At 61.0% G+C, this 55,390-nt stretch carries 54 protein-coding genes and 1 tRNA gene; 25 read left to right on the top strand and 30 right to left on the bottom strand.

Annotated elements, in window-relative coordinates; translation table 11 throughout:
• Window positions 1-286 precede the first annotated feature (286 nt).
• The 4 genes from olsE to blaOXA all read left to right on the top strand — a co-directional run bounded on the left by olsE (window position 287) and on the right by blaOXA (window position 3,242).
• Window positions 287-1,183, top strand: coding sequence for an ornithine lipid hydroxylase OlsE (gene olsE / locus GA0061102_RS25210; protein ID WP_425348564.1), 897 nt, complete (start codon window positions 287-289; stop codon window positions 1,181-1,183).
• Window positions 1,184-1,281: 98 nt separating this feature from the next.
• Window positions 1,282-1,653, top strand: a complete 372-nt coding sequence (locus GA0061102_RS25205; RefSeq protein ID WP_425348565.1) for a hypothetical protein — start codon at window positions 1,282-1,284, stop codon at window positions 1,651-1,653.
• A gap of 39 nt (window positions 1,654-1,692) precedes the next feature.
• A complete protein-coding gene (locus GA0061102_RS25200; protein WP_092854282.1) occupies window positions 1,693-2,430 on the top strand; it encodes an SIMPL domain-containing protein in 738 nt (245 codons plus the stop codon).
• A gap of 26 nt (window positions 2,431-2,456) precedes the next feature.
• Window positions 2,457-3,242 carry a class D beta-lactamase gene (gene blaOXA / locus GA0061102_RS25195; protein WP_208858704.1) on the top strand — a complete coding sequence of 262 codons (786 nt, stop codon included), beginning with the start codon at window positions 2,457-2,459 and terminating at the stop codon, window positions 3,240-3,242.
• Window positions 3,243-3,274: 32 nt separating this feature from the next.
• Here blaOXA and GA0061102_RS25190 read toward each other — a convergent pair whose 3' ends face one another.
• The 9 genes from GA0061102_RS25190 to GA0061102_RS25150 form a co-directional block, all read right to left on the bottom strand.
• On the bottom strand, window positions 3,275-3,547 hold the full coding sequence (locus GA0061102_RS25190) for a hypothetical protein (RefSeq protein ID WP_092854278.1): 273 nt from the start codon (window positions 3,545-3,547) through the stop codon (window positions 3,275-3,277).
• The gene (locus GA0061102_RS25185; protein WP_092854276.1) at window positions 3,544-6,672 is read right to left on the bottom strand and encodes an efflux RND transporter permease subunit; all 3,129 of its coding nucleotides are present in this window, start codon (window positions 6,670-6,672) and stop codon (window positions 3,544-3,546) included. Before GA0061102_RS25185 ends, GA0061102_RS25190 begins: the two co-directional genes overlap by 4 nt.
• 11 nt (window positions 6,673-6,683) lie before the next feature.
• Complete coding sequence (locus tag GA0061102_RS25180) at window positions 6,684-7,802, bottom strand: efflux RND transporter periplasmic adaptor subunit (protein WP_159432204.1); 1,119 nt, start codon at window positions 7,800-7,802, stop codon at window positions 6,684-6,686.
• Between the two features lie 140 nt (window positions 7,803-7,942).
• Window positions 7,943-8,572, bottom strand: a complete 630-nt coding sequence (locus GA0061102_RS25175) for an outer membrane protein (protein WP_092854272.1) — start codon at window positions 8,570-8,572, stop codon at window positions 7,943-7,945.
• A gap of 275 nt (window positions 8,573-8,847) precedes the next feature.
• Window positions 8,848-10,185 carry a sensor histidine kinase gene (locus tag GA0061102_RS25170; RefSeq protein ID WP_092854270.1) on the bottom strand — a complete coding sequence of 446 codons (1,338 nt, stop codon included), beginning with the start codon at window positions 10,183-10,185 and terminating at the stop codon, window positions 8,848-8,850.
• Complete coding sequence (locus GA0061102_RS25165; protein ID WP_092854268.1) at window positions 10,182-10,856, bottom strand: response regulator transcription factor; 675 nt, start codon at window positions 10,854-10,856, stop codon at window positions 10,182-10,184. Before GA0061102_RS25165 ends, GA0061102_RS25170 begins: the two co-directional genes overlap by 4 nt.
• Before the next feature lie 115 nt (window positions 10,857-10,971).
• Window positions 10,972-12,174: an MFS transporter gene (locus GA0061102_RS25160; protein ID WP_092854266.1), complete on the bottom strand. Its 1,203-nt coding sequence runs from the start codon at window positions 12,172-12,174 to the stop codon at window positions 10,972-10,974.
• Between the two features lie 122 nt (window positions 12,175-12,296).
• Window positions 12,297-13,676, bottom strand: a complete 1,380-nt coding sequence (locus tag GA0061102_RS25155; protein WP_092854265.1) for a sensor histidine kinase — start codon at window positions 13,674-13,676, stop codon at window positions 12,297-12,299.
• On the bottom strand, window positions 13,673-14,347 hold the full coding sequence (locus GA0061102_RS25150; RefSeq protein ID WP_092854263.1) for a response regulator transcription factor: 675 nt from the start codon (window positions 14,345-14,347) through the stop codon (window positions 13,673-13,675). The genes GA0061102_RS25155 and GA0061102_RS25150 overlap by 4 nt, the downstream gene beginning before the upstream one ends.
• Before the next feature lie 147 nt (window positions 14,348-14,494).
• On the opposite strand from GA0061102_RS25150, the gene GA0061102_RS25145 reads away from it, so the two are divergent.
• Window positions 14,495-15,133: a class I SAM-dependent methyltransferase gene (locus GA0061102_RS25145; protein WP_092854261.1), complete on the top strand. Its 639-nt coding sequence runs from the start codon at window positions 14,495-14,497 to the stop codon at window positions 15,131-15,133.
• 30 nt (window positions 15,134-15,163) lie between these two features.
• Here the strand turns inward: GA0061102_RS25145 and GA0061102_RS25140 are convergent, their stop codons facing one another.
• The 6 genes from GA0061102_RS25140 to GA0061102_RS25115 all read right to left on the bottom strand — a co-directional run bounded on the left by GA0061102_RS25140 (window position 15,164) and on the right by GA0061102_RS25115 (window position 21,325).
• Window positions 15,164-16,228: an ABC transporter ATP-binding protein gene (locus tag GA0061102_RS25140; protein ID WP_092854259.1), complete on the bottom strand. Its 1,065-nt coding sequence runs from the start codon at window positions 16,226-16,228 to the stop codon at window positions 15,164-15,166.
• Window positions 16,225-17,154 (bottom strand): PfkB family carbohydrate kinase, encoded by a 930-nt coding sequence (locus GA0061102_RS25135; protein ID WP_092854257.1) that lies wholly within the window; start codon window positions 17,152-17,154, stop codon window positions 16,225-16,227. The genes GA0061102_RS25140 and GA0061102_RS25135 overlap by 4 nt, the downstream gene beginning before the upstream one ends.
• Complete coding sequence (locus GA0061102_RS25130; RefSeq protein ID WP_092854255.1) at window positions 17,155-18,177, bottom strand: SIS domain-containing protein; 1,023 nt, start codon at window positions 18,175-18,177, stop codon at window positions 17,155-17,157. It abuts the gene before it with no gap.
• The gene (locus GA0061102_RS25125; RefSeq protein WP_092854253.1) at window positions 18,174-19,019 is read right to left on the bottom strand and encodes a carbohydrate ABC transporter permease; all 846 of its coding nucleotides are present in this window, start codon (window positions 19,017-19,019) and stop codon (window positions 18,174-18,176) included. The genes GA0061102_RS25130 and GA0061102_RS25125 overlap by 4 nt, the downstream gene beginning before the upstream one ends.
• Window positions 19,019-19,903, bottom strand: coding sequence for a carbohydrate ABC transporter permease (locus GA0061102_RS25120; RefSeq protein WP_092854251.1), 885 nt, complete (start codon window positions 19,901-19,903; stop codon window positions 19,019-19,021). The genes GA0061102_RS25125 and GA0061102_RS25120 overlap by 1 nt, the downstream gene beginning before the upstream one ends.
• Window positions 19,904-20,086: 183 nt before the next feature.
• Window positions 20,087-21,325: an extracellular solute-binding protein gene (locus tag GA0061102_RS25115; RefSeq protein ID WP_092854249.1), complete on the bottom strand. Its 1,239-nt coding sequence runs from the start codon at window positions 21,323-21,325 to the stop codon at window positions 20,087-20,089.
• 224 nt (window positions 21,326-21,549) lie between these two features.
• Between GA0061102_RS25115 and GA0061102_RS25110 the strand changes: the two genes are divergently transcribed.
• A complete protein-coding gene (locus GA0061102_RS25110) occupies window positions 21,550-22,752 on the top strand; it encodes an ROK family transcriptional regulator (RefSeq protein ID WP_092854247.1) in 1,203 nt (400 codons plus the stop codon).
• A 3-nt stretch (window positions 22,753-22,755) separates the two neighbouring features.
• Here the strand turns inward: GA0061102_RS25110 and GA0061102_RS25105 are convergent, their stop codons facing one another.
• A complete protein-coding gene (locus GA0061102_RS25105) occupies window positions 22,756-23,091 on the bottom strand; it encodes a DUF6665 family protein (protein WP_092854245.1) in 336 nt (111 codons plus the stop codon).
• A gap of 254 nt (window positions 23,092-23,345) precedes the next feature.
• On the opposite strand from GA0061102_RS25105, the gene GA0061102_RS25100 reads away from it, so the two are divergent.
• Window positions 23,346-23,879 carry a methylated-DNA--[protein]-cysteine S-methyltransferase gene (locus GA0061102_RS25100; RefSeq protein WP_092854312.1) on the top strand — a complete coding sequence of 178 codons (534 nt, stop codon included), beginning with the start codon at window positions 23,346-23,348 and terminating at the stop codon, window positions 23,877-23,879.
• A 107-nt stretch (window positions 23,880-23,986) separates the two neighbouring features.
• Here GA0061102_RS25100 and GA0061102_RS25095 read toward each other — a convergent pair whose 3' ends face one another.
• The 5 genes from GA0061102_RS25095 to GA0061102_RS25075 form a co-directional block, all read right to left on the bottom strand.
• On the bottom strand, window positions 23,987-25,990 hold the full coding sequence (locus GA0061102_RS25095; RefSeq protein WP_092854243.1) for an aldo/keto reductase: 2,004 nt from the start codon (window positions 25,988-25,990) through the stop codon (window positions 23,987-23,989).
• Between the two features lie 54 nt (window positions 25,991-26,044).
• The gene (locus GA0061102_RS25090) at window positions 26,045-27,133 is read right to left on the bottom strand and encodes an ABC transporter ATP-binding protein (protein WP_092854241.1); all 1,089 of its coding nucleotides are present in this window, start codon (window positions 27,131-27,133) and stop codon (window positions 26,045-26,047) included.
• A gap of 15 nt (window positions 27,134-27,148) precedes the next feature.
• Window positions 27,149-27,985, bottom strand: coding sequence for a carbohydrate ABC transporter permease (locus tag GA0061102_RS25085; protein ID WP_092854239.1), 837 nt, complete (start codon window positions 27,983-27,985; stop codon window positions 27,149-27,151).
• Window positions 27,982-28,842, bottom strand: coding sequence for a carbohydrate ABC transporter permease (locus GA0061102_RS25080; RefSeq protein WP_092854237.1), 861 nt, complete (start codon window positions 28,840-28,842; stop codon window positions 27,982-27,984). The genes GA0061102_RS25085 and GA0061102_RS25080 overlap by 4 nt, the downstream gene beginning before the upstream one ends.
• A 113-nt stretch (window positions 28,843-28,955) precedes the next feature.
• The gene (locus GA0061102_RS25075) at window positions 28,956-30,230 is read right to left on the bottom strand and encodes an ABC transporter substrate-binding protein (RefSeq protein WP_092854235.1); all 1,275 of its coding nucleotides are present in this window, start codon (window positions 30,228-30,230) and stop codon (window positions 28,956-28,958) included.
• 86 nt (window positions 30,231-30,316) lie between these two features.
• On the opposite strand from GA0061102_RS25075, the gene GA0061102_RS25070 reads away from it, so the two are divergent.
• Window positions 30,317-31,264, top strand: a complete 948-nt coding sequence (locus GA0061102_RS25070) for a helix-turn-helix domain-containing protein (protein ID WP_092854233.1) — start codon at window positions 30,317-30,319, stop codon at window positions 31,262-31,264.
• A 61-nt stretch (window positions 31,265-31,325) separates the two neighbouring features.
• A complete protein-coding gene (locus GA0061102_RS25065) occupies window positions 31,326-32,096 on the top strand; it encodes a TIM barrel protein (RefSeq protein ID WP_092854231.1) in 771 nt (256 codons plus the stop codon).
• Between the two features lie 20 nt (window positions 32,097-32,116).
• Here the strand turns inward: GA0061102_RS25065 and copD are convergent, their stop codons facing one another.
• Window positions 32,117-33,001: a copper homeostasis membrane protein CopD gene (gene copD, locus GA0061102_RS25060; protein ID WP_092854229.1), complete on the bottom strand. Its 885-nt coding sequence runs from the start codon at window positions 32,999-33,001 to the stop codon at window positions 32,117-32,119.
• Between the two features lie 414 nt (window positions 33,002-33,415).
• On the opposite strand from copD, the gene GA0061102_RS25055 reads away from it, so the two are divergent.
• The gene (locus tag GA0061102_RS25055; RefSeq protein ID WP_245298132.1) at window positions 33,416-34,162 is read left to right on the top strand and encodes a metallophosphoesterase; all 747 of its coding nucleotides are present in this window, start codon (window positions 33,416-33,418) and stop codon (window positions 34,160-34,162) included.
• A gap of 8 nt (window positions 34,163-34,170) precedes the next feature.
• On the opposite strand, the gene GA0061102_RS25050 is transcribed toward GA0061102_RS25055, so the two are convergent.
• Both GA0061102_RS25050 and GA0061102_RS25045 read right to left on the bottom strand, forming a co-directional pair.
• Window positions 34,171-35,652 (bottom strand): NAD-dependent succinate-semialdehyde dehydrogenase, encoded by a 1,482-nt coding sequence (locus tag GA0061102_RS25050; protein WP_092854227.1) that lies wholly within the window; start codon window positions 35,650-35,652, stop codon window positions 34,171-34,173.
• A gap of 74 nt (window positions 35,653-35,726) precedes the next feature.
• Window positions 35,727-36,998: a 4-aminobutyrate--2-oxoglutarate transaminase gene (locus GA0061102_RS25045; protein WP_092854225.1), complete on the bottom strand. Its 1,272-nt coding sequence runs from the start codon at window positions 36,996-36,998 to the stop codon at window positions 35,727-35,729.
• Window positions 36,999-37,387: 389 nt separating this feature from the next.
• Between GA0061102_RS25045 and GA0061102_RS25040 the strand changes: the two genes are divergently transcribed.
• The 3 genes from GA0061102_RS25040 to GA0061102_RS25030 all read left to right on the top strand — a co-directional run bounded on the left by GA0061102_RS25040 (window position 37,388) and on the right by GA0061102_RS25030 (window position 40,919).
• On the top strand, window positions 37,388-38,218 hold the full coding sequence (locus GA0061102_RS25040) for a MerR family transcriptional regulator (protein ID WP_092854308.1): 831 nt from the start codon (window positions 37,388-37,390) through the stop codon (window positions 38,216-38,218).
• Window positions 38,219-38,402: 184 nt separating this feature from the next.
• A complete protein-coding gene (locus GA0061102_RS25035; RefSeq protein ID WP_037155229.1) occupies window positions 38,403-39,029 on the top strand; it encodes a ribonuclease D in 627 nt (208 codons plus the stop codon).
• A 237-nt stretch (window positions 39,030-39,266) separates the two neighbouring features.
• Window positions 39,267-40,919: a hypothetical protein gene (locus tag GA0061102_RS25030; protein WP_092854223.1), complete on the top strand. Its 1,653-nt coding sequence runs from the start codon at window positions 39,267-39,269 to the stop codon at window positions 40,917-40,919.
• Between the two features lie 104 nt (window positions 40,920-41,023).
• Here GA0061102_RS25030 and rpsA read toward each other — a convergent pair whose 3' ends face one another.
• From rpsA to GA0061102_RS25015, 3 genes are all read right to left on the bottom strand, one after another.
• A complete protein-coding gene (rpsA, locus tag GA0061102_RS25025; RefSeq protein WP_092854221.1) occupies window positions 41,024-42,727 on the bottom strand; it encodes a 30S ribosomal protein S1 in 1,704 nt (567 codons plus the stop codon).
• Window positions 42,728-42,924: 197 nt separating this feature from the next.
• A complete protein-coding gene (cmk, locus tag GA0061102_RS25020) occupies window positions 42,925-43,557 on the bottom strand; it encodes a (d)CMP kinase (RefSeq protein WP_092854219.1) in 633 nt (210 codons plus the stop codon).
• Between the two features lie 28 nt (window positions 43,558-43,585).
• Window positions 43,586-44,221: an FMN-binding negative transcriptional regulator gene (locus GA0061102_RS25015; protein ID WP_092854217.1), complete on the bottom strand. Its 636-nt coding sequence runs from the start codon at window positions 44,219-44,221 to the stop codon at window positions 43,586-43,588.
• A gap of 402 nt (window positions 44,222-44,623) precedes the next feature.
• Here GA0061102_RS25015 and GA0061102_RS25010 point away from each other — a divergent pair, with 402 nt between their 5' ends.
• From GA0061102_RS25010 to GA0061102_RS24990, 5 genes are all read left to right on the top strand, one after another.
• Window positions 44,624-45,004 (top strand): TIGR02300 family protein, encoded by a 381-nt coding sequence (locus GA0061102_RS25010; protein WP_004127699.1) that lies wholly within the window; start codon window positions 44,624-44,626, stop codon window positions 45,002-45,004.
• A gap of 151 nt (window positions 45,005-45,155) precedes the next feature.
• A tRNA-Ala gene (locus GA0061102_RS25005) sits at window positions 45,156-45,231 on the top strand.
• A gap of 209 nt (window positions 45,232-45,440) precedes the next feature.
• The gene (locus GA0061102_RS25000) at window positions 45,441-45,680 is read left to right on the top strand and encodes a GIY-YIG nuclease family protein (RefSeq protein WP_092854306.1); all 240 of its coding nucleotides are present in this window, start codon (window positions 45,441-45,443) and stop codon (window positions 45,678-45,680) included.
• Window positions 45,681-45,788: 108 nt separating this feature from the next.
• Window positions 45,789-46,511 (top strand): YoaK family protein, encoded by a 723-nt coding sequence (locus tag GA0061102_RS24995; protein ID WP_092854215.1) that lies wholly within the window; start codon window positions 45,789-45,791, stop codon window positions 46,509-46,511.
• A 72-nt stretch (window positions 46,512-46,583) separates the two neighbouring features.
• Window positions 46,584-47,375, top strand: coding sequence for a YdcF family protein (locus GA0061102_RS24990; RefSeq protein ID WP_092854214.1), 792 nt, complete (start codon window positions 46,584-46,586; stop codon window positions 47,373-47,375).
• Between the two features lie 44 nt (window positions 47,376-47,419).
• On the opposite strand, the gene GA0061102_RS24985 is transcribed toward GA0061102_RS24990, so the two are convergent.
• Window positions 47,420-47,899, bottom strand: coding sequence for a hypothetical protein (locus GA0061102_RS24985; protein WP_092854212.1), 480 nt, complete (start codon window positions 47,897-47,899; stop codon window positions 47,420-47,422).
• A gap of 143 nt (window positions 47,900-48,042) precedes the next feature.
• On the opposite strand from GA0061102_RS24985, the gene GA0061102_RS24980 reads away from it, so the two are divergent.
• A complete protein-coding gene (locus GA0061102_RS24980) occupies window positions 48,043-48,678 on the top strand; it encodes a trimeric intracellular cation channel family protein (protein ID WP_092854210.1) in 636 nt (211 codons plus the stop codon).
• A gap of 43 nt (window positions 48,679-48,721) precedes the next feature.
• Here the strand turns inward: GA0061102_RS24980 and irrA are convergent, their stop codons facing one another.
• Window positions 48,722-49,141: an iron response transcriptional regulator IrrA gene (gene irrA / locus GA0061102_RS24975; RefSeq protein ID WP_092854208.1), complete on the bottom strand. Its 420-nt coding sequence runs from the start codon at window positions 49,139-49,141 to the stop codon at window positions 48,722-48,724.
• Between the two features lie 296 nt (window positions 49,142-49,437).
• On the opposite strand from irrA, the gene fabA reads away from it, so the two are divergent.
• The 4 genes from fabA (at window position 49,438) to GA0061102_RS24955 (ending at window position 52,688) form a co-directional block, all read left to right on the top strand.
• Window positions 49,438-49,953 (top strand): 3-hydroxyacyl-[acyl-carrier-protein] dehydratase FabA, encoded by a 516-nt coding sequence (fabA, locus tag GA0061102_RS24970; RefSeq protein ID WP_092854206.1) that lies wholly within the window; start codon window positions 49,438-49,440, stop codon window positions 49,951-49,953.
• 53 nt (window positions 49,954-50,006) lie between these two features.
• Window positions 50,007-51,230: a beta-ketoacyl-ACP synthase I gene (gene fabB, locus GA0061102_RS24965; protein ID WP_092854204.1), complete on the top strand. Its 1,224-nt coding sequence runs from the start codon at window positions 50,007-50,009 to the stop codon at window positions 51,228-51,230.
• Window positions 51,231-51,234: 4 nt separating this feature from the next.
• Window positions 51,235-52,041, top strand: a complete 807-nt coding sequence (fabI, locus tag GA0061102_RS24960) for an enoyl-ACP reductase FabI (RefSeq protein WP_092854202.1) — start codon at window positions 51,235-51,237, stop codon at window positions 52,039-52,041.
• Between the two features lie 77 nt (window positions 52,042-52,118).
• The gene (locus GA0061102_RS24955) at window positions 52,119-52,688 is read left to right on the top strand and encodes a GNAT family N-acetyltransferase (protein ID WP_092854200.1); all 570 of its coding nucleotides are present in this window, start codon (window positions 52,119-52,121) and stop codon (window positions 52,686-52,688) included.
• 75 nt (window positions 52,689-52,763) lie between these two features.
• Here GA0061102_RS24955 and GA0061102_RS24950 read toward each other — a convergent pair whose 3' ends face one another.
• Window positions 52,764-53,393 (bottom strand): DUF1287 domain-containing protein, encoded by a 630-nt coding sequence (locus tag GA0061102_RS24950; RefSeq protein ID WP_245298131.1) that lies wholly within the window; start codon window positions 53,391-53,393, stop codon window positions 52,764-52,766.
• A 343-nt stretch (window positions 53,394-53,736) separates the two neighbouring features.
• On the opposite strand from GA0061102_RS24950, the gene GA0061102_RS24945 reads away from it, so the two are divergent.
• A complete protein-coding gene (locus tag GA0061102_RS24945) occupies window positions 53,737-54,957 on the top strand; it encodes an acyltransferase family protein (protein WP_092854196.1) in 1,221 nt (406 codons plus the stop codon).
• A 197-nt stretch (window positions 54,958-55,154) separates the two neighbouring features.
• On the top strand, window positions 55,155-55,390 hold a 236-nt coding region (locus GA0061102_RS24940; protein ID WP_139115051.1), incomplete at its 3' end, for a transposase.

Here is a 55,390-nt window from a genome sequence, read left to right as displayed (position 1 = left end):
GCGGACAATGTTTTTCAGGGGCGCAGTCAAGTCCCTTGCGGCAGGAACCACCTGCTCTTCCTATTCAATACCGATACGATCCCTGCACGGACGGTCGCGTGAGCGATGGCCACCCGCGAAGCTGCGCAGAGATTAGGCGCGCGCTGCGGCACGATCGATGGGCTTCCTCGGCGGGCCATGAATATGATGGGCGAAGGAACCCTTCCGTAAGCCCGTGCACCGATGGGCGCTTCAGCGATGGAAAGGCCCGAACCTGCCGCGAGTTGCTGCAATGGCTGGACGAGCAATGAGGCCGATTCTGTCTCTCTCGTCCTGGCCCTTGGTGTTCTTCTCTGGCCTGCTATCCACCTATTTCGCCTTCGCAAGCGAGCGGCCGATGTTTGCCTTCGCGCTTGTCTATGCCGGCGAGGTCCTGCTGCTTTTCCTGCTGGAGCGATATATTCCCTATGAGCGGCGCTGGCTGCTGTCCGACGGCGAAATGGCAAATGATATCGCCCATACGCTTCTGACCAAGGGGCTGGTGCAGCTCATGGCGCTATTGGGTGCCGTCTTTCCGATGTTTACGGCCATCGTCCTGTTACCGCTCACCGGCGCTCAGCTGGACATCTGGCCGATGACCCTGCCCATGCTGCTGCAGGTGGCGATGGGCGTTCTCATCGCGGAATTCGGTCTGTACTGTTCGCATAGGATTGCCCATGAGAGACTTTTCTTCTGGCGATTTCACGCCCTGCATCATAGCGTGACCCGCCTTTGGGTCATCAATACCGGCCGCTTTCATATCGCAGATTCGCTGTTCAAGGTCGCGCTCAGCCAGCTCCCGCTCTTTCTTCTCGGCGCTCCGCTGCCTGTATTCCTGTGGCTTGGCGCCGTCACGGCGTTCATGGGCATCCTCACCCATTGCAACGTCGATATGAGGACCGGCTTTTTCGACTACATCTTCAGTACCCCGCGCTTGCATCGGTGGCATCACTCCAAGGATATTCGCGAGGGTAATACGAACTACGGCGAGAATGTCGTGTTCCTCGATCTGCTGTTTGGCACCTATTTCAATCCTAACCGCCCATCTTCGACCGACATCGGCATTCGCGGCCAGATCGCGAAGAGCTTCCTGGGCCAGCTTGCGCAACCCTTCAGAAAGGACGGCATCCGCCAGATTCTCGGCCGCTCGACAAAAAGCGGCTGATGCCGCAATGCGCAATGCTGCCGTAATCCTGGCAACGTACCCCCTGCCTGTGATCTTCCTCCAGTTGCAAAAGGACGTTCTTGATGTCTGCCACTAGCATGAATCGGCTCCCTGTCGGTGTTGCCGCTCTGACGATACTGCTGATTCTCTCGGCCTGTGCCTCGCAAGTTATGAAAAGCTATATTGGTGCGCCGATCAGCAGTGTCATGGTCGACTACGGCCCGCCTGACAACGTCTATGATCTGCGTCCGGGCGAGCGCGCCTACCAGTGGCGCAAGCAGAAAACGCAGGTGGTGCCCGGCCAATCCAGCGGCGAAATCAAGGAGACGCGCCGCGGCAGCCGTTACCAGGTGACGGAGACGCCGGGCTACGTCGAGCGCACGGAATGCTTCTACACCTTCTATACCCGAGGCTCCGGGTCGGATTGGTACGTGACCAGCTTCCGGCAGCCTTCGCTCGAATGCGAATAGGCTGAACCTTCAATCCCTCCAGCGACAGGATTCTCGGACATGAAGCGAATTTCCATGATCACGGCTGCTATCGCGACCCTTTCCGTCGCGCTGGCCGCTCCGGCGCGAGCCGAGCAGAAAGTAGCAGAGGGTGCCGGCCTCATCCGGGTCGTCGGCGAAGGACAGGTGCTTCGCAGCCCTGACCTAGCTGTCGTGCGCTTGACGGTATTGCGCCAGGCGGCAGAGGCGAGCGAGGCGGTTGCGACGTCTACGGAGGCGACCCGCAACCTCATCGCCTCGCTCGTGTCCTCGGGTATCGCTAGGGACGACATGCAAAGCGCGGATTTTCAGATCTCGCCGCGCTTCGACTTCACGGCGAAGCCTGACGGGACTCCCCCATCCTCGGCCATTACCGGCTATGATGCCCGGAACACGCTGATGGTGCGCGTCCGCAAGGTGTCGGAGGTCGGCAATGTCCTCGATGTCGCCTTGAAAAGCGGCGTCAACGAGGGCGGCTCAGTGGAATTCATGGTCGATGACGTGGCTGGCGCGGTCGACGAGGCGCGCAAGATAGCCGTCACCGCGGCGGGGAAAAGCGCGCGCTCCGTCGCGCAGGCTTCGGGCTTGAGGCTCGGGCCGATCATAGCGATCGAAGACCAGCCCGCGGCGACCGTCTTTCCCTATGCTTCCACCGAAGCCAGGTTGCGTTCCGCGACTACAAGTGGCGGCGTGCCGATCGAGACCGGCAAGAATGTCATCACCGCGCGTGTCGCGGTGTCCTATCTGGTCGCAAGATGAGCGGATCGGTCGTGAGAAAAATAGGCTTGCTTGCAGCCGCAGTCTTCGTTGCGGTTCCGGCCGTTTCGAGTGCCGAAACGATCTGCACGATCGCGGAGGATGTCGAAAGCGGCAAGACGCTTGTAACGCAGGGCGATTGCGACCGCACTCTTTCTCCCGCCTCGACATTCAAGCTCGCGCTCAGCCTCATGGGCTACGACGCCCATATTCTCACGGATGAATCGACGCCCGTCTGGCCCTATGTCAAAGGCTATTCCGATTGGTCGGCGACATGGGAGGACAAGGCGACGCCGCGCCTCTGGATGGAGAAGTCCATCGTCTGGTATTCCCAGCGTCTCACGGAGGCACTGGGCGCCGCGAAATTCCAAGCCTATGTCCGGCAATTCAATTACGGCAATCGCGACGTCTCGGGCAATCCCGGCAAGCATGATGGCCTGACGCATGCCTGGCTCGGCTCGTCGCTGAAGATCTCGCCCGTCGAGCAGCTTGTCTTCCTGCGAAAGCTGGTCCGCCAGGAGCTTGATGTCAGCGAGCAAGCCTATGACATGACGGCGAAGATAGCCGACTATGGAGTGCAGCAGTCAGGCTGGCATATCTTCGGCAAGACCAGCGCGATGCCGGCATCGAAAGCCGGGGCACGCCGGGATCGCAACAAGATGTATGGCTGGTTCGTCGGCTGGGCAGTCAAGGGAGATCGCAGGATCGTTTTTGCGCGCCTCACCGGCGAAGAACAGAATATACCGGGCTCGGCCGGTCGAAGGACACGCGATGCCCTCTTCAAGGACTTGCTTTCCAAGCTCGATACGCTCTGATCCGTAAGAATGTCCCCGCCCATGCCGGAGCTTCAATCCTGCTCGTCGTCATCGATTTCGCCCCATCGCCACCGCCATGGGGCATCGCTTTTCCACCAGACTACGAAAATCAAAAGCGCTGTCGGGACAGCGATCGCCGTTGCATAGGCGAAGGGGTGACTGTCCGCATAGGGTGCGACGACGCTGACGGCCGCCGCCAGCGCGTGTGCGTAGATCGCAACGGCGACCCAGCCCTGCCAGTGGCAAGGCAGACCGGCTCCGTAGCCATTGGCTTTGACGCGGAACCAGGGTAGTTGTTTCCTCATTCGGCTGCGTCCTTTATCTGGTCAGGCGTCGGTCGGTCCTGTTGCTTTCTCAGCATTGTCCGGCAGCTTTCGATCAATGACAAGGCGACCGGCACGACGACGAGCGTCAGCGCCGTTGAGGAGAGCAGGCCGCCGATCACGGCGTGGGCCATCGATGCGCGTTCCTCACCGCCTTCGCCAAGCCCGAGCGCCAGCGGTATCATGCCGATAATCATGGCCGAGGTGGTCATGACGATCGGGCGGAACCGGACTGTGCCGGCATCGATCAGGCTCTGCCGCATGCTGGCGCCTTCCCGGCGGCGCTTGTTGGCGTGATCCACGAGCAGGATGGCGTTCTTCGTCACCAGGCCCATCAGCATGATGAAGCCGATCACCGAGAAGATGTTGATTGTCGAGCCGGTCAAAAGAAGACCGGCCAGTACGCCGCTGATCGACAGGGGCAGGCTGGTCATGATGGCGACCGGCTGAACGAAGGAGCCGAATTGCGAGGCAAGGATGAGGTAGATGAAGACGACAGCCAGCACCAGAGCCTGCACCGCATAGCCGAAGCTCTCCATCATGTCGTCTGCCTCGCCGCCAATGGCGATACGATAGCCTGCCGGCAAATTCATGGAGCCGATCACCGTCTGGACATCGCGGACGACGACGCCAAGGGGCTGGCCGTTCAGATTGGCGGAAAGGCGAACCTCGCGGTCGCCGTCGCGGCGGATGATCGTCTGTGGCGCCATGGTCTCGGTGACGTCCGCCACCTGCGCCAGCGGCACCGTCGCTGCGGGGCCGGTTCCGCCGGCTCGCTCTACAGGAATGGGGATTTGCTTGAGATCGTCGATCGTCTGACGGCCCGCTTCCGGCAACCGGATGGCGACGTAGCGGGATTCGGCGCCGCCATAAGCCCAGCTCGTCAGCTTTTCCCCTGCGATCAGCGGGCGGAGATTGTTCTCGATCGTCGTGGTTGAAATTCCAAGATCGGCCGCCTCTACGGCGCGAAGCCGGATCATCAGCATGGGACGCTTCTTGTCCGCGGAGGATTCGAGGTCTATGAGCCCGCCGATCGTGCCGAGCCTGGCCTTCATGTCTTGCGACAGGCGCTCAAGGACGTTCAGATCGCCGCCCTGGATCGATATCTGGATCGTTTTCGATCCTGAGCCTGCGCCGTCCCCAGGCTGTCCAACCTCCACCTTGACCCCCGCGACAGGGCTCAACGCTTCGCGCAGCTTCGGCGCGATCGTGACCGAGCTCATCGTTCTCTTGTCCGACGGCACCATGGAGGCGGTAATTCTTGCCTCGTTGGTATTGGCGACGTCGCCGCCGTTGATGGTCGAGTACAGGTCCTGGATATCCGGAAACAGCCGCAGGATAGCTTCGGCCTGCCTGATCTTGGTGGCGGTATATTCGACCGCCGCCCCCTCCGGCAGAGTGAGACCGACGGAGACCATGCCCTGATCCGATTTCGGCACGAATTCCGTGCCGATCCGTGGGATGAGGCAGAGGCTTCCGGCAAACAGTGCCAGAACGCAGAACGAAGTGGCGGCACGATGGGCAAGGCACCAGCCGATCAGGCGGCCATAGCGCCGTGCGATCTTTTCGAAGCCATGGTCGAACCGGTCGAGCATTGCCTGAAGGCGCCCTCTTTTTCCCGATGCCGGTCGATCCGCCCAGACGCTTGAAAGCATCGGGTCGAGCGTGAAGGAAACGAAAAGCGAAATCAGCACGGCGACGGAAACGGTGAGGCCGAACTGAAGGAAGAACCGGCCGATAATACCGCCCATGAACGCAACGGGAAGGAAGACGGCAACGATGGAAAGCGTCGTGGCCAGCACGGCGAGACCGATCTCCGATGTGCCATCCAAGGCTGCAAGCCTGCGATCCTTGCCCATGGCCGCATGACGGCTGATGTTTTCGCGCACGACGATCGCGTCATCGATCAGGATGCCGATGCAGATCGATAGCGCCAGCATGGTCATGAGATTGAGGCTGAAGCCCATGACGGCCATGGCGGCAAAGGTGCCGATGACCGCGACCGGCAATGTGAGGGCGGTGATGACGGTCGAGCGCCACGAATTCAGAAACAACAGGACGATGACAATCGTCAGAGCGCCGCCCTCGATGATCGTTCTTTGCACGTCGCCGATCTGCCCGACGATTGTTCGCGAACTATCCTGCGATACGACGATGCCGATGTTCTTTAGAGCATCGTCTTTTCTGAGGCGTGCCAGTTCCCGCTCGATGCCCTTTGCGACCTCGACGGTGTTTGCACCTTCCAGCTTGTTGATGTCGAGGCCGAGCGCAGGCTTGCCGTTGAACCAGGCGCGGCTTTTCGGATCGGCGCCCGCCTCCGTCACGTCGGCGACTTCCGAGAGCCGGATGGTGCGGCCGGCACTATCGCGGGCGACGACGATGTCGGCAAAGTCCCTGACCTTGCCCGGCTGTACGCTGACGGTGACGCTGCGCTCGCGCGTCGACGAAATGATGGAGCCGATGGCGCTGTCGCGTGTCGCCCGCTGTATGGCTTCGATCACGGTCGGGATCGAGATGCCGAAGGATTGGAGTTTGGCAGGATCGGGCTGAATTCGCACCTGATCCTCACTGGCGCCGACTAGCGTCACCTGGCCCACGCCCTGCACACGGCGCAGCCGCGGCACGATGGTCGTGTCGGCGATCTTCGTCATCCGGCTGAGCGATGTATCAGCGGAGAAGGCGGCGAGCGACATGATTGGTGCGTCCTGCGGATTGAAGCGCGTGACGATCGGCCGATCCGCGCCGTCTGGAAGCGCGTCCTGCAATCGCGATATGCGGTCGCGCACCTCGTCAGCCGCTGCTCTCGATGGCGTCTCAAGTGTGAATTCCGCGATGACAAGCGAATTGCCCGTCGACGATCGCGACGTGACTTTCTTGACGCCGGCGATCGCGCCGATGCTTTCCTCAATGGGGCGGCTCACCTGTTGCTCGACGGCAAGCGCCGACGCGCCGTCGAAGTTGGTGGAAACGACCACGGTCGGCAAATCCATCGAGGGAAGCAGGTCCACGGGCAGTCGCGACCAGGCGGTAATGCCCAGCACGACAACGGCGACCATGACCATCGTGGCGAAGACGGGCTGCTGAATGGAAATACGAGCTAGAAGCATGTGTGACCCCCTCAGCGCTCCGCGATTTTCACCGAGGTGCCGTTGGAAACGTTCCTCAGCGGCACGGTTATGACGACATCGCCTTCGCTTAGCCCGTCGCGGATCTCGACGAGATCCTCTCCGACCTTGGAGGTGCCGAGAACGACCGGCTGCCACCGCACGGCGCCATTGACGATCGTTCGGACGAAGCTTTCTCCCGCATCCTTGGCGATCGCGCCGGCGGGAATGGCGAGAATATTCTCGCGCTTCTCGATCTGTAGGGAGCCGTGGCCGAACATGCCGCCGCGAAGATCGGGCACAGGGTGATCGAGCCTGAGATAGACCTGCAGCGAACGCGAATTGTCGAGCGTTGCCGGGCTGATTCTATCGAGCCGGGCCGATAGAGGCTTGTTCGACAATCCCTCGATCTCGACGGAGGCCGTCTGTCCGATGGAGAGCCCGGCGCTCTCCTGCGGCGGAATGAGGGCGACCAGATCCAGCTGCGCGATATCGACGATCTCGAATAGCTCGGTATTGATCGATACGGCTTGGCCCGGATTGACCTTTCGGGAATTGACGACGCCGTCGAAGGGTGCTGTCACGACCGCATCGTCCAGCGCGCGCCGCGCCTCTGCCTCCTCGGCCTGCAGCGCGCGCAATTCGGCTTTCTGCACGGCTACATCGGTTTCGGCCTCGGTCAGCTTCGCCTGCGCAACTCCGCCGGTGGCGGCGAGACTGCGCGTGCGCTCCAGATCCTTCTGCGCCCGCAAAAGCGTTGCCGCCTTGGCTTCGGTGGTTGCCACCAGCTTGTTCAGTGAAAGCGTCAGGGTTTCCGTGTTGAAGCGCGCGATGACATCGCCGGCGCGAACGCTTGTTCCCACATCGGCCTCGACGGCGGCCAGCGTACCGGACAATCTCGCCGTCAGCGTCACGCGTCGGGCAGGCTGAATGAAACCGTTGATGCGAATATCCTGCCTGTAGGTTTGCCGGCGAACTTTCGTCACCTCCATGGCGGCGACCTCAATCGTCTTGGCTGTGGGCGCCTGCTCTGTCTGAACGGTGTCACGGCCGGCGGACGTGATCAAAACGCCCGCAACTCCCAGCGCAATCAGCGCCGGGACGATCGTTATTTTCGTGACACGGCTCGTCATGGCATCCATCACTATGCTGTTGTCTTGAGAGTGAGAGCGGCGAGAGGGCTGACTCGGGGTTTGATCAGCCATCTGTCGCCGCTCCCCGCCAGGCGCGCTCTTGCTTGAAAGGTGCGCCGACGTTTGCGAAATTCGTCCGGTCAGAAGCGATAGTTCAGGCCGGCCTTGATCACATGGTCATGAACATCGGTCTTTGACTTGCCGCCTGCGGAATACGTCGTCACGTCGTTGGTCGTGACGTAGTTGTATTCGATCTTGGCAGACAGCCCGCCGCCGAAGCCCTGTTCGACACCGGCGCCGAGCAGATAGCCCTGCTTCCAGCCGCTCGGGCCGGAGACGCCCTTTCCGCCTTCGAATTTGGTCATCGTCAGACCCGCCGTGCCGTAAACGAAAGTGCGGTCAAAGGTCAGGCCGGCCTTGGCCTTGGCCGCACCGCGGAAGCGTTCTTCCAGACGGCCGTTCGGCACGCGTACCTCGTTGTTGCCGAGGTAGGAACCTTCGAGCTCCGCACCGACGATGCCCGGGCCGACCTGAAAATTGTAACCGGCCTGGACACCCGCGGCGAAGCCCCTGCCGCTGGCAAACGGGTTCAGCTTCGGCGAGGCGATGCCCCCATGCGCGCCGAAATATGCGCCGCTCCATTGAAAGGCCGCCGGCCGTTCGTAGCTGTTGTCCGGAGCCTGATAGTTCGTGTAGTCGGCGGCGGATGCGGTGGTCGCGGCCGCAAAGGTCAGGGCCGCGAAGAGGATCGATTTTGCGCTGAGCGACATTGGTAAACTCCATACGAAACCCATGCACCATCCCTCGGCGCCCATAAGGTCTCTGTTTGCGTTGGAGAACCGGAAACCGGTTCCTGCTGCTCTCCGGTGCCGTCCGTCTTGGGAGCGGATCGGTCTCAGGAGATGGAGATCATTTTGCCTGCGAGAATTGCGGGTACATTGCAGAATTTGAAAACATTGAAAAATTATCGAGTATTTTTATACAGTTGGTCGTAATTTTTTAACTATTTTTTAAGGATGGGCATCGTTGCGCGACCGAGAGGGGTTCAGTTCGGGAAGCATAGCCGGAAACGGGCACCGCCCTGCGGATTGTCCGAGACAACCACATGGCCGCCATGCCGCTGCATGATCTCCTTTACCAGATTGAGCCCGAGGCCAGCCCCGTGCTCGTGCGGATGAAGGCGGTGGAAGGGCTCGAAAATCCGGTCCCGCTCCGTCGCGGGTATGCCTGGCCCTTCGTCCGTGATCTCGACGATGGCCCGTCGGTCGATCCTGATCGTGATATTTCCCTTGCCGCCGGCATGCTCGATCGCGTTCTGCACGATGTTGAAGATGACACGCTGCAGTGCACCGGCGTCTCCCTGTATGATCACGCGATCGAGGCTGGTCTCCAACGACAGGTCGTAGCCTTGAGCGATCGCCAGGGGAGCCATGTCGGCCGCAACATTGCGGCAAATGTCCACCATATCGACCGAGGAGAAGTTCGCGCCGCTGACATCCAGGCGCTGAAGGTCGAGCAGCTGTTCGGCGAGTGCTGCGATGCGACCGGCGTCGGCCAGGAGCCGGTTGCGGATCGGCCCATCTGCGATCCCCTCGACGCGTGTTTGCAGGATGGCTACTGGCGTGCGCAGCTCGTGCGCCGCATCGAGGATGAACCGCTGGTGGCGCTCATGTCCTTCATCAAGGCGCTGAAGGGCGCCGTTGATCGCATTGACGAGCGGCACGACTTCGTTGGGAATTCCCATCTGCGGCAGCCTGTATCCCCGGCGGTCGATATCGATGGCTTCCGCCTCTTTCGCGATCGTGGAAAGGCCGGCAAAGGCCCTGCTTACGATCCAGGGGATGGCAATGATGGTGATGAGAACCAGCAGGACAAGGATTGGCACCATCAGCAGGTTCGAGAGAAGCAGGATGGCGTAGGTCATGCTGAATACGTCGCCCTTGCCGAGCACGATGAAATCGCCGGCGGGACCGGAAACGCGACGGATGACGGCAAGGTAGGAGAAGGGCGCCTGGGTGTCCCTGATATCGGCAAAGGTCAATCGATCCAGATGCTGCGCCATAACCGCATAGACGACTGGGACATTGCCGGTCTGAACGATTTCGCCCCTTTCGCTGCGAGCGACGAACCAGAAGTCCGTGGAACGTTGCCTGAGCTTAGCAAGCTCTTCCGTCTCGTTGAGGACGAGATCGCCATCGGCTTTGCGCTCGATCGCGTGTGCTGCGACATTCGCGAATTCGGGATCGGAGAGAACGATACCCTCACCGGCCTGCAGCAGGTAGGCGACGAAGGCAACGCCGAACAGCAGAAGGATGCCGACCTGGAAGAGCAGAAGCTGTGCGATCAATCGGCGCTTCAGCGATTTCGATGTGGGATGCTTCATGCAACGGGCCTCAATAGATAGCCGACCCCGCGAATACCATGGATCTCGACACCGGCCTGTGCGTCGGCCAGCTTCTTGCGAAGTCTCGATACATGCGAATCGAGCGCATTCGACTGGATCTCGTCGTCGAAGGCATAGACGGCCTCTTCCAGTGCCGCCCTCAGAACGGTTCTGCCCTGACGACGGATCAGCGTTTCGAGAACGAGAAGCTCGCGCCTCGGCAGGTCGAGTATCTTGCCGGCGACCCGGGCCTCCCTGTTGTCGAGGCTGAATTCCAGCCGGCCGAGCTTGGCGACGATCGGTGCGACGGCTGCAGGCCGGCGCATCAGGGCACGGATACGTGCGAGAAGCTCCTCGAGTGCGAAGGGTTTTGAAAGATAGTCGTCAGCGCCGAGATCCAGTCCGCTGACGCGGTCGGCAAGGGAGCCGCGCGCGGTGAGCACGATGACCGGCACCGTCGCCCCGATCGACCGCAAATGCCGGATGAGCGCCAGCCCGTCGCCGTCGGGCAGCTGCCTATCGAGCACGATCATGTCATGGACATGTTCCGCGACGGCGCTTCTGGCAAAATCCAGGGTTGGCGCATGATCGGCGATGATGTCGTATTGATGCAAGGCGGTTGCAAGCGCATCGGCCATTTGCGGCTCATCTTCCACAAGCAAGAGGCGCATTCTTTCCCTCCTTGAAACGAAATGGTGTTGTTCAAGACATAGCGATCAACATTACGGCATCATTGCGCGCAATGGGTGTCTCTCGCATTGTCGGCTGTATGCGGGTCTGTCCCGGCTAATCGTTCTCGATGGCTTCCAGCCATGCCGAGCTGACCGCGGCCGCTAGCGATAGCAGGAACACCAGAAGGGTACAGGTCGTGCGAAATGAGGTGAGGCCGATCGAGGCGCCGGTCAGCATGTATTCGAGCGGCAGAAACAACAGAATGACGGAATAGGAAAGTCCCATGACATAGGGCCGGCTGCCGCGAGACGTTTTGACTTGAAGGACCGCGACGAAGGCGGGCGAAAGCCAGCCATTCGCCAATCCTGCAACAAGACCGGCGAGCATCATGGTCAATGGCGAGACCTCGACCCACATCAGCCCCGTTGCGAGCGCCAGTCCGAGAAAAGCTCTGGCAACAATGGAAGATGGCAGGAGCGCGCTCGGACGGGAGGCCAGATACAGGTTCATCATGATCGTGCCCGTCGCCGATGCTGCGAGAAAAATGCCGAGCCAGGCCACGGATACGCCCTGCAGCCGCAAGGCGGCCGGTACGAGGAAAATCTGCAGCGTCATGAAAAAGCCGAGCGCTGCGCTGGCGCAGAGGGCAAGCGGCAACGAGACGGCCGAACCGCGAAACTGCCTGACCGCAACGATGATATCCTGGAATCGCGGTGCCGGCCGCAGCCGGAATTTCGGCAGGCTGAGGGACAGCAGCGTCATGGCGGCAAAGTTGCAGATCGCGATCCACCAGGCAGCGTCCTTCGAGCCTATGGTGGCAACGATGAAGGCGCTGGCGGCCGAAGCCGTAAGAAGGACAAAACCGTCGATCGTATCGTCGATGGAATTGGCATCCGTGAGCGACAGCCCCGAAAGCCGGGCGATTTCCGGAACTTTCGCCTCGGTGGCAACCGTCGCCGGGCCATCGAGCATTGTGCTCAGAAGGCCAAAAAGGATGAGTATACCCGGGCTGAGGGAATCGGCGGTATAGAGTGCGGCAATGAGCAATGACGTCAGCGCTCCAACTTTGGCGGAGATGAGCGCCGTATAGCGGACACCGAGCAGCTCGGCCACATAGCCGCCGAAGACCATGCCGACCAGAAGCACGATGCCGTTGATGAACACCATCAGCGCCATGAATACCACGCTGCCGGTCAGGTCGTACATGATCCAGGGATAGAGCACCGTCGAGAAGGCATGGCTGAAATTTAGAGCCACGTTGCTGAGCTGCAGCCCGACGAAAGGCCATCGTGCATTGCGTTGAAGTCGTTGAAGCACGGTTCTTTCCCGATGATCGTTTCGTTCATCAGGTTCGGTGCGCTGCCTTGCGGTAACATTACGGACATCGAAATTATCCGGGATAGCCGGAGATTGCAGAAGAGGGCTGGGGATAAGCGGGGCTAGCTGGCCGTCGCCGGCGAAATCGTAAGGCCGGCCGAAGCCAGATTTATGGTCAATCGCGCGCCGCCCGTCCGGCTGGCGCCGGCTTTGACGTTGCCGCCATGCAGCTCAGCGATCTGCCTGACGAGATGAAGTCCCAGGCCCGTTCCGCGCGAGCGTGGCTTCAACCGGTAGAAGGGTTCAAAGATGCGGTCGCGTTCCACCGCCGGAATGCCGGGGCCATCGTCGCACACTTCCATGATGCCGGGGGCGATGTGAACATTGATCGTCCCGCGGCCGCCGCCGTGATCGATGGCGTTCTGGATAAGGCTTGCCAGCGCCCGCCCAAGTGCCGCCTCGTCGCCTTGAACAAGGCTGTCGGGTCCATGATGGATCAGGTCAAGCGCGTAGCCGGCCGGAAAGGCGAGCGGCGCCATGTCGCTCACCACGCGCTTGCCGAGGTCCAGCAGCGAGACAGGTTTGAAATCGGCAATGTCCCGACCAAGCCGCTCGATATCCAGCAATTGCTCGGTCAAGGTCGTCAGCCGCGCCACATCGGTAATCAGTTGCAAGCGCTCAGGTATGGGCGGCAGCGCGGCGATGCGAATGCCGAGAATGGCGATCGGAGTCCTGAGCTCGTGCGCGGCATCCGCGAGGAACTGCTGATGCCGTTCGTAGCCGTCGTCCAGCCGGCTAAGGGCTTCATTGACGGCGCGAATGAGCGATGCGATCTCGGGTGGCGTGCCTGCGGTTTCCAGCCGGACGCCGCGTTGGCCGATATCGATGAGAGCGGCCTGTTCCTCCGCTTTCGCGATGCCGGCCACCGCGCCGCGCACGACGAGGGGTGTCGCGACCAGGATGCCAAGGACAATGACGATCATGATCGGCAGACCGATCTTGAGGAACACGAGCAGAAGCCCGAGCGCCACGATCGTCGGCGGTGCCCTGCCTTCCGTTCCCGTCAGGATCTGCATCTCGCCCGCCGGGGTGTAGACCGTTCGCATGCGCGCCTCCGGCCGGTCCATGGCGGCGCGGTCGACCGTCGATCCGAAGCGGGCCTGGCCGATGCCCGGCAGCACGTCGCTGATGCGGTTGAAGATCGCGGGCACAGGCCCTTCGGAGATCTGCATCCCCTGGGTATCGCGTATGACGAACCAGAGAGCGGGCTCGGCTGATCTCAGCGCCATTAGCTCCGGCGTATCGCGAAGCTGCAACGCACCGGAGGCATCGCGCTGAACGGCATAGCGGAGGGCTTCTATGGTTCGATCCATCGAGCGGAAAGCGAAGAGATCGCCTCTGAAAAACATGATTCCGAGAACGAGAAAGAGGATCAGGCTCTGGAGGATGAGCAATCGCCGGACCAGTTGCCATTTGAGCGAGCGGCCGGTCGCCTCCTTCATATCTGCTCCATCAGCATGTAGCCGACGCCGCGCACGCCGTTGATGGTGACGCCCGCATCCGCATCGGCAAGCTTGCGCCGCAGCCGCGAGATATGGCTGTCGAGCGTATTGGATTGAACCTCGTCGCTCATGCCAAAGACCGATTCCATCAGGATTTCGCGTGGCACCATCCGGCCGGCGCGCCGCATCAGCGCTTCGAGCACGAGAAGCTCGCGCCTCGGCAGATCGAAGCGCATGTCTTCCACCCTTGCCTCGCGATGATCCAGATCGAGAGAGAGGCGGCCGAGCTTGACGGACATCGGGCTGATATGATCGGGCCGGCGCATTACGGCGCGCAGCCGCGCAAGGAGCTCCTCGAAAGCGAAAGGCTTGGCCAGATAATCGTCGGCTCCGCTGTCAAGGCCGGTGATGCGCTCGGCAAGCCGCCCGCGTGCCGTTAGCACGATCACCGGAATGCTCGCCCTGTGCTGTCTTATTTTCGGGATCAACGACAGCCCGTCGCCGTCCGGAAGGCCGCGGTCGAGGATGATCGCATCATAGGAGCCCGCCAGGATCATCTCCTTGGCGGTTGCGAGACTGTCGGCATGATCGGCGATCATGTCGTGCCGCCGCAGCGCCGACTGCAGGGCCCCCGCCATTTCCGGCTCGTCTTCCACCACAAGGAGCCGCATCGATCATGTCCCTTCGCCGTATGTTCCGGAGCGCTTCCTGCCCGCGCCACATTGCGACAACATGACGTTTCGAAGCAATGCAGGCGTCAGACGATCCGCCCATAGCCTTGTGGGAAACAATCAACCGACAAGGGATGAACCGATATTATGAAAGATAGCCTGTTTTTCCTGCGCCAATGGGCCATGGCGCCTCTTCGCACGGCAGCCGTTGCGCCCTCGGGCCGTGCTCTTGCAAGACTGATGACCAGCGAGATTACACCTGCGACCGGACCGGTGATCGAGCTCGGTCCCGGCACCGGCGTGTTCACCAATGCGTTGCGCAATCGCGGCGTGGCGGAACACAATCTGACCCTGGTCGAGCTCAATCCGGACTTTGCCGTGCTGCTGAAGCACCGCTTTCCCTCGGCCCGTGTGCTGCAGATGAACGCCGCCGATCTTTCCGCATCCGCCGACATGCGGGAGGATAGCGCCGGCGCCGTCCTGAGCGGTCTCGGCGTGTTGTCCATGCCGACGGGCGTGGTCGTGAAGATCATGCAAGGCGCATTTCGCTGCCTCGGGCCGACGGGTGCTTTTTATCAGTTCACCTATGGCCCTCGCTGTCCGGTGTCGAAAAGTGTCCTGAATTTCCTCGGCCTGCAGTCGGAGAGAATAGGAGGAACCCTCTTCAACCTGCCGCCGGCTTCGGTCTACCGGATAACGCGTGCGCCGAGTTGGCCGAACGAGATGCGCGAACGCCGAATTGCAAACGGCACATCGCGCCGCCAGTCCGATGCTTTGAGCCGTTGAATGGACGATCATCCTTGACGCACTGTAGGCTCATTCGCAACGCCGGCCGGCGGCGCGATCGAAGAGATGCAGCGCATTGGCGTCGAAGCCGAGCTTCAGCGTCTGTCCTGTGGCTATCGCCGTGCGCGGGGGCAGGCAAGCCATCAGCCGCTGCGAACCCGCTTGCGCTGTCACGATCAGTTCCGGACCGGTCAGTTCCGCCACTTCGCAAATGGCCTCGAGCTTGCCCTGGTCGTCCAGACGCATCGTTTCCGGCCGGATGCCGACAATCAGTTCCTGCCCCTGTTTGATCTCGGCCTTCGTCGCGGGGATGGGCAGCGCAATCGATGTTCCATCGATACGCAGGGCACCCTGATCGGCGGTGGCGTTCAGCAGATTCATCGGCGGCGCGCCGACGAAGGTCGCGACATAGAGTGTTGCCGGATGATTGTAGATCTCGTCTGGCGTGCCGAGCTGCTCGATCCGGCCGTCCCGCATCACGGCAATGCGGGTTGCGAGTGTCATTGCCTCGATCTGGTCGTGGGTTACGTAGACGACGGTGGTCTTCAGCATCTGGTGAAGGCGCTTCAGCTCGGTGCGCATCTCCATGCGTAGCTTGGCGTCTAGGTTGGACAGCGGCTCGTCGAACAGGAAGACCTCCGGCTTGCGCACGAGCGCCCGGCCGATCGCCACGCGCTGGCGCTGACCGCCGGAGAGCTGGCTCGGCTTGCGCTCCAGCAGCGCTTCGATCTGCAGCAGCTTTGCCGCTTCGTGCACCGCCTTGTCCCGCTCGGCCTTGGGCACTTTGCGCATCTCGAGGCCGAAGCCGATGTTGCGATGGACCGAGAGGTTTGGATAGAGCGCATAGGACTGGAACACCATGGCGATGTCGCGGTCCTTGGGATGCACGCCGAGCACGGAGCGATCGCCGATGCGGATATCGCCGCTGGTTGCCTCGGCAAGCCCGGCGATGATGTTCAAGAGCGTGGACTTGCCGCAGCCCGACGAACCCAGCAGCACCAGGAACTCGCCGCTTTCGAGCGAGATGTCGATGCCCTTCAGCGTCTCTACTGCGCTGTAGCTCTTGCGGATGTTCTGGATTTCGAGCGCGCTCATCGAACGGCCTCCTCGGATGCTTTGGCCGGGCCGTAGCTGCGCGGCAGAGTGGAAATGGCGCGGGAGGCGACCGCAGTCCCGGCCGAAAGGCAGGTGGCAAGCGGCTCGCCGCGGGCAAGGGCAGCCAGGAAGCCGGCATTGAAGACATCGCCGGCACCGATCGTATCGACGACCGTGACGCGTGGCGCTGCGACCGAAACGAGCTTGCCGTCGGCGTCGATGGCGATTGCTCCATCCGGACCGCGCTTGACGACAAAGATGGCACCAGCTGGCATCAGCGCGTGGAGCGCGCGAGCCGCTTCGGCAGGATCGCCCTTGCCGGCAAGCGTCGTCGTTTCGACCTCGTTGATGAGCGCGATACCACAGCGGGAAAGCCAGTGCCTGACGGCATCGCAATTCGCCTCAGTCCAGCCATCGAGCGGCCAGCCGGTATCGAGAGCAACCGTAATCCGATGCTTGTCGGTCCAGTCGAATAGGGCATCGTAATCCCGCGTGAGATCGTCGGTCAGGAAGGCGCCGCAGAGCAGTGCATAGCCGCCTGCGAGGTTATTGCCGTCAAGCACAGCAAGAACGTCGGCGAAGTTGAACCGCGGCAGGTGGCCGCGCGTGGTGAAGAAGGTGCGCTCGCCATCGGGATGGGTGATACCGACCGAGAGCGTCGTGCCCTCTGGACGCACCGGCCACTTGCTGCTGCGGGCGCCGAATGCCTCGGTGAGCCAGCGTCCGAACTGGTCGCTGCCGACATTGGCGGCGATTTCGTAATCGACGCCGAGACCTTCCCAGGTGAGCGCGCTATTGCCCGCCTGGCCGCCGACGCGCAGCTCGTCATGGTCGACGATGATCTCGGTGCCGGCCTTAGGCCATGGTGCGGCCGGCCCGAGGATCAGGTCGACATTGACGTTGCCGATGACTGCAAGCGGCCTCATTCATTCGCTCCTGGTGATCTTGGTGGAGCGCACCGGCGTGCCGGCATTTTCCACCCGCTCATCGGCGAAGGCGATCATCAGCGATTGTGCCACGGGCAGCATCTGGAAGATGGCAGCAAGACCGGTTTCCGGCTTGAAACGCAGTGTGACGCAGCCGGGAACCGCTTCCTCTTCGGAACCATCGAAGATGATCACAGGCGCACCCGTCTCGACGGCGGAAACGGCCATGGCCGTCACGAGGTCGGCCGTCGCGTCATTGCCGCGGAACAGCACCACACCGACCGAGGGTCCCAGCATTTCCATCGGACCATGGCGCAACTGACCACCTTCGAGCGAGAAGCAGGGGCGGCGGGAAAGTTCGGTAAGGCCGAGTGCCAGTGCCTCGGCGGCGCCCTGCAGCCGGCGGCCTGACGTGACGACTGTCGCGACATCGGCGAGAGCCGAGAGAGCCGGCTCGATATCGGGTGTCTCAGGCGCACGAAGCACCGCCAGGGCGCGGGCCGGCTCCTGCCCGAGAGCCGCGAAGATCGCAAGATGCAGCGCGAAGCTGACGGTGAGGCTGCGGGTTGCGGCAAAGGCAAGCTCGGTGCCGCCGGCGCCGACGAGCGAGGGAGCGGTCCTGGCAAGAAAAGAAGTGCCCTCCAGCGTCAGGCCGAAGGTATCGGCCGTGCCGCCCGTCTCGTTGAACCAGCGCAGCACTTCAGCGCTTTCGCCTGACTGCGAGGTCATGAAAATCGTGCGTCCCTCCAGGGACAGCGGCTGGCCGAGCTGTTCGGAAAGCGGCAGCGCGATCGCATCGATGCCGGCAGCGCGATAGAGCGGCTCGACGGCGCGGTTGACGGCGTGGGAGCCGCCCATGCCGAGCAGCAGCAGCCTGCCGGTGCGCTTCAGCGAGGCGGCGGCCTTGGCGGCCATATCGGCTGCAGCCTCGAAGGACGCAATTGCATCTGTGTGCTGGCGGGCCATTTCGCGGTCGATGGCGGCAAGGCCGGCGGGGCGTGTTTTCTCTTTGGTCATGTTCATCCCTTGACGCCGCCATTGGTCAGGCCCGAGATCAGGGCGCGTTGCATGACAAGGCCGATCAGCACCGGGGGCAGGGCGGCTAGCACCCCGGCAGTCGCGATCAGTCCGTAGTCCGAGACACGGCCGCCGGCCAGATCGGCGATGGCGACAGTGAGGGTCTTTGCGCGCTGGTCGGAAGTGAAGAGCAGCGCATAGAAGAATTCATCCCATGCAAGCAGGAAGGCGAAGAGCGCCGAGGTCGCCATCACCGGCATGGCAAGCGGCAGCGTGATGATCTTCAGCGTCTGGAACAGCCCGGCACCGTCGATCATCGCCGCAGCCTCGATCTCCTTTGGGATGGAATCGAAGCCGGATTTCATCAGCCAGGTCGTAAACGGTGCCAGGATCGTCAGGTAGACGAGTGCCAGGCCGAAGACATTGTTGAGCAGGCCGAGATAGGCGAGGCCCATGTAGAGCGGCACGGCCAGCGCCACCGGCGGCAGCATATAAGTGGCGATGACCATAGAGAGCGACCATCCCACGGACGGCGTGCGCGACACGGCCCAGCCGGCCGGGATGGCGAGGGCGATGGCGGCGATCGTCGCCATGCCGGCCACTTCGATGCTGTTGCGCAGCGACGAGGTAAAGGCGGCGCCCTCGCTGTTTTCCAGCGTCGACAGCAGCACCTTGTAGCGCGAGAAGTCGGCCGTCTGCGGCCACCAGCGCAGAGGCTTGGCGGCAAGATCGGCAGCCGGCGAAATGCTCATGATGAAGAGCCAGGCGATCGGCGCCAGGATGATGACGGCGAGCAGGATGGCGCAGACATAGATGAAGCAGGTAAAGAGCAGGCTCTTGCGTTCCATCAGGTTGCACTCCCTGTGGTTTTGCGGACAAGGGCGGCATAGGCGGCGGCGAGCACCGTGACCAAGAGCGTGACGATAAGGGCGAGCGACGCGCCGGATCCCGCTCGCTGGAAGGAGAAGGCCTCCTGATAGACGAGGATGGACAGCGTGCGCGTGCTGTTTGCCGGGCCGCCGCGCGTCATGACCCAGATGATGTCGAAGACCTTGAAGGCCTCGATGGTACGCAACACCAGCGCCACCATCAGCGGTCCCACGAGATAGGGAAGGATCACGAAGCGGAAACGCTTGAAGGGTCCCGCGCCGTCCACGAGCGATGCGGCGGTGATGTCGCGCGGCACGGCCTGGAGCGCGGCAAGCGCGATCAGCGCGACGAGCGGAAAATTCTTCCAGCAATCGGCGACGATGAGCGCCGTCAGCGCCGTTCCCGGTTCGCCGAGCCAGGAGCGGTAGGCGTCGAGCAGGCCGAGCTGGGTGAGGGCTGCGTTGAGAGCACCGTATTCCGGATTGTAGATCAGCCGCCACAATGTGGCATTGACAACGGTCGGCAGCGCCCAAGGCAGGATCATCAGCGCGCGCAACACACCGCGGCCCTTGAACTCCTGGTTCAGCAGCAGTGCGGCAAGCACGCCGAGTATCATTTCGGCGGCAACGGAGACGATCGCGAACCAGGCTGTGGTGATCAGAGTCCGTTGGAAGTTGGAGTTCGTCAGCATCTTTGCGTAATTGTCGATGCCGACGAAATTGCCGCCGGTTCCCACAAGCTTTGCATCCGTGAATGAAAGGCCGACCGTATCGACGAGAGGCCAGCCGATGACGGCGACCATCACCACAAGCAGCGGCAACATCAAAAACCAGGCGCGAGTAGTCATCGAGGTGCCGGACATGGCAGGCCCCTTCTTTCATTCGTCATGGAGGGTAAGAGGCGGGCGGCGATTAGAGCATGATGCCGAAAAGTGTGATCGGTTTTCGGTCGACATCATGCTCTCTTTTTCCGATGCTAGACCGGATTCAGATTCTAGGTCGAATAGATCTAAAATCATCCGCTCTAGCGCCGCCCGGTAAGACTATCAGAGACCGCTGTTTTGGGCAGCCGACTTCAGTGCATCTTCCGGCGAAGACTGGCCGAGCAACGATTCCTGGATCGCCTGCTGAAGTGCTGTCGACAGTTCCTGATATTTCGGCGTCGTCGGACGCGGATACATGGCGGCGAGGCCCACCTTTGCGGCCGCGATCAGTTCTTCCTGGCCCTTTGTCACCGCCGGATCGCCGTAGGACGATGCCCAGATCGGCAGGCTGAGCTTGGCATACTGGTTCTGCGTTGCCTGCGAGGTCATGTAGCTGATGTACTTCCAGGCTTCATCCGGATGCTTGCTGGCAGAGGTGATGCCGAGGCCCATCGAGCCGTTGACGGCCGAAGCCTCGCTCTTGCCGGCGACGCCCGGTGCCGGCACGACGCCGACCTTGCCGGCAACCTTGCTGTCCTTCGGGTCGTTGGCCATGTTGTACATGTAGGTCCAGTTCAGCGCGAAGGCGGCGTCACCGTTTTCGAAGACCTTGCGGACATCCTCCTCGAGAAATTCCTTGGAGTTCGGATTGGTGAGGCCGGACTTGTAGCTGGATACCATGTATTTCAGGGCATCGAGGCCGCCGCCGGTCTGGAAATTCGGTTTGCCGTCCTTGATGAAGTCGCCCTTATAGGCGCTGACGAGTGTGGCATAATCGCAGATCGCGGCTTCGGCCTGCGACCAACTCCAGGCGATCGGGGTCGCGAGAAGGCCCTTGTCCTTGATGGTCTTCGCCTGCTCGTTCAGTTCGTCCCAGGTCTTTGGCGGCGTCTTGATGCCGGCCTTTTCCAGGAGTTCCTTGTTGTAGAACAGGTACTTGGTGTCGAGGATCCACGGCATGCCATAATACTTGCCGTCATACTGGACCGTCGTCCAGGCGCCGGGGAGCACGCTCTTCTTCGTGTCGTCGGAGATGCGCGAGGACACGTCGACAAGAACCTTGTTGGTCGCGTATTCGGCCGGCCAGATCACGTCAAACAGCACCACGTCGTAGCCGCCGCCGGAACCCTGCGCCAGCACGGTCTTGTCGTGAAGGCCCTCATAGGGAACGAATTCGAGATTGACCTTCACGTCCGGATTGGCCTTGGTGAAGGCATCCGTCATCGCGCGGACATCGGCTTCGCTATAGGCAGCCTGCGCCATGAAGAGGGCATTGATCGTCGTTTCGGCGAAGGCATGCGAGGCGAAGGTTACGCCGATCAGCGTTGCGCCGAGCAATGTCTTGTTCAATGATTTCAACATTCCATCCTCCAGTTTTTTGACAGTCACGCGATTTTTCCAACGGCGGCTGGATGTCGCCATCGGGTGTCGAACAGGCAGCCGGCTGGGCCGCCGGCCTTGATCGGAGCGTCTTCGGAGCCCGAAAGCCCCTGCGTTCCCTCATGAAACTCTGTGGTTTCTTTTAAGTCAATTGTCTTGACTAATTTGTTCTTCAATATTCTATTGGTGTCAAGAGGCAAAAACAGATGAACGATATTCGCCCGATCAGGGCCACGAGCGGAACGAACCACGAAGGCACCAGCGCCCATAACCGGCGGGTGATCATCGATGCCCTGCGATTGAATGGTGCACTTTCTCGCGCAGACTTGGCGCGAGCCACACGCCTGACGAAGCAGACGGTTTCCAACATCATGGAGGAGTTGGAAAACGACGGGCTGGTCATCTCAAGGGAAACGGTGCGGCGAGGCAGGGGCCAACCTTCCACGCCCTACGGCCTGGTGCCGGAAGGCGCCTTCGCGATCGGCCTGCAGATCGACCGTCATATCACCCGTGCCATCGCCGTGGATCTCGTCGGCAATGTGCTGATCCGCAAGGAGGCGAACCTGCCGGCCGGCGGGCCTGCTACCGGCACCCCTGTGGTGCTGCAGCTCGTAGAGAGCGTCCGCAGCGAACTCAAACAGCGTACCGCGCAGGCGGAGAAGCGCCTCGTCGGGCTCGGCGTTGCGATGCCGGGCCCATTCGGCATCGAACAGGATACAGACGACAATCCCTGGATGATGGGTCCCTGGCAGCGCTTTCCCCTGCTGGAGACGCTAGCCGCCGGCACTGGCCTCAACGTCACGCTGCAGAACGACGCCGCTGCCTGCGCAACCGCCGAGCGCATGGTTGGCGCTGCCCACGGGCTCGATCACGCGGTCTGTCTCTATGTCGGCTATGGTATTGGCGCCGGGCTGATCCTTGGTGGCGAACTTTATAGCGGCGCCCGTGGCAATGCCGGCGAAATCGGTATGGCGCTGCTCACGGCTGGCGGCAGGCTGACGCAGCTCGAACATCGCGCCTCGCTTGCCTCGCTTTATGAGCATCTGGGTGTCGATCCGATGGCGCCTGACATCTATTCGCTGATCGACAAACGCTCAGCCGCCGACGATCCGGAGATCGTCGCCTGGATCGAAAAGGCGGCGATCGACCTGCGCTGGGCCGTGCATCTCATCGAAACCGTCTTCGATCCGCAGACTGTGATTCTATGCGGCGGAGCGCCGGCGGCTCTCGCGACGCGGTTGATCGACGCCATGCAGCCATTGTTGCCGTCCAATGCCGATCGCACAGACCGGCCTCTGCCGCGCCTGCAGCTCGGCATGACCGACCCTTGGGCTGTGGCGCGCGGAGCGGCGGTGGAACCGATCGGCCACGCTTTCGATCCGCGTTTCTCGGCGATCCTGAAATCCTGAATGTCAGGGATGACGGGGGCTGGCGCCGAGGCGCGCGAGCACTTTGTTCGGGATGTCATACCGCTGAATGACGTCGCGGCTGTTGCGCAGGCCGCAGATCTCGCGATGGATGAACATCGCCCAGACAGCTTCGGCGGCGATATCGACCAGCCGTTCGTGCTCGACGCCTTGCCTGCCTTTTACCTCGCCGTCCCGCAGCGCCGCAATCGCCGCCTCTACCTTCAGGCCGTGATGGCCGAGCGTGCTGGCGCGCTCCGACATCATCTCGTATTCGAGAATCCCGAGGCCGGCCTCAGTCACTAGCGACGGATTGAAATTGCGTGGCGGGCGAACTGTCATCTCTGGCTCCGCATGGTGATGATCTGTCCTGTCTTGGCTTTACACAACTCCAGCCGGTTTCCAAAGCGTGAGTATGCCGCATCTGTTCAACGCGAACCGGGGCACACGCATTCGAAATCGCTGGATTTCATCGTCCAATGTCTCTTTTCGGGTGGCTGGAGGCCGGGTATTTCGGGTCCTATGCGGTCACAAGCGCTTCATCGAAGGCAATCTTGCCCAAGACAGAGAGCGCAATTCAAGGAAAGGATATCGGCATGACCAAAGCTCCGGGATATGACGGAAAGCACTATGTATATCGGATCATGAACTCGCCCGTTGGCGCGCTCAAGCTCGTCAGCAGCGATGATGGCCTGGCCGCGATCCTCTGGGACAACGATCGGCCAGGCCGCGTGCCGCTGTCGATCGTCGCCGAAGACGAAAGTCATCCGGTCCTGCTGGAAGCCGAACGGCAGCTTCTGGAATATTTCGCCGGCAAACGACAGGCCTTCGATTTGCCGCTCGACTTTGCCGGAACGGAGTTTCAGAAAAAAGTCTGGCGCGCATTGCTGGCCATTCCCTTCGGCGAGACGCGCACCTACAGGCAGATTGCGACTGAGATCGGCGCGCTGAAGGCGGTGCGGGCTGTCGGCGCCGCCAATGGCCGTAATCCTATCTCGATCATCGCCCCTTGCCATCGGGTTATCGGATCTACCGGCGAACTGCGCGGATTCGCGGGCGGTCTCGCGCGCAAGGCCTATCTGCTGCGGCTCGAAGGAGCGGAGGCGAAGACCTTCGATTTCGCCGCCTGATCATACCGGGGCAGTTGTCGGCATAGCCATAAAGAAAACGGCCCATCCGGATGCCGGGTGGGCCGTTCCTGTTCATGTGCTCAAGCTCAGCTGCAGGCCGCTTCGCTTCAGCCTTCGAGCCACTTCACCTGTTCGGGCGTCAGCTTGATGTCTAGCGCCGAGAGGCTGTCTTCCAGTTCGGCGACGGTGCGCGGGCCGATCAGCGGGATGACCGGGAACGGCTGGGCGACGACATAGGCAAGCGCTATGTGGATCGGGTTGCGGCCGAGTTTCTGCGCCAGTTCGATCGCCCTGTCGCGGCGGCCGAAATTGCGATCGGAATACCAGACGCGGACCAATTCCTCGTCATCGCGCTTGTCGCGGCCGGCGCGGTCGGTGAAGAAGCCGCGGCCCTGGCTTGACCAGGCGAAGTTGGGGATCTGCTTGGCATTGAGCCAGGCCTTCCATTCATCGTCGGAGGCCGCCACGCATCCGGCCCAGATCGGATCGAGCATTTCCGCCAGTGAGAAGTTGTTGGAAAGTGCTGATGGCGCCGTCTTGCCGTTTTTCTCAGCATATGCGATTGCCTCGTCGAAGCGGGCGCGCGTCCAGTTCGAGCCGCCGAAGATGCCGCGGATGCGGCCGGCCTTCACCTCTGCATCCATGGCATCAACGAATTCGCCGACCGGAACGCCGGTATTGTCGCGATGCATGAAGTAGATATCGACATAGTCGGTCTTCAGGCGGTTAAGCGACTGGTCGAGCTGTTTGGCGATCATGTCAGGGTAGCAAAGCGGCGAATGAGCGCCCTTGCCGATGAGGACGATATCCTCGCGCGGCACGTTGCGGCTGGTGTGCCAATCGCCGAAGATGCTCTCCGTCTTGCCACCGCTATAGACATAGGCCGTGTCGAAGGCATTGCCGCCGGCTTCATAAAAGGCGTCCAGCGTCAGCGAGGCGGCGGCGAAGTTCGGGAAGAACTCGAAGCCGAGGGTGACGAGCGATGCCGGCTTGGTTATACCCGGAATGCTGCGCTTCGGGATGCTGCTGCCCTTGATAACGGTCGCGCCGGCGATGTTCTTCGTCCGGTGCGTTGCCTTCTCGACACCATATTCGAGGCCGATCGAGGCTCGCCATTGATCGAGAACCCTGAGATTGCCGATCGAATCCGCCCAGCCGATGCCGGGATAGCCGAATTCCTGGCTGCCAGCCCGGATGGCGTCGCCCGCAGCATCGACTTCGAAGGAATAGAGCCAGCGCTCCTCCTTGACCTCGATGGTCTGGGTTTCGCCACCCTTGATGAGTTCGATCTTGCCGACGCCGCCTTTGTGGCCGGAGGCGAACCAGAAGTCCGCGACTTCGATACGGCCTTCCGAGCCGATGATGCGCAGCGTGTTGTCCTGATTTGCCATGATCGAGCAGGACACTTCGGCGATGATCTCGTTCGGGAATTTCAGGACGGCGGAGGCCCATTCGTCGACGCCGGTCTGGCCGAGATGGCCGACGCCCGACACCTTGTCGGGATCGAGGAACGGCTTGCCGTCGGCGGCGCCCGCGATCAGGCGCGCCATCGAAACCGGATAGCCGCCGACATCGAGAATGCCGCCGCCGGCCATGTCATTGGCAAACAACCGGTGTTCCGCCTTTACCGTACCCATGTTGAAGCCGAAGGAGGAGCGGATGATGCGCAGATCGCCGATTGCGCCGCTCTTGATGAGCTCGATCAGCTTCGCCGTCTGCGGGTGGACGCGATACATGAAGGCTTCGCCGGCGAAAACTCCAGCCTTCTTCGCTTCGTAGTAGATGGCCTCGGCATCGAAGGCAGAAAGCGCGATCGGCTTTTCGACAAGCACATGCTTGCTAGCGCGGATTGCCTTGATCGCCCATTCGGCATGGCCGGTATGCGGTGTGGCGATATAAACGGCGTCGATTTCCTTGTCGGCGAGCAGAGCCTCGTAACCGTTGACGATGCGCGCACCCGGGAAGCCGTCGCCAAGGCCCGGCTTGTCGGGGTTACGGCTGGCGATAGCCACCAGCTTGCCGCTGCGGGAATGAGCGATACCATCGGCAAAAGTCTGCGCGATCCGGCCGGGGCCGATGATGCCCCAGCGGATGGATGTATCGGTAGTCATGATATGGTCCTTTCCTAAATCTGCATGCTGTCTTGGGAGGGATAAGGACAACGCCTACCGCAATCGGTTGCCGGCGCTGTCGAACAGGAATGTCTTGGCCGCTGATAGCGCCACGGTGAGCTTGTCGCTGTTGCCCGTGGTGCGGGACTCTTCGCGTTCGATGACGATCTGCTCGCCGCCGGCGATATTGGCGTAGATGTAGCTGGTATTGCCGAGATGCTCGGCGACATCGACATCGACGGTCAAATCGGCATCGCCTCGTCCGGCTTCGAGGAAATGTTCGGGGCGAATGCCGAGCGTCACATGCTCGCCGATTTCGACCCCGCCTGCCGTGATCGGCAGCGACAGGCCGACGTTACGCTGGTCGCGAAGGACAACTCCGATGCGACCAGCCTGGTTGTCGACGATTTCGGCGCGCAGGAAGTTCATCTTCGGAGAGCCGACGAAGCCGGCGACGAACTGGTTGGCCGGGTCGTCATAGAGATCGAGCGGCGCGCCCACCTGCTCGATATTGCCGCTGCGCAGCACCACGATCTTGTCAGCAAGCGTCATGGCTTCCGTCTGATCGTGCGTGACATAGATCATCGTCGTGCCGAGCTTCTTGTGCAGGCGTGAGATTTCGACACGCATCTGCACGCGCAGTTCGGCATCGAGGTTGGAGAGCGGCTCGTCGAACAGGAAGATCTGCGGCTCGCGCACGATGGCGCGGCCGATGGCAACGCGCTGGCGCTGACCGCCGGAGAGCTGCTTCGGCCGGCGCTGCATCAGCTCCGTGATCTGCAGGATCTCGGCCGCTTGTTTGACGCGGCGGTCGGTATCGGCCTTGGGGTTGCCGTTCATGCGCAGGCCAAAATTGAGGTTCTGCTCGACCGTCAGATGCGGATACAGGGCATAGGACTGGAAGACCATGGCGATGCCGCGGTCGGCCGGTTCCATATCATTGACCACCCGGCCGCCGATCTTGAGTTCGCCGCCGGAGATATCCTCCAGCCCGGCGATCATGCGCAGCAGCGTGGACTTGCCGCATCCCGAGGGGCCGACGAAGACGACGAACTCGCCATCCTTCACGTCGAGATTGGCGCCGTGGACGATTTCCAGTGAACCGTAGCGTTTGACGATATTGGTAAGGGATAGTTCAGCCATACGGATCTCCCGGAATTATTTGACTGCGCCGGCAGCAATGCCGGCGATGAAGTGGCGTTGCAGGAGAACGAAGACGACGAGGATCGGCGCTGTCAGCATCACGGCGCCGGCCATGATGCCGCCCCAGGAGACCCTGGTGAGGCCGATCAGCGTCCCGAGCGCGACGGGTGCCGTCATCATTCCCGGCCGGGAGTTGATGAGCAGTGGCCAGAGATAGTTGTTCCAGGAAGCCAGGAACAGGATGATGGCGAGCGCCGCCATGGTCGGCCTTGCGAGCGGCAGGGCGATGCGCAGGAAGATCTGCCATTCCTTGACGCCCTCCACGCGAGCGGCGTCAAAGAGCTCGCCCGGCATCATCGAGAAGGCCTGGCGCATGAACAGCACGCCGAGTGAGTTGAATAGTGGCGGTACGATCAGGGCGACCCATGAATTGGCCAGCCCGAAATCGCGCGCCACCATGATGAACTGCGGGATGACGACGACGGAGTAGGGTAGCGTGATCGTGCCGAGGATGATGCCGATGACGCCCGAACGGCCGGCGAACTGGTAGCGCGCCAGAGCCCATCCGGCCATTGAGGTCAACAGCACCGACAGGAAGGTATAGACGACGGCAACGACAATGGAGATCGTCATAGCACCGATGAAGTTAGTGTCGGCCTGCAGGTTCCGGACGTTGTCCATGAAACCTGTCGACGGTGTCAGGATGATGCCAGGGCTGAAAATGCCGTAATCGGGCATGGTCGAGAAGACGAACATCATCCAGAGCGGAAACAGCCAGATGATGGCGAGCGGCACCAGCAGGCCGTGCAGCGCGATCGAGCGGATCAGATTGGATTTGGACTTCGATTTCATTTCGGTTCGCGCCCCACCCAGAGATTGAGGAGAGAGATGGCTACCGCGAGCGCCGCCATCGTGTAGGCGACCGCCGAGGCATAGCCGAAGTTGGTCGACTGGAAGGCCTGGCGATAGAGCAGCAGGCCGAGCGTCTCCGTCCCGCCGCCGGGGCCACCTCTGTTTGTGATCAGATATGGTTCGGTGAAGAGCTGCATGGTGCCGATGACGGACAGGACGACGCAGAACAGAATGATCGGCTTCAACAGCGGCAGGGTGATATGGATGAACTGCTGGAAGCGGTTGACGCGGTCGAGGGTGGCAGCCTCGTAAACATCCTCGGGGATCGATTGCAGCCCGGACAGGATGATGATGGCGTTATAACCCGCCCAGCGCCAGGTGACGGCGATGATGATGAGCACCATGGCGGCATGCGATTCCGCGAACCACGACACCGGTGCGAAGCCGACCGTACCGAGCAGTTTGTTGACGATGCCGAAATCGACGTTGAACATCAGGCGGAAGACAGCGGCATACGCCACCTCGCCAACGACGACGGGTGCGAAGAAAGCGAAGCGAAAAATGCCACGGGCCTTCAACAGCGGTGAATTCAGCAGCACCGCCATGACCGTGGCGAGCGTGATCATGACGGGGACCTGGACGATCAGGATGATCAGCGTGTTTTGCAGCGCGTTGTAGAAGGCCGGGTCGCCGAACAGGCGCCCCCAATTGAGCGACAGATTGAAAACCCACGGATTAACCCGGGTGTTCTGGAACGAAATCAGGAACGAATCAATGATCGGCCAGACCCAGAAAGCGGCGAACACCAGAAGATAGGGTGCAAGGAACGCATAAGCGCTCCGGTTTCGCAACCGCATGAAAGCCTCCTCACTTTATGCGCAGTGAAATGATGCGTGACATCGCATCCCCGCCGCCCTGAGGGCGGCGGGGATGCCGAGCGCGGCTTGGGATGCGCGCCCGGCAGTGTCACTCATTTCGCGAGCGGCAGGCCCGTCGCCGAAGCGATCTGCTGGGCCGCGTCGTCAAGCGCTGCCTTGCCGTTCGGATATCCACCGGCGAGGTACTTCGTCTGTACCGCCTTGATGACTTCGTCAGCGTCGCTGAAGTACGGCGTGCCGGGGCTCGGGTGGATTTTCGGCAGGGTGGCGAGGATATCGGCCCAGACCTTTTGCCCACCCCAATAGGGCTGCGGCTGGTTGACGAAGGGATCTTGGACCGCAGTCAGAAGCGACGGCACGAGCCCGAAGGACTTCAGCATGGTCACCTGGCCCTCATTGGTGCCAAGCGTGTATTCGAGGTACTTCCAGGCGGCTTCCTTGTGCTTGGAGCCGCTGGCGATTGCGAGCGACGAACCGCCGAGATTGGCTGCGTGCGGACCGTCGGCCGTCATGCTCGGCATCGGATAGACGCCCCATTTGCCGGCGAGATCCGGCGAGGTGGAGCGGACGGTGCCTTCATACCAGCCGCCATAGAGCTGCGATGCCACCTTGCTTGCAGTGTTCGCCTGGATTTTCTCGTTCCAGTTCGCCGCGGTCATCAGGCCCGCGTCCTTGATCCCCTTCACCTTGTCCAGCGCTTTGACACAGCCGGGCTGGTTGACGGTGATGCTCTGGCTGTCACTCGAAAAATAGCCGCAGCCTTGTTCGTTGGCGAGCATGCGGAACCATTCTGTGTCGCCGTTGAGATCGGCCTGCGTCATGACGACACCGGGATTGGCCGCGGAGATCTTCTTGCCGGCGGCGATGAAATCGTCCCAAGTCTTGATCGTTGCCGGATCGACGCCTGCCTTTTCATAGAGATCGCGGCGATAGAACATGGTGACCGGGCCGGAATCCCATGGCATCGCATAGGCTGCGGCGCCAACTTCGAGTTCCGCGCGCTTGAAGTCCGGGAACTGCTTCTTGAGGCTGTCGTTATAGCCGAGCTTCGTCAGGTCGGTCAGGCAGTCCGGAAAGCGGTTCCAGAAGATCGATGCTTTGTGGTTTTCGATCGACATGACGTCGGGCAGACCGTCGCCGCCGGCAGCGCAAGCGGCCAGCATCTTGTCGAAGACCTGTGGGTTGCCGATGTCCTGCACATCGACCTTGATGTCGGGATATTTCTTATTGAACCCCTCGACCGTGGATTTCAGCGCCGACGCGGCGATGTTCCAGCTCCAGACCGTAATGGTGGTTTGTTCCGCAAAGGCAGAACCGGAAGCGAGTAAGGCGGCAAGCGCCGTCGCTCCAGCAAGTTTTAAACGCATTGAAAATCCTCCCTTTTCAATTGCTGTCCGCAAGCGAACGCGCTTAAACTAGCTGTCGGTACGCTTCTGTCTCCTAAAAAGGGAACATCGACTTGGCGAAAAGTAAGGTAGGTGAACGGGCGGTCTATCAGCCAGGCGCAAGCAGCGTCGAAGGGCTCCCGACAATCCTGCAGATGTTCTACTCCCATCCGTTGCCGATGGCGAAGCCCCATTGGCACGCGCAGGTGGAAGTGAACTACATCGTGCGCGGCAGCGTGCATTACCAAATAGGTGATCATGAGCTGCATCTGAGGGCGGGTCAGATCTGCCTCTTCTGGGGCGGCCAGCCGCACCAGTTGGATGAATTGTCCGACGATGCGATCTACGCGGGCGCGCATCTGCCGCTCGTGCATTTCTTCCGCTTGCGGCTGCCGCTCGATATTTCCGGCCGCCTCATTCGCGGGCAGACCCTGATAAGCTCGGCAACAGATGCCGCCGATGACGAGAATTTCGCCCGGTGGCACCGCTATGTCATGTCCGATGACGGAGCCAAGGCCGAGCACGCCGTCGCCGAACTTCTCTTGCGCCTGGAGCGGATCGCCTTCGAGCCCTATCGCATGGTGCCGGAAAAGCAGGGAAGCCTTGCGAACGAACACGCCCATCCGCAATCCTCGCGCAGCCTGGCGAGAATGTGCGATTTCATTGCCGAAAATTTTCTGGACGATATCGATACGGTCGATATCGCCAAGGCGGCGCATCTTCATCCGAAATACGCCATGAACCTCTTCAAGAAATCGACAGGCATGACGCTGGCCAAATATGTAAACCTGCTGCGCCTTTCGCGTGCCCAGGCGATGTTGATGCGGGATGGGGCCAACGTGCTTCAGGTCGCCATGGACAGCGGTTTCGGCTCGATCAGCGCCTTCAACAAATCCTTCCGCCACATTGCCGGCATGACGCCTTCCGATTTCCGCCGCGACATGCGCGTGCTTTCCGCAATGAATGTGGAAGCCCTCGAGTCGTCCATCAGGCGCCCCTCGCAGATTCAGCGTTGAGACCTCTTGCGGTTGCTGCCGATCCCAAGCATTGCTGATCAAAATGCGGGAGGAGATTTCAATGCGTCAGTTTTCGGCTTGTATCGAGTGGTTGTTTGCGCGCGACGGCGACGCTTTCGCAGATCGCATTCGGCGGGCGCACGAGGCAGGGCTCGATGCCGTCGAATTCTGGCATTGGAGGAACAAGGATCTCGATGCGATCGCCGCGGCCGTTGCCGAGACCGGCATTGCAGTGTCCGGCTTCGTCGCGGAGCCGATGATCGCGCTGACGAATCCGGCAAACAAAGAGGTTTGGCTGAAGGGTCTGCGCGAGTCCGTCGCCGTGGCGCAGCGTCTCGGCGCGTCGGTTTTGATTGCGCAGGCCGGGGATGATCTACCGGGGTTTTCGCGTGCCGAGCAGCGGGCCTCCCTCGTAGCCGCCCTTTGCGCCGGCGCCGATATCCTCGAGGGATCCGGCGTTCGGCTCGGCCTCGAACCGCTGAACACCAAAATCGATCATGTCGGCTACTATCTGTCTTCGACGGCGGAAGGCCTGGATATCGTCGATGAAGTCGGCCGCCCGGAAATCGGCATCGTCTATGATCTCTATCATTCGGCCGTGATGGGCGAGAACACGCAGCAGGTCGTCGGTGATAGGGTCGACCGGATCGTGCATCTGCATACCGCAGATCATCCCGGCCGCGGCGATCCCGGCACAGGTCAGGTGGACCTGCGGGAACGACTGGATTGGCTTTTCGCTCAAGGCTATCGCGGCAGGGTAGGCCTGGAATACAGGCCGGCGACCAGCGATGCCGCTGCCGTCCGCGCGGGGATCAAGTCGCTCGGCGGCTAGGCCTTCGGGTGGCCGGTAACCTAGACCGGCTCCAGCGTGCCGAACACGGCAACCAGTCCGATCACGACAATGCCGATGACGATTTCGGCAAAGCTCCCCAGCCGGAGCGCCTGCAGGGCGCGGCTCGGATTGCGACCGATCCAGGGCACGAAGACATAGCGATTGACGATCGCCAGAAGCGCCATGCCGGCGACCAGCGCGATCTTGATTGCAAGCAGTTTCTGGTAGGACGAAGACCAGTCCGTCGGCAGGCGTTTCAGGATCAGCAGCATGTTGACGATGCCGGAGAGAATGACGAGGGCAACGGCCCAGTGCCCGACTTTCGAGAATCGGCGCAGTGCCAGCCCCGCATCCACCCGGCATTCGGGTCGGCTCAGAAGCCGCAAAATCGGGATCAGCGGCACCAGAGCGCCCAGCCAGCCGCCGCCCGTCAGGACGTGGAAGATATCATTGGTGCGATGGGCCTGGCGCAACCAGCCTTCCAGCATGGAGGCATGGCCGGTCAGGGAGAGGGCCGCAAGCCCGACGCCGGACGCCAATGCCAGCCCGAGACGACGTCGGCTTTCCGGCAGCAGGAAAGCACAGATCATCATAGTCGCTGCAACCGCCTGTGCCTGCCAGGCCTGACCGACGGTCGTATCGAACAGGACGTCACGCACAGTGCCGAAATCGAGCGCATCGCTCCAGCCATTGCCGATGATGGCCGTTGCCGCCGGAAGGGATATCAGTATCGCCAAGGCGCCGATCACCGCGATCAGGAAAAACGGCATTGCGGACATGCGCCAGACGATATCCGCAAGTGCCCTGGGCACCAGAAAGGAAAGATAGGCGCAGGCACCCCACAGCAGCATCAGCGATGCGTCATGAAGAAAGCGGCAGAGTTCGAGCGCTGTCGTCGGGTCCATCAAGGCTTCACGATCAAGTTACGGCTGTCATAAAGGTGAAGCTCCCCGTTAGGATTTGGTCCGTTCGGGCCTGACGTCCGCGCAGACAGGGCTCAAAGCCGAAACAATAGGTATATAGGCCCGGCTTACGATCCAAACTGATCAAAGATTCTCCCGCCAGCTTGTCAAGCGCGATAGAATTGCGGATACGCCCTGTCAACTTTCTCCATGCATAAAGGCGCCGTTCGGGGCGCTTTGCCGCAAGGCAATCCGGTGCCGCAGGCTTTTGCCGATCGCGACACCGGTCACCTGCGTCGATTCCTGTCGTTCGGCAAAGAATCGTCGCTTTTGAGTCCTTTTACAGAGATCGTTGAGGCGTTTCGGGATGTATGCTCGAAAGGGAATTTGATGTCGGCAGCTAGGATACACGAAAAGATGGCTCATGGTTTCGGCCATCGTCGGCTTCGCGAGCGGCTCGAGCATCTCGATGTGCCCACCTATGTCATCGGCGACGTGCATGGCCGCTACGATCTCCTGAGCGCGCTGGAACGCAGGATCGTCGCCGATGCCGCCGGGCTTCCTGGGCGCAAACTCATCATCATGCTGGGAGATTACATCGATCGCGGCCCTGCCTCGGCGCAGGTCGTCGGCCGGCTGATGGCATCGCCGCCAAACGGTTTCGATCGCATTTGCCTGACCGGCAATCATGAAATGGAAATGCTTGCCTATATCGATGGAGAGATATCGCTGGATGATTGGGTAGCGCTCGGAGGCGATGCCACTCTTGCTTCTTATGGCGCGGATATCCTGACACTGCGACAACAATATCCGAGCGAGAAGAAACTCGACACGTTCCTGCGAACCTGGCTACCTGACGATCACATCAATTTCCTGCGCCGCTTGCCGATCATGCTCGATACGCCGCAAGCCTTGTTCGTCCATGCTGGCATCGATCCGGATCGCTCGATCGCCGATCAGCAGGACGACGACCTTGTCTTCATTCGCTCGCGTTTCTACGACAGTGCGCAACCGCTGCCGAAGCTGATCGTGCACGGCCATACGCCGATCCGGCAGGCCGAAGTCAGCGGTCTGCGGCTCAATCTCGATACCGGCGCTTTTCACACCGGTCGATTGAGCGCGGCCCGGCTATGGCAGGGTCGCGTTCACATCACGTCGACTTGATTTGCCGGCTATAGATTGCCCATACAGAGATATTTCATTTCCAGATAGTCGTCGGCACCGTGGCGCGAGCCTTCGCGGCCGAGGCCGGATTGCTTGATTCCGCCGAAAGGCGCCGTCTCTGCCGACATTATGCCGGTATTGATGCCGACCATGCCGTATTCAAGCGCCTCGGCTACCCGCCAGACCTTCTTCAGATCGCCGGCAAAGAAGTAGGCGGCAAGGCCGAATTCCGTGTCGTTTGCCTGAGCGATGACATCCTCGACCGTTTCGAACCGGAAGAGCGGCGCGACCGGGCCGAAGGTCTCCTCGCGGGCGACCTTCATCGTCCGGTCGATGCCGGTCAGAATGGTCGGCGCGAAGAAGGTGCCGGCACCTTCGATGCGCTTGCCGCCGAGCAGGATCCGGGCGCCCTTCGACACGGCATCCCGAACATGGTCTTCCGCCTTGGCGACCCCCTGCTCGTCGATCAGCGGCCCGATGGTCACACCCGGCTTGAAGCCGTCTCCGACCGAAAGCGCCGATACCTTGGCCGCGAGCTTGGCGGCGAAGGCATCATAGACGTTGGACTGGACATAGATGCGGTTGGCACAGACGCAGGTCTGGCCGGCATTGCGGTATTTCGAAGCCAATGCTCCTTCGACGGCGGCATCGAGATCGGCATCGTCGAAGACGATGAAGGGTGCATTGCCGCCGAGTTCGAGGCTGACCTTCTTGATCTGGTCGGCGCACTGGCGCATCAGGATACGGCCGACCTCGGTCGAGCCGGTGAAGCTGATCTTGCGTACCTTCGGGTTGCCGCAGAGCTCGCGGCCGATCGCCGGGCCATCGGTGCCGACGATGACGTTGAAGATGCCGGCCGGAATGCCTGCCTCTTCGGCAAGGACGGCAAGCGCGATCGCCGTTAGCGGCGTCTGTTCGGCCGGCTTCGAGACGACGGTGCAGCCGACAGCGAGCGCCGGGGCGATCTTGCGGGTTATCATCGCAGCCGGAAAATTCCAGGGCGTGATCGTGCCGACGACGCCCACCGGTTGCTTGATGACGACCATGCGCTTGTCGTTGGACGGCGCGGGTATGGTTTCGCCATAGATGCGCTTGGCCTCTTCTGCATACCATTCGACATAGGAGGCGGCGTACAGGATTTCGCCTCTCGCTTCCGGCAGCGGCTTGCCCATCTCGGCCGTCAGGATGTTGGCCAGCTCATCGGCATTGGCAACCATCAGGTCGAACCATTTGCGCAGGATGACGGCACGTTCCTTGGCGGGACGACCGGCCCAGGCCGCCTGCGCCGCATAGGCGGCGTCGATCGCAGCCGTCGTTTCGGCGGCTCCCATGTCGGGGAGGCTGGCAAGCACCTCACCCGTGGCGGGGTTGATGACATCGAAGGTCTTGGTCGCGCCGCCTGCCGTCCAGACGCCGTTGATATAGCCGGCATCGCGTAGGAACCGCGAGGAGAAGGGGACATGCTTGGTCATTGCAGTCGTAAAGGACATCGTATGCACTCCGACAGTTTTCGCCCGGCAAGCCGCACGGGCGGATCGAAAGGAAAGAACGAAAGGACCGGCGGCTAGCGGCCGGCGCTCGCCTCGAGTAGCGACGCCTCGAGAATGTCGAGCGCCTCGCTGAACACGCTGTCCTGAATGGTGATCGGCGACAGGAAGCGGATGACATTGCCGTAGACGCCGCAGGTCAGAAGGATGAGCCCCTTGTCGAGCGCGATCAGCCGCACCTTATTCGCGAAGTCGGCGCTCGGCAGCTTCGTCGTGGCATCGTTGAACTCGACGGCATTCATGAAGCCGGGGCCACGGATGTCGGCAATTTCAGGCACCTTGTCGCGCAACGATTCAAGCCGCTGTTTCAGGCGCGAGCCGAGCTGGTTGGCGCGGTCGCACAGGCCCTCGTCGGTGATGACGTCGAGCACCGCATGGGCAGCGGCGACGCCGAGCGGATTGCCGCCATAGGTGCCGCCGAGGCCACCTGGCCCGGGCGCGTCCATGATTTCGGCGCGGCCGGTGACGGCGGCGAGCGGGAAGCCGCCGGCAAGGCTCTTTGCCATGGTGACCAGATCGGCCGCCACCTCATGGTGATCCATCGCAAACATCTTGCCGGTGCGCGCGAAGCCGGTTTGCACCTCATCGGCGATCAGCAGAATGCCGTGCTGGTCGCAGATGTCGCGCAGCGCCTTCATGAAAGCTGCCGGTGCCGGATAGAAGCCTCCTTCGCCTTGGACAGGTTCGAGGATGATTGCGGCGACGCGCTGCGGATCGACATCGGCGGCAAAAAGCTTCTTCAGCGCCGCCAGCGATTGCTCGACGGTAACGCCATGCAGCGGCACGGGGAAGGGCGCATGGAAGACATCGCCCGGCATCGAGCCAAAGCCGATCTTGTAGGGTGCGACCTTGCCGGTCAGCGCCATGCCCATGAAGGTACGGCCGTGGAAGCCACCGCTAAAGGCGATAACGGCGGAGCGGCCAGTCGCAGCACGAGCGATCTTGACGGCATTTTCGACCGCTTCGGCACCCGTCGTCACGAAGATTGTCTTCTTGGCGAAATCGCCGGGAACGATCGCGTTCAATCGCTCGGCAAGATGCACATAGCTCTCATAGGGCACCACCTGGTGGCAGGTGTGGGTGAAGCGATCGAGCTGCTCCTTGACGGCAGCAATGACGCGGGGATGCCGGTGGCCGGTATTCACCACGGCGATGCCGGAGGCGAAATCAATATAGCGATGCCCTTCCTTGTCCCAGATCTCGGCATTTTCAGCGCGATCAGCATAGATCTGCGTCGTCATGCCGACGCCGCGGGAAATGGCGGCGTTCTTCCGTTCGGTCAGGGTCATCACAGTGCTCCCAGAAGGTAGTTTCGAATTATCTTGCAGAACTTCTGCAATTTATTTATAAAACTCCTACATTTTTCCTGCAAGATTTCAAGCGGGATCTTGTGTGGGTGACAAAAATGGGCTGAAGGCTCCCACATAGCGCAGCGTACCTTTCAAGGCGCACCAAGGACGCTGTGGCACCTTGAACAGCTGCACAATTCCTTAAATCGATTTAAGGAATTGTGCAGCAGGCGCTTCCATCCGTGCTAAACAGATCAAAAGACTAGAGCATTTCCAGGAAAAGTGCGCGGCGGTTTTCCGTCCGGAATGCGTTGGGAAATAAGAAGATGGAGCATTTTCGTGATTCGAAGAAAAGCGGAAATGCTCTAGAGATCAGGGGTCATTGGCAAATGAGCAGCATCGAGCCCGAGCGCTACCCAGTGCGCTACAAGGTGGCGGAGGCAGCACGTCTGGCTGGCGTATCGGCGTCCACTTTGCGCCTATGGGAAAGCCAGGGCTTGCTCGTACCCTCTCGCTCCGAGACCGGGCACCGGCAGTACAGCGCCGAAGATGTAGCGCGGCTAAAGCGCATTTCCTGGTTCCGCGCTGAGCGCGGCCTCAATCCGGCGGCGATTCGCGAGGCGCTCGAGACCGAAGAGGGGAGCGCGACCGGCCTCGAGAATGGAGAACAATCCGCATCCTCCGATATCGGTCGCAGGTTTCGGTCGCTGCGCCATGCTGCCGGCAAGACGCTGGAGCAGGTCGCAGCCGAAATGGGTATGACATCCTCGACATTGTCGACCCTGGAGCGCACCTCGCAGGGCGTCAGCTTCAAGACCCTGCATGATCTTGCGGATTACTACGGCACGACCGTCTCGCGCCTGTCGGGCGAGGAGCGGGAGGACGTTCCCGCTCTGATCCGATCCGGCGAATGGCGTGCCTGGCCGGCAACGACGCCGGGTGTCACCGTCCAGCTGCTTGCCGAAGGAAGAACGATGATGGATTGCCATCGTTTCGTGCTTGCGCCGGGTGCAGCAAGCGAGGGCGCCTATCGCCACGAGGGTGAGGAGTTCATCCATGTCCTAGCCGGGCGCCTGGAGCTGGTGCTCGACAGCGACCAGTTCTTCGACCTTCTGCCCGGCGATTCCCTTTATTTCGAAAGCCGCCGCTATCATTCCTGGCGTAACCGCCACGATGGCGAGACCATATTGCTCTGGATCAACACGCCGCCGACATTTTAGAGCATTTCCAGGAAAAGTGCGCCGCGGTTTTCCGCTCGGAATGCGCGGAGAAACAGGAAGATGGAGCTTTTCACGTTTCGGAGAAAAGCGAAAAGCGTCCGGACGCGAAGGTATCGTTATCACCCTGTCTGTTCTATAGAACGGACGAAAAGCGAATTCGTAAAGACAGAGCCGGGAGAATCTCATGGCTGCCACCATCCGTTATCACGAAGGTGATATTTCCGCCGCAGATGCCGCCCGCTATACCGGCGCCATAGCCATCGACACCGAAACCCTCGGCCTCATCCCGCGCCGCGACCGTCTTTGCGTCGTGCAGCTGTCGCCGGGCGACGGCACGGCTGATATCATCCGCATCGCCGCCGGCCAGAAGCAGGCGCCCAATCTCGTCGCCATGCTTGCCGACCCCGCGCGCCAGAAGATCTTTCACTATGGCCGCTTCGACATCGCCGTGCTGTTCCATACCTTCGGCGTTACCACCACGCCGGTCTTTTGCACCAAGATCGCCTCGCGCCTCTGCCGCACCTATACCGACCGCCACGGCCTGAAGGACAATCTCAAGGAGATGCTGGACGTCGATATTTCCAAGGCGCAGCAATCGTCCGATTGGGCGGCCGAACCGCTGTCGCAGGCGCAGCTCGAATATGCGGCTTCCGACGTGCTTTACCTCCATGCGCTGCGCGAGAAGCTGACGCAGCGGCTTTTGCGCGACGGTCGCATGGACTATGCCGACGATTGCTTCGCCTTCCTCCCGACGCGCGCCAAGCTCGATCTTCTCGGCTGGGAAGAGGCGGATATTTTCGCGCATAGCTGATGGCTTCGCTTGCGGGTTGAAATCGACAGGCCAGTGCCGCAAAAGTGGCGTCGGCCTTTTCATTTAGCGATCTGTTAAGGAATAGGCTGCTATTTTGAGGATGATTTCCAGTTCATCGCGTTTGCGTCTCGCCACCTGGGTTATCTGCCGCTAGGAAATCCACAGGCCGCATGAGCGGACCTTCATTGAACCTGCCTCCCGCTTCCATCGTCGCCTTGCCAGACAAAGGAGCATGTCATGTTGCTTCCCGCCGTTGGTGCCGTGTCCGCTGTAAGCGTATCTGTTGAGAAACCTGTCGTCGCAACCGCGGAGACCTCCGGGCTCCAGACCGCCGCAACACCGCTGGCGGTCTTGTCGAGTGCAGTCAATGCCGGCGTCGAGGGCAAGCTGAACATGCTGCTGGTGGCAGCTCGCGAGCGGATGCTCGACAGCCTGCTGTCCGCAATCGACGTTGCTGCACGGACGTTGAATGTTTCGCGCGAACCGGGCGAGAGCAATGCCGCCTATGCGCAGCGCGTTGCCGACACAATCAGCAACTTGACGCCGCAGCAGCTTGTCGCTGCGCAACAGCGAGTGGACGCGCAAATGAGCACGCCCGTGCCATTGCCCTTGCTCGCCGCCGCCCTGGCGGATCCCGAAAGCCCGCAAGCGGTTCAGCTGGCCCTCAGCCTGGAACAGGCAGCGGCTGCCGAACCCGATGCCGTCCTAAAGGCGGTCGTCAATTCATATGGCCAGAATGCTGGAGAAACGAAGCCGGCGGCAGCTCAGCTGTCAGCGTCGGCGCCACTGCAGAAGGCGGCCGATATCGCCGCCCAGGTGGCAAACTCGGTGTCGCCTCCAAAGGAGCCCGCTGCCGCCGCGATCGCCCAGCCTGGAGCACAGCCATCGGCCGTGCCACCGGGAGCACCTCAATCCGGTATTGCACCGCAACCAGTTCCCGCGCCTGTGAGTGCCGCCACAGCGACGCCCACACAAGCGCTGACCCAAAACGGAGCAGTTCCAACGCCGCAAGCTGCGCCTGCCAGCTCCGGCATGGGTACGGCCTCGCCATTGCAGCTCGTCGCATCCCTCGCAGATGATCTGACTGCCGGGCCGTTGCTGGCGGCGATTGCCACGGAGGCCAAGCTCCCGATCGAAATCGAATTGATCAGGTCGCCGCTGACGCCCCCGCCGGTGCCGCGTGACATCCAGCAAATCCAGGCCGCCATCAAGGAGGGGTTGCAGGTTGTCATCAAGCCGCCCGTCATGGCCGTCAATTCCGACCTTCAGCAGATCATCAACAATCCGACGGCCTCCGTCGAGAAGATCATAGCGCAGGCGTTGACGGCCAATACGGCCGGGCAAGTGCCGTCGCAGCCGGCTGTCGACGAGAGCGGCAGGAGCCGCCTCATCCCGGCCGCTGCGACGCCTGCGTCACTGGCGGATGAGGCGGAAACGGCCGTTTCCGCTGCCGCATCCTCCGGCAAGCCGCAGGTTCTGGCCGCCTCCACAGCCGCCTTGACCATCTACGACACTGCGGAGCAGGCAGGAATGCCGGTTTCCGTGCCGCTCGGTGTCCCCTTCGTGGTCGCCAATTATCTGCCGGCTACCTCGCTCGCCAAAGCAAGCGAGCAGAAGCGGGTCGATCGCGTCGATCCCGTCGACGATGAGGAAGACGAACGCCCCGAGGACGAAGAAACGGCGCAGCACCAGGACCAGGACGAATCGCAGGCAGAAGAGCCGCCGGCGCAGATGGCCGAGGAAGCCGTCGACGATATGGAAGCGGAGCTTGCCTCACCTCAGATCGAGACTGCTCCGTCGGAGCTGGCTGCCTTGCCGCGGCCTTCGTTGAATGATCGCCAGCAAGACCACGCCTTTGATTTCTATCGACGCATGGTGGCTTGGGAGTAGACCGCCCGAGAATGGAATGGCCGACCCAAGTTCGGCACAACGGACAAAGAAAAACCCGCCGGATCGCTCCGGCGGGTCTTTTGCTTCCAGGCTTCTACCGAAGATTATTCGGCGTTGCGGTTCTTCAGAGCCGCACCCAGGATGTCGCCGAGCGAAGCGCCCGAGTCGGAAGAACCGAACTGAGCGACGGCTTCCTTCTCTTCTGCGATTTCCAGAGCCTTGATGGACAGCATGATCTTGCGGTCCTTCTTGGAGAAGTTGGTGACGCGAGCGTCGACAACCTGACCAACCGAGAAACGCTCCGGACGCTGTTCGTCACGGTCACGCGACAGATCGGCGCGGCGGATGAACGAGGTGATGTCTTCGTGGTTGACGAGCTTCACTTCGATGCCGCCTTCGTTGACTGCGATGACTTCGCAGGAAACGACTGCATTCTTGCGCAGGTCGCCGGAAGCTGCTGCCTCGCCGACTGCATCCTTGCCGAGCTGCTTGATGCCGAGCGAGATGCGTTCCTTCTCGACGTCAACGTCGAGAACGACAGCCTTGACGACGTCACCCTTGTTGAACTCCTCGATGACCTGTTCGCCCGGACGGTTCCAGTCGAGGTCGGAGAGGTGCACCATGCCGTCCACATCGCCGTCGAGGCCGATGAACAGGCCGAATTCGGTCTTGTTCTTGACTTCGCCTTCGACTTCGGTGCCAGCCGGATGGTTGCGGGCGAATGCTGCCCACGGGTTTTCGAGCGTCTGCTTCAGGCCGAGCGAGATACGACGCTTGGTCGGATCGACTTCGAGAACGACAACTTCGACTTCCTGGCTCGTGGACAGGATCTTGCCGGGGTGAACGTTCTTCTTGGTCCAGGACATTTCCGAGATGTGGATCAGGCCTTCGATGCCCGGCTCCAGTTCGACGAACGCACCGTAGTCGGTGATGTTCGTGACGGTACCGGAAATCTTCTTGCCTTCCGGATACTTGGCCTGGATGCCATCCCACGGATCGCTCTCGAGCTGCTTCATGCCGAGCGAGATACGGTGGGTTTCCTGGTTGATGCGGATGATCTGTACCTTGACCTGCTGGCCGATGGACAGGATTTCCGACGGATGGTTCACACGGCGCCATGCCATGTCGGTGACGTGCAGCAGGCCGTCGATGCCGCCGAGGTCAACGAACGCACCGTAATCGGTGATGTTCTTGACGACGCCGTCAACAACCTGGCCTTCTTCGAGGTTCTGAACGATTTCAGAACGCTGCTCGGCACGGGACTCTTCCAGAACCGTACGGCGCGAAACGACGATGTTGCCGCGGCGCTTGTCCATCTTGAGGATTTCGAAGGGCTGCGGGTTGTGCATCAGCGGGGTCACGTCGCGGATCGGACGGATGTCGACCTGCGAACGCGGCAGGAAGGCGATAGCGCCGTCGAGATCGACGGTGAAGCCGCCCTTGACCTGGTTGAAGATGACGCCTTCGACGCGTTCGCCAGCTTCGAACTTGGCTTCGAGCTTGATCCAGCTTTCTTCGCGGCGAGCCTTTTCGCGCGAGAGAACGGCTTCGCCAAGCGCGTTTTCGATACGCTCGACGTAGACTTCGACTTCATCGCCAACCTTGAGCGTGCCATCCTTGGCGCGCGCGCCGAATTCCTTCAGCGCGATGCGGCCTTCGACCTTGAGGCCGACGTCCACAACGGCGACATCCTTTTCGATGGCGGTGATGATGCCCTTAGTGACATAGCCCTCAGCCAGGTCGTTCTTGGCAAAGGATTCTTCGAGAAGGGCTGCGAAATCTTCGCGAGAGGGGGAAGTTACAGACATAAAATCTCCTGGCGTGTCCTTATTATGCAACTTGGATTGTGCAATTTGGACACTGGTGCGCCGGTGGTTCGCGTTAAACGGGCCTGACCCCAGTCCGCCTTCCTTTGATGGAAAGCTATCCGGCGCTTGGACGGAATGTCAGGCTATTTCGAAATCGACGGTTTCCGGCGCGAGGCGCGCGAAAGCCGCTCATATTTTCAGGCATTTCGGCTCAGAGCGGCATCGACGATCGATTTCGCCTTCTGAAACGCCGCTTCTATACTCATTTCTGAGGTATCTAGCAAGTACGCGTCTTCAGCTGGTTTCAAGGGGCTGTCGGTGCGGCCCATGTCGCGCTCGTCGCGCCGCTTCACATCCTCGGAGATAGCATCGTAATCGGCGTTGCCGCCGGCTTCGACAATCTCCTCGTAGCGCCGCTTTGCCCGGACTGCGGCCGACGCCGTCACATAGAACTTCACCGGCGCTTCCGGGCAGACGACGGTGCCGATGTCGCGGCCGTCGAGCACGGCGCCCGGCTTCTTCCCAGCAAAGCGGCGCTGCGCTTCGACAAGCGCCCGGCGCACGGCTGGCATGACGGCGATCTTCGATGCGGCCTCACCAATCTCGTGCAGGGACAGCACGGCCCGGTCGAGCCCGGCCAGATCGACCTTGCGCGCCATGCCTTCGGCAACGGCTTCGTCGTCGAGCGGCAGCCCGGCATCGAGGAGGGCCTTGGCGGTGGCGCGATAAGTGAGGCCGGTGTCGAGGTGATGATAACCATAAGTCTCGGCGATCCGGCGCGCCAGGGTTCCCTTGCCGGCAGCCGCAGGCCCGTCGATGGCGATGATCATGTCTTGTCCGTCCCTACACCGTATCTCGTTATTTGCTGTAGCGACGCACCAGATCGGCCATCTCGGCGGCTTCTGTTCGATCGACTGCCCCGAGGCCCTCGGCCACGCCCTGTCGGTCAGCCAGCGGCCGGTTCTGGCTCACCTTCCATTTGCCGTCAATCGTCTCGATGTCGATTTCGATGCCGATGATGCCTTTCATCTGGGCTGCGATGAATTCCGGCGGCGCATCCTCCACCGTCCAGGGCTGTTGACGGTCGCTCTCGTTCTCGCCTGTCAGCGCGCCGATCTGCGCGCGCAGCCAGGCGGGGTCCTCGATCGTCCGCGCGGCTCCACGCACCTGCACGATCGCATAGTTCCAGGTCGGCACCACCTTGCCGGTCTCCCGCTTCGTCGCATACCAGGACGGCGTGATGTAGGTATCGGCGCCCTGGAAGACGACGAGGACGGGTGCGCTCGCCGCAATCTCCTTCCACTGGCCGTTTGCCCTCGCAATATGGGCTTGCAGCGTCCCCTTGGACGAAAGCTCCGTATTCAGATGAAACGGCACGGCATTGGCGATCAGTCCGCCGCCGCCCGCCGTGATCAGCAATCCCAGCGGATGGGCGCGGATCAGTTGATGTTGCGTGCCGAGATCGTCTTCGCGATGATGTGGAGGCTGATACATGGCTTCGGTCCGTTTGCTGCGCCATTCTCGGAAACCTCGTGCACAAGGCTTCGAACGGCCATCCGCGCGGTCTAACAGCCCTTGGCTTCGATCGTCGCGTTCAATCTTGTCATCATAGCAAAAAATCGGGAAAACATCGTGGCTATGTCGTTCAGGCAGGGGTCTGTCGCGGCCGGCTGCAATGCTCTTGCGCCGGGGGTTCGAGGGTTCGCACCGGCTCGCTGGTACAGGCCCGCTAGCCCCTCATCGCGCAATGCACGAAAACCGCGTGCAAAGCGGCATGAAGTTTAGCTTTGACAGAAACGGCCGCAACGATTAAGGGGACCGGCTGATATTTCCCTTAAAACGCCGGCTTCCCCGGCATTGCCGAATTTTCCTTCGGCCATTCATGAGGCTTTGACAGTGGCGAAAGCGGAACTTGGAACAAAACGTACCGACCCGGATACCGGCAAGAAGTTCTATGACCTGAACCGGGATCCGGTGATCTCGCCCTATACCGGCAAGTCCTGGCCCTTGTCCTTCTTCGAGGAAACCTCCGCAGCGAAGGAAGTTCCGGAAGAAGAGGAAGTGGCCGAAGTCGATACCGAAAACACGGAAGTCGAACTGGTATCGCTCGAGGATGCCGACGAGGCTGCAGCCGGCGACGATATCCCGGATATCGGCGACGACGATGTCGAAATCGGCGACGATGACGACGACACCTTCCTCGAAGCCGACGAAGATGAAGATGACGACGACATGAGCGACATCATCGGCGTCACCGGCGACGACGACGACGTTTGATCAGACGACAATCGGCCCGGTAACTAAGAAAAATTTCCCGGGCCGAATTTTTCGGCTTGCTATCTGCAAAAACCAGAAGTAATAAGCCGCCACCCCGACGGGCAAAGCGCTCGGAAGGGACCCAGGGCCGGTCAAACGGCACCACCTTGATGGGGCTATAGCTCAGCTGGGAGAGCGCTTGCATGGCATGCAAGAGGTCAGCGGTTCGATCCCGCTTAGCTCCACCAGCCTTCGCTCTGCGAGCTTCGGCTCGGCAAGCCGGCAGGCTTGATGAACCGAAGGCGAGAAGACGGCGAAGGCTGTCGCGCTGAAGTTACGAAGTAACGAAAGCGGACTTTCTCCAGATCTCTCAGCAGTTTGATTTGAAAACTCGGTTTGGGTCGTTGGCAATAGCGCATTGGTTGTGCTCCTGCTGCTGTACGCTATCATGCTGTGCATGAAGTACGTCTACATCCTTCAAAGCCGCGATTTTCCTGATCGTCACTATGTCGGCGTAACCGGAGATCTGAAAGCTCGTCTGGCAAAGCACAACGCCAGAGAGGTGTCCCATACTTCGAAATACGCGCCGTGGTCGATCAAAACCTACATCGCCTTCTCAGATGAGACGCAGGCGTTCGAATTCGAAAAATACCTTAAATCCGGATCAGGACGTGCCTTTGCGAAGAAGAGATTGTAATTGCGCCGTGCCTCTCGGCGGGTTGCTTCGAATCGACTCCACAACATTCCGCATCCCCCCAACTTCATGCTAGCTTCCGATCTTCCGTAACTCACCCCGATTCGCGCCATGACCAGACAGCGCCGCCGTCGCCTCATTAAGACCCGCCGTACGGTGACGGGGTTGGTGCTTGTTGCCTCGATCGCATTTCTGGCCGGCATGACCGATGCTGTCGGCCTGATGCTGACGGGTAATTTCGTGTCCTTCATGACCGGCAATACGACGCGGGCGGCGATTGCGGTCGGAACGGGGGATTTCGGTCATGCGCTGGTGCTGTTTTCCGCCATTCTGACATTCATAGCCGGCAATGCGCTTGGCATCGTCATCGCGCATGCGGCCGATCGGCGGGCTTTCGTCGTGCTTGCCTGCGTCAGCATCCTTCTGGCCTCGGCCGCCGGCTTTGCAGAGCCGGCGCTGGTTCTGGTGCAGTTCTTTCTCGTGGTGCTCGCCATGGGCTTGGTCAATGCCACGGTCGAACATATTGAAGGCCTGCCGATCGGGCTGACCTATGTCACGGGTGCGCTCTCGCGATTCGGCCGCGGCATCGGCCGCTTCCTGCTGGGCGAGCGGAATTTTGCCTGGACGGTGCAGATCGTGCCCTGGAGCGGCATGATATCAGGCGCCGTCATCGGCGCGCTTCTCGCTCGCACCTTTGGGGCACATGCGCTCTGGCTGGTTTCGATGGTCGCGCTTGTCCTGGCGCTATCGACGCTTTTCATCCCCCGCCCGCTGCAACGCCGCTTCAATCAGCGTTTCGTGGCCGCCGCCCCGCTGGAGCGACGGCCGAAATAGCCACATTGCAGCGCACAAAATCTGCTAGGGAGAAGACGAATCGTTTTCTACCGACAAGCGTAAGGATGTGCCGTGTTCGTTTTTTCGAAACTTGTCTGGATTTTCGGTCAGCCGCTGTCGCTGGCATTCCTGCTTGGCCTGCTGGCCTTCGTCGCCGGAGTATTGCGCCGGCGTGCTTCCATGCTTACCGCATCGCTTCTTTCCATCGTCGTCCTGTTCGTCACGCTCTATACGACGGCCGGCGCCTATGTCGTCCAGGGGCTGGAAGATCGTTTTCCGCGGCCTGCAGCCGACCCGGCGGATCTCAAATGCATGATCGTCCTCGGCGGCGCCACCCAGAACGAGGTGACGACGGTGCGCGGCGGCTACGAGCTCGATTCGGCCGGCGATCGCCTCATCGAGGCGCTGCGGCTGGCGCAGAAATATCCGCAGGCGCGTATCGTCATTTCGGGCGGCGACGGCTCGATCGGCGGCACCTATGAGGGCGATGCCGTCATCTCAGAGCGTTTCTTTACCGCGCTCGGCATCTCGACAAGCCGCATGGTCGAGGACAAGACCTCGCGCACCACCTTCGAGAATGCCGTCAATACGAAAGAGCTGCTGGCGCAGAACGGGCTTTCGAATTGCCTGCTCATAACCTCGGGCTTCCACATGCCGCGCTCGATGGGCATTTTCCGCAAGCAGGGCATCGATGTCGTGCCCTGGCCGGTCGATTATCGCAGCACCGGCAGGGAAATGCTCGGCTTCGACTTCACCCAGCCCTCGCGCAATGCGCAGCTCTTGGCGACCGGCCTGCGCGAATGGGTCGGCCTGGTGGGGTACTACACCGTCGGGCGCACCTCGGCGTTTTATCCCGGACCGTAACCACGCGTCCGGACCGTAATAACTGCGTGTCCGCGCCGTATGGCCTATTTCTGGGATATGGTGACGAATTTGGTGCCGCGCACCCTGACGGTGATTTCGCAAAAGGCCTCGCCATCCTTGCGGTCGCAGAAGCGCGGATGCATCTTCATGACCAGCACCATGTTGCCGAAGCGTAGGATGAAGTCGTAGCCATAGATCTTCGCGGTGGCGACGAGCAGATACCCGCCTTCGGCGACCTGGACATAGAAGTTGTAGGGGCAGCCTTCGTCCGTGCAATAAGCCTGCTTTTCGCCCTTGCAGGTGATCTCGCCCTCGTTGATGACGATATCCATCAACTTGTCGTTGTTGATGTCCTGCTGGGTCGCGAACTTGTCGCCGAAACTCACCTGCCCGTCGCAGCTCTTGGTGAAGTGATCCTTCTCGAAAGCGACCGGATCCTGCAGGATCGATTGCTGCGCCTCGGCTACGGCGGGCATGATCACGAGTGCGACGAGGTTGAGGATGACGATCAGCACGGATTTCACGGGGGCTTCCTTTTCCAAGCGCCGTCGCGGCCTTGTGGGTCGCCGCAACCGCTGCGACATCTTTACGCGCGCCTGCTTGCGCGGCCCTTGCGGTCATGATTCACTTCATGAAAATCGCCGCCTGCGCCCCGTTGGAGTTCTCGATGTCGCTTCTCTCGTTTCTGGATTATGCCGGCGTCGCCCTCTTCGCCGCCACGGGCGCGCTTTCGGCCTCGCGCAAGCAGCTCGATCTGATCGGCTTTCTGTTTTTTGCCGCGGTCACCGGCATCGGCGGCGGTACGCTCCGCGATATCATTCTCGGCCGGGTGCCGGTTTTCTGGGTGCTGAACCCGACCTATATCATCATCTGCGCCTTCGTCGGGGTGCTGTTCTTCTTCACCGCCCATCTGTTCGAATCGCGCTATCGCTTGCTGATCTGGCTCGATGCGGTGGGATTGTCAGCCTATTGCGTGATGGGCGCGGCCAAAGGCATGGCCGCGACAGGCTCGCCGACCGTCGCCATCGTTACCGGCGCGCTGACGGCGACGTTCGGCGGCATCCTGCGCGATCTCCTGGCGAATGAACCTTCGGTGCTGCTGCGTCCGGAAATCTATGTAACGGCAGCCATCGTCGGTGCCGGCGTCTTCACGGCCGCCAATGCGACGATGCTGCCGCTCTATATATCGGCAGGGCTGGGCGTGGCGGCGGCCTTCGCGGTGCGTGGCGGCGCGCTCTGGTTCGGCTGGACCTTTCCGACCTATCACCATAGGCCGGGCCGGCATCCTGATGATGTGATGTAACGGGAAATTTTTCGCCGAAGGATCGTCTGGGCGAGGGGTTGCCTCAACGCGGCTTGCGGCGCAGGCGGATGACGACGTCGACATGGGCGATTTCCATGCCTTGAGGCGGTTCCGGCAGGTTGCCGATCGTCAGATTGCTGACCGGGATATCCAGCACCTGGTTGTGGCCTTCCACGAAAAAGTGATGGTGGTCGGAAACGTTGGTGTCGAAATAGGTCTTCGTGCTTTCGACCGCGAGGACGCGGATCAACCCGGCCTCGGTGAACTGATGCAGCGTGTTGTAGACGGTTGCGAGCGAAACCGGAACGCCGGCTGCAACGGCCTCTTCGTGAAGTTCTTCCACGGTCAGATGGCGGTCGCCCTTGGCGAAGAGGAGGTCTCCCAGTGCGATCCGCTGTCGGGTCGGTCTCAGGCCGACATTGCGCAGCCTGGTTTCGATCGCGATTTCGGCATATTCCGCCATTCAGGGACTCCGGATTCCTGATCTCTATAATTCTTTACTAAGCCATATAACTTTTGCCTTGATTGCTTTCAATAGTTTCAATGAGGTGGGAAGGTGCTCAAAAGCCGCAAAAAACCGGCGTTTGACGCATTTGGCTCTGGTAGCGGCTCTGGCGTTCCTGTATGCGACCACCACATAATGGCTAGTGCCTTTGATCGAACAGATGAATGAGAGTCCAATGCTTGTGCTTCATTTTCTGTCCATCTTGCACTAAAGCTTCACATCCATCGGCATTCATGCGGGGGAAACGGAATTTTATGACGACGAGACAATCCAGCTTCAATTACGAGGAAATCCTGGCTTGCGGCCGCGGCGAATTGTTCGGCCCGGGCAACGCACAGCTTCCCCTGCCGCCGATGCTGATGGTCCATCGCATTACTGAAATTTCGGAGACCGGTGGCGCCTTCGACAAGGGCTTTATCCGTGCTGAATACGATGTACGCCCTGACGACTGGTACTTCCCCTGTCATTTTGCCGGCAATCCCATCATGCCGGGCTGCCTCGGCCTGGACGGCATGTGGCAGCTGACCGGCTTCTTCCTCGGCTGGCTCGGCGAGCCCGGCCGCGGCATGGCGCTTTCCACCGGCGAAGTGAAGTTCAAGGGCATGGTTCGTCCGGACACGAAGCTTCTGGAATACGGTATCGACTTCAAGCGTGTCATGCGCGGCCGCCTGGTCCTCGGCACGGCCGATGGCTGGTTGAAGGCCGACGGTGAAACCATCTATCAGGCGGCGGACCTGCGTGTGGGCCTGTCGAAGGACAAGGTCGCCTGAACCGCGGCGCCGCCGCCTCCAAAAAGACAGACGTTTTAGAAAAGGTCATCGATATGAGACGGGTAGTTGTAACGGGTCTGGGTATTGTCTCTTCGATCGGAAATGATGCTCAGGAAGTGACCGCCTCGCTGCGCGAAGCCAAGTCCGGCATTTCTTTCTCTCCCGATTTCGCCGAGCACGGCTTCAAGTGCCAGGTCTGGGGTTCGCCGAAGATCGATACGACCGAGCTGGTGGATCGTCGCGCCATGCGCTTCCTGTCGCAGGGCGGCGCCTGGAACCATGTCGCCATGAAGCAGGCGCTCGCCGATAGCGGCCTCGAGGAAGGTGACGTCACCAACGAGCGCACCGGCATCATCATGGGCTCCGGCGGCCCGTCGACCCGCACGCTGATCGAGGCGGCCGACATCACCCGCAAGAACAACAGCCCGAAGCGCATCGGCCCCTTCGCCGTTCCGAAGTCGATGTCGTCGACCGCGTCGGCAACGCTTGCGACCTGGTTCAAGATCCACGGCGTCAACTACTCCATCTCCTCCGCCTGCTCGACTTCGGCGCACTGCATCGGCAATGCCGCCGAAATGATCCAGTGGGGCAAGCAGGACGTCATGTTCGCCGGCGGCCATGAGGATCTCGACTGGACCATGTCGAACCTCTTCGACGCCATGGGCGCCATGTCGTCCGACTTCAACGAGAATCATCCAGAAACCGCCTCGCGCGCCTATGACGCCAAGCGCGACGGCTTCGTCATCGCCGGCGGTGCAGGCGTGCTGGTTCTGGAAGAACTGGAACATGCCAAGGCCCGCGGCGCCAAGATCTATGCCGAAATCGTCGGTTACGGCGCCACTTCGGACGGCTACGACATGGTAGCGCCGTCGGGCGAGGGTGCGGTGCGGTGCATGCGCCAAGCGCTCGCCACCGTGAAGGGCGATATCGACTACATCAACACCCACGGTACCTCGACGCCGGTGGGCGACAGCAAGGAAATCGGCGCCATTCGCGAAGTCTTTGGCGACAAGATCCCGCCGATCCAGTCGACCAAGTCGCTGACGGGCCATTCGCTCGGCGCAGCCGGCGTGCAGGAATCGATCTATTCGATCCTGATGATGCAGGAGCGCTTCATCGGAGAAAGCGCCCATATCGCCGAACTCGACCCGGAATTCGATGGCGTGCCGATCGTGCGCAAGCGTATCGACAACGCCAAGTTCGATATCGCTCTGTCGAATTCCTTCGGCTTCGGCGGCACCAACGCCACGCTCGTATTCCAGCGCTACAACGGATAAGGCAATGACGGGAATTATGCAGGGTAAGCGCGGCCTCATCATGGGCGTCGCAAACAATCATTCGATTGCCTGGGGTATTTCGAAGGCGCTTGCAGCCGAAGGCGCGGAGCTGGCTTTCACGTTTCAGGGCGAGGCGCTCGGCAAGCGCGTCAAGCCGCTCGCAGCCGAAGTCGGCTCGGATTTCCTGCTGCCTTGCGACGTCGAGGATCTGGCTTCCGTCGATGCCGTCTTCGACGCGATCAAGGAGCGCTGGGGCAAGCTGGATTTCATCGTCCATGCCATCGGCTTCTCCGACAAGAACGAGCTGAAGGGGCTCTATGCCAACACCACGCGGGACAATTTCACCCGCACGATGGTGATTTCCTGCTTCTCCTTCACCGAGATCGCCAAGCGCGCCGCCGAGCTGATGACCGAAGGCGGCAGTATGCTGACGCTGACCTATAACGGCTCGACGCGCGTGATCCCGAACTACAACGTCATGGGCGTCGCCAAGGCGGCGCTAGAGGCGTCTGTCCGCTATCTCGCCGCCGATTACGGCCCGCGCGGCATTCGCGTCAACGCGATTTCCGCCGGCCCGATCCGTACGCTGGCCGGCGCCGGCATTTCCGACGCCCGTGCCATCCTGTCGTGGAACCAGCGCAACGCACCGCTGCGCAAGACCGTGACCATCGATCAGGTCGGCTCCTCTTCGCTCTACCTGCTGTCGGATCTGGCGGCGGGCGTCACCGGCGAAGTTCACTTTGTCGATGCCGGCTACAACATCACCTCGATGCCGACGCTGGATGCGCTGACGACCGCTGACGCGGAGTAAGCATTCTGATCTCAATTGTCCTCTCGGCCCTTGGCCGGGAGGACTGCATCTCCGGACATCCTTCCAGAGGATTCCCGATGACGTCCAACGACGCAAAACCGCTCGCATCTACCGAACGCCTTATCCTGCGCAAATTTGTTGCGGGAGATTTCGAAGCCTACAGCGCTTATCGCTCCCTGCCGGAGATCTATCGCTTCCTGTATCGCGATCCACCGTCGCCAGAGGTGATGAGGGAGCGTTTCGATGCTCGTTTGAATTCCCTGTTCGCGGAAGATGACGATACGCTTCTATGCGCCGCCATTCGGCACGAGGACGGAGCTTTGGTGGGCGATGTCAGCCTGACTTTCACCAACAAGGCCGCCCAGCAGGCCGAGGTCGGCTATATCTTCAATCCCGCCTATGCCGGCAAGGGCTACGCGACCGAGGCAACCGGGGCCATCATCACCCTCGGCTTCGAAAAATTCGGCTTTCATCGGATTTTCGCGCGGCTGGATTCGAAAAATACCGGGTCGGTCGGCGTTGTCGAGCGGCTGGGCCTGCGTCGCGAGGCGCTCCTGATCGAAAGTGATCGCTTCAACGGCATTTGGGGCAATGAATGCGTCTATGCCGTTCTGCGTCGAGAGTGGTCCGAGAAAAGATCTGGTTAAATCGCGATAGTTGCTCGCTGACCGGTTCCGCCGGTGTCGTATCAATATCACGCTACGACCCGTGACGCGCTCGGATCAGACGGGTGCAGGCGCGAATCGATAGTGCCCTGTCCGCTGGTAGGCAAACAGGGTGTCGTCCTCGCTTGTCCCGGCGCCAATGTTCTGGATGACCAGCGGCCGCCCCGGCGCTTCCGTCGATGTTTTCGATGAGACGATGACGATATGGGTGAGATTGCCCGGAAGCATCTGTGTGACGAGGTCGCCGGGGCGATAGCTAGCGAAATCGTCTTCCAGTGACAAGGCCGCTTTCCGCCGAGTGAAATAGGCGGCAAGATTCGGGACGCGGCGGTGGTCGATATTGGGATCAGGCGCCTTCATGCCCCATGCTTTGGGGTAGGCGGTAAAATTGGCCTTCATGTCTTCGTGCAACAGCTTTTGCAGATCGAACCCGAAGGCACGGCGATAGGCACGGATGACGACGTCGGTGCAAACGCCGCGATCTGGAGGCACATCGCCGCCCGGATAAGCTATTCTGACATAGGTGGGGTCATAGCGCGTGGTAACGCCAATTTGCGCTCTCGCTGCCTGTACCAGGGATGACGGCCAGGTTGGAGCAGCCGGGTTGGCTTGGCTCACGGCCGGTAATGCCGAGGTGAAGGCCAAAAGGCCGGTTCGCAGCACCGCACGGCGCGTGACATCCATCATCGGCTCCCCTTCTCGCGATAGCCACGGCACGAACGCTTCTGTTCGAGAGACGAACTTTCCCTCGAATCGAGGCGAATCTATGGGTGATTCACGTATGGGTGGAGCGCCGAAGGCGGCTCTACTTCCTTGGCCCGGAACACCCTGGAAGACGAACTGTCGTCAGAGGCGCCGAATCGGGCGCGTTAACCTCCATTCGATAAGATTTTACGAAAATTTTAGGTTAATTCTATCTTGCCGGGGATGGCCCGTTACGACCGGCCGGAATTCCGATACAAGGCACGCATTCAACAGTATTTCCTGCATTTCCATCGGCGTTCATTGACCATTTACGGGAACCCCAGCCGTGAACACCATAACTGTTGCCAGCCCCAAGCCGCTCGATCCATTGGATGAGACGACATCGCTCGAAACCGCTGCCACCACGAGGGCATTGGGGCCAGATATATTGCGCGCGCTCGCCATTCTGCTCGTCATGCTCGTGCATCTGCCGGTGGAGGCGACGCCGCTGCCTTTGGCCGGGATCAGGCCCTATGGCTGGATCGGCGTCGACATCTTCTTCGTGCTCAGCGGCTATCTCATCGGAAGTCAGCTGATGGCGGAGGCCGCGCGCCGCCGTGCCATCGACTTCAAAGCCTTCTATCTGCGCCGAGCGTTCCGCATATTGCCCGCCTTTCTGCTCGTGCTTGCCTTCTATACGCTCGTCCCGTCTCTGCGCGACGCGCCGACGATGCAGCCGGCTTGGCGGTTCTTTACCTTCACGGTCAATTTCGGGCTCGATCCGCGGTTGGGAGGCACGTTCACCGAGGCCTGGTCGCTGAGCGTCGAGGAGCATTTCTATCTTCTCCTGCCGGTTCTCGTCGTCTTGCTGAGGCGGCGCGCGACGGTGGTCTTCGTCGCCTCTCTGGTCGCGACAATCGTGATTGCCGGCATGGGGCTGCGGTTTGCTCTCTGGCAGAGCCAGGTCGGCCCGGCTGTCGAAATACAGGCCTATAGGGAAGCGCTCGCCACCTATTTCAGGGATGTCTACTATCCGACTTACAATCGGCTGGACGGGCTGACCTTCGGCGTCGTTCTGGCGGCAATCCGGCTGTTCAAGCCATTGCTGTGGGAAAGATACATGCCGCCGTATATCGCGCTCGGCATCGGCAGCATGTCCGTCATCGCAGCGCTCGTGATTTTTTCCATCCGCGGGCCATTTGCCGAAACCAATTTGCCGCTCGTGTTTCAACCTCTTCCAGGCGCGGTTTTCGGCTTTCCGCTCTTCTCGGCGGGCGTAGCCTTCATTCTCGGCGCATTGGTTGATCTGCAGCCCAGGATCGGGCGCTGGCACCTTCCGGCCATATCAGGGATCGCGACGCTCTCCTACAGCCTCTATCTGACCCACAAGGGTGTCTACCATCTCGACCAGATGGTGTTCGGCAAGGACAATCTTCAGGGGCTTTCAGGCTTCGTCATCTACCTCGCCACCTGCTTCATCGTAGCGGCGGCGCTCTGGTTTCTCGTCGAGAGAAACTTCCTGATGCTGCGGGATCATCTGATGTCGCGCTCGCATCGAGTCGGTTAGGCGTTTCCAGGAAGTGCGCAGCGGTTTTCCGTCCGGAATGCGTAAAGAAACAAGATGATAGAGCGTTTTCTCGATTCGAAGAAAAGTGGAAATGCTCTAGATCCAGTCCATCAAAGAAAAGGCGGCCGATTCAGCCTGTGTGAGAAGTCCGGCAAATCAATTAAGGTGGCCGCATTGGAAACGATGCGGCCATTTTCATGGGATACATTTCAGGGACTGATCGGGGTCAGACGTCGCTGTTGCCAGCCCGGATCGAGGATTACGTTGCGGCAGATGCTGCGGTGCGGGTGATCGATGCCTTTGTCGATGGGCTTGATGTTGCGCAGCTCGGATTCAGGCGAGCGGTTGAGGCCTCGACAGGTCGTCCCCCCTACGATCCGCGTGATCTGCTGAAGCTCTACATCTACGGCTATTTCAACGAGGTGCGCTCCTC

The organism is Martinezella miluonensis (assembly GCF_900094545.1).
In the GTDB taxonomy this organism is placed as follows: domain Bacteria; phylum Pseudomonadota; class Alphaproteobacteria; order Rhizobiales; family Rhizobiaceae; genus Rhizobium; species Rhizobium miluonense.
The sequence above is the reverse complement of the archived record's forward strand: the minus strand, read 5'-3'. Positions and strand labels throughout refer to the sequence as shown.

What these genes read in the sequence shown, in the direction of transcription:
- GA0061102_RS25080 (WP_092854237.1), bottom strand. Translation starts at nt 28,842, where the DNA reads ATGCGGTTGCGAAACCGGAGCGCTTATGCGTTCCTTGCACCCTATCTT.
- GA0061102_RS25125 (WP_092854253.1), bottom strand. Translation starts at nt 19,019, where the DNA reads ATGGAACGCAAGAGCCTGCTCTTTACCTGCTTCATCTATGTCTGCGCC.
- GA0061102_RS25055 (WP_245298132.1), top strand. Translation starts at nt 33,416, where the DNA reads ATGGCTCATGGTTTCGGCCATCGTCGGCTTCGCGAGCGGCTCGAGCAT.
- fabI (WP_092854202.1), top strand. Translation starts at nt 51,235, where the DNA reads ATGACGGGAATTATGCAGGGTAAGCGCGGCCTCATCATGGGCGTCGCA.
- GA0061102_RS25065 (WP_092854231.1), top strand. Translation starts at nt 31,326, where the DNA reads ATGCGTCAGTTTTCGGCTTGTATCGAGTGGTTGTTTGCGCGCGACGGC.
- fabA (WP_092854206.1), top strand. Translation starts at nt 49,438, where the DNA reads ATGACGACGAGACAATCCAGCTTCAATTACGAGGAAATCCTGGCTTGC.
- cmk (WP_092854219.1), bottom strand. Translation starts at nt 43,557, where the DNA reads ATGATCATCGCCATCGACGGGCCTGCGGCTGCCGGCAAGGGAACCCTG.
- GA0061102_RS24955 (WP_092854200.1), top strand. Translation starts at nt 52,119, where the DNA reads ATGACGTCCAACGACGCAAAACCGCTCGCATCTACCGAACGCCTTATC.
- GA0061102_RS25200 (WP_092854282.1), top strand. Translation starts at nt 1,693, where the DNA reads ATGAAGCGAATTTCCATGATCACGGCTGCTATCGCGACCCTTTCCGTC.
- GA0061102_RS25095 (WP_092854243.1), bottom strand. Translation starts at nt 25,990, where the DNA reads ATGACTACCGATACATCCATCCGCTGGGGCATCATCGGCCCCGGCCGG.
- irrA (WP_092854208.1), bottom strand. Translation starts at nt 49,141, where the DNA reads ATGGCGGAATATGCCGAAATCGCGATCGAAACCAGGCTGCGCAATGTC.
- GA0061102_RS25000 (WP_092854306.1), top strand. Translation starts at nt 45,441, where the DNA reads ATGAAGTACGTCTACATCCTTCAAAGCCGCGATTTTCCTGATCGTCAC.
- GA0061102_RS25105 (WP_092854245.1), bottom strand. Translation starts at nt 23,091, where the DNA reads ATGACAGTTCGCCCGCCACGCAATTTCAATCCGTCGCTAGTGACTGAG.
- rpsA (WP_092854221.1), bottom strand. Translation starts at nt 42,727, where the DNA reads ATGTCTGTAACTTCCCCCTCTCGCGAAGATTTCGCAGCCCTTCTCGAA.
- GA0061102_RS25190 (WP_092854278.1), bottom strand. Translation starts at nt 3,547, where the DNA reads ATGAGGAAACAACTACCCTGGTTCCGCGTCAAAGCCAATGGCTACGGA.
- GA0061102_RS25045 (WP_092854225.1), bottom strand. Translation starts at nt 36,998, where the DNA reads ATGACCCTGACCGAACGGAAGAACGCCGCCATTTCCCGCGGCGTCGGC.
- GA0061102_RS25185 (WP_092854276.1), bottom strand. Translation starts at nt 6,672, where the DNA reads ATGCTTCTAGCTCGTATTTCCATTCAGCAGCCCGTCTTCGCCACGATG.
- GA0061102_RS25110 (WP_092854247.1), top strand. Translation starts at nt 21,550, where the DNA reads ATGAACGATATTCGCCCGATCAGGGCCACGAGCGGAACGAACCACGAA.
- olsE (WP_425348564.1), top strand. Translation starts at nt 287, where the DNA reads ATGAGGCCGATTCTGTCTCTCTCGTCCTGGCCCTTGGTGTTCTTCTCT.
- GA0061102_RS25030 (WP_092854223.1), top strand. Translation starts at nt 39,267, where the DNA reads ATGTTGCTTCCCGCCGTTGGTGCCGTGTCCGCTGTAAGCGTATCTGTT.
- GA0061102_RS25135 (WP_092854257.1), bottom strand. Translation starts at nt 17,154, where the DNA reads ATGAGGCCGCTTGCAGTCATCGGCAACGTCAATGTCGACCTGATCCTC.
- GA0061102_RS25145 (WP_092854261.1), top strand. Translation starts at nt 14,495, where the DNA reads ATGAAAGATAGCCTGTTTTTCCTGCGCCAATGGGCCATGGCGCCTCTT.
- GA0061102_RS25115 (WP_092854249.1), bottom strand. Translation starts at nt 21,325, where the DNA reads ATGTTGAAATCATTGAACAAGACATTGCTCGGCGCAACGCTGATCGGC.
- GA0061102_RS25165 (WP_092854268.1), bottom strand. Translation starts at nt 10,856, where the DNA reads ATGCGCCTCTTGCTTGTGGAAGATGAGCCGCAAATGGCCGATGCGCTT.
- GA0061102_RS25040 (WP_092854308.1), top strand. Translation starts at nt 37,388, where the DNA reads ATGAGCAGCATCGAGCCCGAGCGCTACCCAGTGCGCTACAAGGTGGCG.
- GA0061102_RS25015 (WP_092854217.1), bottom strand. Translation starts at nt 44,221, where the DNA reads ATGTATCAGCCTCCACATCATCGCGAAGACGATCTCGGCACGCAACAT.
- GA0061102_RS24950 (WP_245298131.1), bottom strand. Translation starts at nt 53,393, where the DNA reads ATGATGGATGTCACGCGCCGTGCGGTGCTGCGAACCGGCCTTTTGGCC.
- GA0061102_RS25155 (WP_092854265.1), bottom strand. Translation starts at nt 13,676, where the DNA reads ATGAAGGAGGCGACCGGCCGCTCGCTCAAATGGCAACTGGTCCGGCGA.
- fabB (WP_092854204.1), top strand. Translation starts at nt 50,007, where the DNA reads ATGAGACGGGTAGTTGTAACGGGTCTGGGTATTGTCTCTTCGATCGGA.
- GA0061102_RS25100 (WP_092854312.1), top strand. Translation starts at nt 23,346, where the DNA reads ATGACCAAAGCTCCGGGATATGACGGAAAGCACTATGTATATCGGATC.
- GA0061102_RS24980 (WP_092854210.1), top strand. Translation starts at nt 48,043, where the DNA reads ATGTCGCTTCTCTCGTTTCTGGATTATGCCGGCGTCGCCCTCTTCGCC.
- copD (WP_092854229.1), bottom strand. Translation starts at nt 33,001, where the DNA reads ATGGACCCGACGACAGCGCTCGAACTCTGCCGCTTTCTTCATGACGCA.
- GA0061102_RS25090 (WP_092854241.1), bottom strand. Translation starts at nt 27,133, where the DNA reads ATGGCTGAACTATCCCTTACCAATATCGTCAAACGCTACGGTTCACTG.
- GA0061102_RS25085 (WP_092854239.1), bottom strand. Translation starts at nt 27,985, where the DNA reads ATGAAATCGAAGTCCAAATCCAATCTGATCCGCTCGATCGCGCTGCAC.
- GA0061102_RS25175 (WP_092854272.1), bottom strand. Translation starts at nt 8,572, where the DNA reads ATGTCGCTCAGCGCAAAATCGATCCTCTTCGCGGCCCTGACCTTTGCG.
- GA0061102_RS25150 (WP_092854263.1), bottom strand. Translation starts at nt 14,347, where the DNA reads ATGCGGCTCCTTGTGGTGGAAGACGAGCCGGAAATGGCGGGGGCCCTG.
- GA0061102_RS25180 (WP_159432204.1), bottom strand. Translation starts at nt 7,802, where the DNA reads ATGACGAGCCGTGTCACGAAAATAACGATCGTCCCGGCGCTGATTGCG.
- GA0061102_RS25205 (WP_425348565.1), top strand. Translation starts at nt 1,282, where the DNA reads ATGAATCGGCTCCCTGTCGGTGTTGCCGCTCTGACGATACTGCTGATT.
- GA0061102_RS24995 (WP_092854215.1), top strand. Translation starts at nt 45,789, where the DNA reads ATGACCAGACAGCGCCGCCGTCGCCTCATTAAGACCCGCCGTACGGTG.
- GA0061102_RS25170 (WP_092854270.1), bottom strand. Translation starts at nt 10,185, where the DNA reads ATGAAGCATCCCACATCGAAATCGCTGAAGCGCCGATTGATCGCACAG.
- GA0061102_RS25120 (WP_092854251.1), bottom strand. Translation starts at nt 19,903, where the DNA reads ATGTCCGGCACCTCGATGACTACTCGCGCCTGGTTTTTGATGTTGCCG.
- GA0061102_RS25035 (WP_037155229.1), top strand. Translation starts at nt 38,403, where the DNA reads ATGGCTGCCACCATCCGTTATCACGAAGGTGATATTTCCGCCGCAGAT.
- GA0061102_RS25075 (WP_092854235.1), bottom strand. Translation starts at nt 30,230, where the DNA reads ATGCGTTTAAAACTTGCTGGAGCGACGGCGCTTGCCGCCTTACTCGCT.
- GA0061102_RS25130 (WP_092854255.1), bottom strand. Translation starts at nt 18,177, where the DNA reads ATGAACATGACCAAAGAGAAAACACGCCCCGCCGGCCTTGCCGCCATC.
- GA0061102_RS25140 (WP_092854259.1), bottom strand. Translation starts at nt 16,228, where the DNA reads ATGAGCGCGCTCGAAATCCAGAACATCCGCAAGAGCTACAGCGCAGTA.
- GA0061102_RS25050 (WP_092854227.1), bottom strand. Translation starts at nt 35,652, where the DNA reads ATGTCCTTTACGACTGCAATGACCAAGCATGTCCCCTTCTCCTCGCGG.